Origin of the sequence: Rhizobium sp. X9 (assembly GCF_018873185.1) — a bacterium.
GTDB classification, from domain to species: domain Bacteria; phylum Pseudomonadota; class Alphaproteobacteria; order Rhizobiales; family Rhizobiaceae; genus Agrobacterium; species Agrobacterium oryzihabitans.
Genome location: NZ_CP071311.1, coordinates 2,256,848 through 2,312,231, shown reverse-complemented (window position 1 = coordinate 2,312,231; position 55,384 = coordinate 2,256,848). Strand labels below are relative to the sequence as shown.

Here is a 55,384-nt window from a genome sequence, read left to right as displayed (position 1 = left end):
GACAGCGCTTTCGCAACCGTTCCTTCGCTGGCGTTGAAGCTGGCATAGATCGGGTTGACCGAAACCAGCGTCGTCAGGGCAGGCGATGTCGAGCCGGCGGCAACAAGGTTGCCGGCGGTGATCTCGATCCTGCCTACCTTGCCGGAAACCGGCGCGATGATCTCGGTATAACCGAGATCGAGCTGGGCCGTCGTCAGTGCGGCGCGGGCGGCGCGAAGCTGGGCTTCGGCATCCGCAAACGAGCTTTGCCGCTGGTCGAGATCGCTCTGGGAGATCGTGCGATTGTCGGAAAGCCTGCGGCCGCGGTCGAGTTCCGTCTTGGCAAGGCTGACCTTGGCCTCGGCGGAGGCGACCTGGGCTTCAGCGCCCAAAACCGCGGCCTGATAGGGGGCCGGATCGATGGTGAAAAGGGCGTCGCCTTCCTTCACCAGCGCGCCTTCGCGGAAATGCACGGCCTTGATCTGGCCTGCAACGCGGGAGCGGATCTGCACCCGGTCAACGGCTTCGAGACGGCCGGAAAACTCTTCCCATCGCATCACATCGCGGCTTTCCACCTTGGCGACGGTAACGGGGATTGCGGGCGTTTCGGCAGGCGTGGAGGCAGCCGTCGCATCGCGGCTGGCGGGGAGGTCGAAAATGAGTGCTGCGGCTGCAACGGACATAGCAAGTCCGATACCGGCGCCCGTCAGGGCCCGGCGCTTTGTGGTCAGCGTCATGGGTTTCTCCTTGGCTCCGATCAGGAGCCGATCAGTTTCTCAATAAATGCGGTATTTAGTGTTTTATCTGGTCAACGAAGGTCTTGAACTCCGAACAGACGGATGAGACCCATCCGCCGCCCTCTCCTTGATAAAGCCCCGTCCAGCCGATGCCGGCGGGGAAAACATGCTGCCGGACGCTGACACCGGAGGCGATGAGCCTGTCGGCATAACCGACCGTTTCGTCGCGCAGAGGGTCGTCCTCGGCGGTAAAGATCAGCGCCGGCGCCACCCGGTTCAGCCGCGTGCACTGGCAGGGCGCGGCATAGGGGTGGAAAAACCCGCAGGCCTTGGCAAGGTAATGGCTCCAGCCATCCGCCCAGCGCTGGCGCATGCCGATCCTGTCCGCGTCGCGGAAGGATTCCGTCGTCATCATCGGGTCGATCATGGGCGACAGAAGTATTTGACCGGCAAGCTTGCCAGGCATGCGGTCACGGGCCTTGAGCGCAAGCCCCGCCGCCACATTGCCGCCTGCCTCTTCGCCGGCCACGAACAGCAGCGATTTCGCGCCGCCATAATGCTTGCGGTCCCGGCTCAGATGATCGAGCGCTTCGAACGCGCAATCCATCGCCATCGGAAACTCGTTGCCGGACGGCTTGCTATAGTCAGCCTCGACAACGATCGCGCCGCTCTCCGCCAGGGCTCTTGCTACCGGAAGCTCCGGGCAATTGCCGCCCTTTTCAAGAAACGAACCGCCACGCAAATAAAGGATCACGGGTGGGTGGCTGCAGAGGCCCGCACTTTCATATCGGCGCACGGAAAGCTCTGATGTGGAGCCCCCACAGCGTTCGATATTTTCCCAGTGCGCTTTCATCTGATCCGGTCCCGTGCACCGCCATCGGCAGCTCACCATATTTGCAAAATCTGAAATTCATATTATTGTTCGGGAGAAAACGATCAAGTACGTCAAAATGAAAACACTATTCCAAATAAACGGATAATAGCACCATGGATCAGCTTTCTGCCATGCGGGTCTTCACACGTGTCGTCGAAACCGGCAATTTCAGCCGCGCTGCGACTGCGCTGAACATGCCCAAAACCACCGTTACCAACATGGTGCAGGCGCTTGAGGCGCATTTGCAGACGACGCTTCTCAACCGCACCACGCGAAGGGTCATGCTGACAACGGACGGCGCTCTCTATTATGAGCGGGCCTCGCAGATTTTGTCGGAAATCGAAGAGCTGGATGGCAGCATGTCCAGCGCGCAGGTGCAGCCGTCAGGCCGGTTGCGCGTGGAAATGGCCGGTGTCTTCGCGGACCTCGTGGTTATCCCACATCTTTGCGAATTTTACCAGCGCTATCCACAAATCCGTCTCGATCTCGGCGTCGGCGACCGGCTGGTCGATTATATCGCGGAGAATGTCGATTGCGCGCTCCGCGTCGGCGTGCTGCGCGATCAGTCGCTGATTGCCCGAAAAGTCGGCGAGTTGAGATTCGAGACCTTCGCCGCCCCTTTCTATATCGAAAACTTCGGCATGCCCGAAAAACCGGAGGATCTGGAGAACGGCCACTATTGCGTGGGTTACCTCAACGCCACCACAGGCCAGATCATGCCGGCCTCCTTCGACAACGGCGTTCGCAGCGTCGAACTGACCCCGAACTATGTGGTGTCAGTCAATGACAGCCGCACCTATCTCAACGCCGCACTTGCCGGCATGGGCATCATACAGCTTCCCGTCTTCATGGTGAAGGATGCGCTGGCAAAGGGGGAGCTGGTGCCGGTTCTGCCGGAATGGCGGCGCGAGCCCATGCCTATTTATGTCGTTTATCCGCAGACCCGGCATGTGACCAACAAGGTCCGCGTTTTTGTCGACTGGCTGGCCAAGCTGGTTCATGGCCTGGTTTGAGGTGCCGGACGCTCGCCAGGGAAGTTAGTTGCATTCGGGAACGCACTGGTGTTGGTGGCGGTCACCTGCCGAATATTTTCAGCTTCTTTTAACGCAGTACGATAAAGGTGGAATTCGCCGTAACTTTAACGGCAGAGCTTCCTCGGTCCGGTGTCGATCGGATAATGATCCGGTAAATGGCGCAATTGCCATTTTCTTTCCTGATCCGCGTACAATGTACAGCCACGCCCGCATAATATTCACGCCGTTGCACCTGCCAGCGATCCGTTAGCAGCGTCTTTTCAGGGGTCTTGTTGAGATTCGCCGATATTTCCAGGTAGTTCAGCGCTTCAGAGGGCTGAACACTGCCGAAAGGATCCCGCTGGGTGAAGCTGAGCGTCATGTTGAGATCATAATAAGAGCCCGATTTTTCAGCGGTTATCTGGATTACAGCGCACTTGGCCGCGAATGTTTGGGTCAACAGGTCGCATTCGGAGAGGCCGATTGTAGGTAGCCGAGAAGCGATATAGCCATTCCAATCCGTCACGGCCGATCCGGAACGATCCCCACGTCGGAAATCTTCAGGTTTCATCTGAACGCGAATGGTGACGACGCGACTTTTCTCGAACTCCTCCATATTGCGAAGCGACGGCAACCCCGGCGCGTCTCGGGGATTTATCGGTATTCCATTGAAGTCATTAAACTCTTCTTCCTCTTCAACGGAGGCGACGGTGCGGACCAGGCCCACCATCTGCAGCAAATATGTTGCCGCGGCAATATTCAGGACAAATCCGCCTATCACAGGCAAGGCGAAAAATAATGTAATCAAAATTAAGAAAATACGTGTGGAAGGCATTTTTATTACTTCCTGTCGAGCGCAGTGAGATCGCTGCCAAATATCGCTCTTGCTTTGTTCTTCACCAATTGCGATCGGACCTTTTCATATTCGGAATTGGATGCGGCAAAGAACAGATGATCGGCTGCTGCCGTCAGAACGCGCGCTTTGTCCAGGGTATTGTAAGGAATACGCTCGTCGAGCGACGCGGGAACCGGCCCGACAATCGCATGGCTCATTCTGTCGAAACCGATGGTGCTGGCTTCGCTTTGCACGCCGAAGGTGCCATTGAACCACTTGTTGTAGGCATTGTAGGTTCCAAGCAACTTGCTTACGCCAGCCTTCACCTCTTTCTCGCCTTTTTTTGCCCTTTCGACCAAGGTCCAGTGATCCTTGGGGCTCCGGGCAGGGCGAATCTGGCAACGGTTGGCGGCTTTTCCATCAATAACGCTCACCGGGACAGCGGCTTCGAGATTAGCGATGGCGGTATGTGTAAGACTAATGATCGCAACACGATGAATTCGCGCGTTCGGCGCCTTGTGAATATTCCACATGACGTTTCTGCCGCCGGCGAGGACCAGATAGACGGGCTTCTCAGAGGCGGTTACGACAACATCCACCACACCTAGGTGATCGTTATATCCTGGAGAAAAAATGACGGGTTCCCTGCCGTCTTTCTGCCAACTGCCGATAAAGCTGTTGGCACTCCTCAAGATGTCGGTGTCAGGAATCGCAAAAATGTCAGACAGTTGCTGACTTTCATCGACCTGAATCTGGACAACCTGCACCCCTTGCGGAGGTCTGGGAAAGGTGCAGTTCTCTGCAGGCTGAAGGGGAGCAAGGATGACCTGCGTTACGCCGGATGGAGAGCCTGCATTCGATACGGCAGACTTGAACCAACTAATCTTCTGTTCGGCTTCGACCAGTACGCCGACCGGTACCCGATAGCCAAAATTAGAACGTGCCGGTCTGTTGGGCGCTTCCTGCGGCGGCTGGTCGTTAGAGCACCCTGCGAGTAACGAGCAGGATAGAATGAATGCAATAATTTTTTGCATCACGAAATCCGAAATAATATATAAGTGAATACTTAAAATAAGTATATGCAACGCAGTTTTAAATTTTCTTAAATATTCGAAATAATCTCTTTCTATTTAATGTATCCTATCGCATATTTTCGTAAATATATTAGGATTTTCATATTTAATTCTAATGGACTATACGAGTCCGAAGCCTCTGTTCCCAAAACCTTTGTAGCGACAAAAACGATGAAGGCGCGAACGCGCGCTGCAAGATGCTCGTGCCGGCATAAACGGCGTGGATCATCTCCATCGCCTCGGCGCTTTCGAAAACAGTCAGCGAAGCGCGCGTCGATGAAAACCGCGCGATCTTCGACTTTACCCTGTCGGCCGATGACATGGCGGCGATCCGCGCTCTTGCAAAGCCGGACGGTCGCATCGTTTCGCCGGATGGGCTCGCACCCGTCTGGGACGAGGTCGCCTGATCATGACGGGCCGGGAGGGCAAACCTCCCGGTCTGGTGTTTTCGTGGGGGGGGCTGCGGCATTACGAGACAGGAAACGCGCCAAATCGCAATGCATAAGCCATGGCGATGGCTGCCGACGAGTTGCTTGATCTGGAAAACTGGAGCGGGCGAAGGGATTTGAACCCTCGACCCCAACCTTGGCAAGGTTGTGCTCTACCCCTGAGCTACACCCGCTCAAAAACCGCTGGTCCGGGGTAGTTCGCTGGACTGCGGGCCGCCGAAGCGGCGACGGGTGCTATATCGCTCAATCGTTTTTGGAATGCAACAGTTTCTTTGTGGTTTCGGCGGAAATTCGTTTGTCGCTCGCTCTTCTTCAATCGACGTGACCGCAGTTGATGAAGAGGCCGGAAGTCACCGTGAAGCCATTGTTAGAATTGGCGTTTGCGGGATCGCCGCTGGCGATTGCCTGCCGTGTAACAGAAAAAATCACCTATTTACATTTGGTTAAAATCTGATTCGACAAGTGATTCGTTCGGGTGTACAAATTCCCTGTCCACAAGAAAAATCGAAACGATATTGGGAACGATACTTGGCATATCATCATCGGGAGGATGAGCCTTGTCGTACGCAGCTTTTGAACGGGTTGGCGCACAATTGTCGCCAGAGCAGATCACCGATCTGCAGACTATTTTCGATGGCGTATGTTTCGAATGCTTTCAAGACCGCAGCAGCCATGTTGCCAATGAGTGCGCGGCGGTTTTGATCCGCAGCGCCCAGCGCGGCATTCTTGACCATGAGATGTTGCGCGATATCGGTCTTGCGGTTTTACGTCGGCACTGATTGCGCCATATTACAATAAAAAAGCGCCCGAGTATCTCGGGCGCTTTCGTGTGTGTTGTGGCGAGAGCCGCTTCCGGCTCAGCTCTTTTCCTGAACATGGGCTTCGAGGAACCACAGCGACTTGTCGAGATCGCGCGAGGCGGCAGTGAAGATGTCAGCCGTGGTCGGGTCGCCGGCCTCGTCGGAATCGTCGATCGCCTTGCGGATCATGTTCGCCACGTCGCCATAGCGGGCGATCAATTCGTCGAGATGGTCGTGGATCTTGTAGATATCGGTCGGATAGGCCTTGAGCTTCGTCGTCGAGGAGACGGATTGCAGGCTGCCGAGCGCCGTGCCGCCAAGCTGGACCACACGTTCGGCGATGGTGTCACCGTGATTGTCGAGCTGGGCGCGGAAGGTGTCGAGAAGTTCGTGGACGGCAATGAATTGCGGACCCTTCAGGTTCCAGTGGGCCTGTTTGGTCACCAGCGCAAGGTCGATCACCGAAGCCAGCGATTCGTTCAGAATGCCGATTACGGTCGACTTGGCGTTTGAAGGCAGGTCGTTCTTCGTCTTGTGCGTCTTCATCGATGTCTCCTGAAGTTGCGGACGGAATGCCGCTTTGGAAAAGTCCGTCGTTTAACGTCCGGGCCCGTGGCCCTGTTCCATGTTAGGCAATGCGATAGTAAAAATCCTGCGCAATCATCATGTCATTCATAAAACAGGCAGATGCGTCGGCCGTCGATTTCGTTGACGCGGATTGGCATGTCGTAGATGTCCTTGAGGATATCCGGCCGGATGATCTCTTCCGAAGGCCCCTGATGGCAGATACGGCCCTCACGCATGGCGATGATGGTGTCGGAATACCAGGAGGCGAAGTTGATGTCGTGCAGCACCAGAACCACGGTTTTCTTCAATTCGTCGGCGGCCTTGCGCATGATCTTCATCATGCCGGAGGCGTGTTTCATGTCGAGATTGTTGAGCGGCTCGTCGAGAAGCACGTAATCCGTATCCTGACACAGCACCATGGCCACGAAGGCGCGCTGGCGCTGGCCGCCGGAAAGCTCGTCCAGAAAACGGCCGGCAAGGTTTTCGAGATGGAGATAGTCCAGCGCCCGGTCGATATGGACCTTGTCCTCGATGTTGGGGCGGCCCTTGGAATAGGGGTAACGGCCGAAACCGACGAGATCGCGCACTGTCAGGCGTGAGGAGATGTGGTTGTCTTGCCTGAGGATCGAGAGCCGCTTTGCCAGCGTGTCCGAAGGGGTTTTGGTCACATCCAGCCCGTCCACCGTCACGGTTCCCGCATCCATGGACATCAGCCGCGCCACGATGGAGAGCAGCGTGGATTTTCCTGCGCCATTAGGCCCGATGATGGAGGTGACGCCGCCTGCCGGAATAGAGACGGTGACGCCATCGACAACAACCGTGTCACCATAGGATTTGCTGATCTGACTGGCGATGATCATCGCGCACCCCGCTTGAGAATGAAACCGATAAAGACGATGCCGCCCAGAAATTCGATGATGATGGACAGTGCCGTATCGAAGGCGAAGATCCGCTCCAGAACCACCTGACCGCCGACGAGGCAGATGATGGCGATGAGGATCGCCGCCGGCAGCACATAGGCATGTTTTCCGTTGCCGGTGAGATAATGGGCAAGGGCTGCGACCAGCAGGCCGAAGAACATGACCGGGCCAACGAGTGCGGTGGAGACGGCGACGAGCACCGAGACCAGCACGAGGATAATGGTGACCGTGCGCTTATATTCGACGCCGAGGCTGATGGCCGTCGCGCGGCCGAGCGAGAGGACGTCGAGCGTGTGCATCAGCCTGAGCCCGATGATGGTCACCACGCCGATGATGATGGCAGAGACGGCAAGAAGCGTCGGATCGATGGAATTGAAGCTGGCGAACAGCACATCCTGCAGCACCGTATATTCATTGGGGTCCAGCACGCGCTGCATGAAGCCGGAAAGGCTGCGGAAGAAGACGCCGAAGACGATGCCGACCAGCACCAGAAGATGCAGGCTGCGTTCGGCGCCGATGAAAAGCCAGCGGTAGAGCAGGGCGGAGAAGCCGACGAGCAGCGCGGTCTCAGCAAGGAACTTCAGCTGCGGATCGATCATGACAACGGTTGCGGAGCCGAAGACGAAAATCAGCCCGGTCTGCATCAGCACGTAGAGCGAATCGAAACCCATGACCGAAGGGGTGAGGATGCGGTTGTTGGTGACTGTCTGGAACAGCACGGTGGAAACGGCGATGGCATAGGCCACCAGCAGAAGCGACAGAAGCTTGATGCCGCGAAACGGCAGCACGAAGCTCCAGCTTCCCTTTGCGCCGAGTGTCATGAAGGCGGCCATGGAGATGAGCGCCAGCGCCAGAAGCGCCAGCAGCACGATTTTGGCGCGCCGGTCGGGATGTCTCTCATGCATGGTGGCGCTTCCGCAGCAGGAGATAGAGGAACAGCGCGCTGCCGATGACGCCGACCACGGTTCCGATCGGTATTTCGTAAGGCGCGCGCACGGTTCTGCCGATGATGTCGCAGGAGAGGACAAAGACCGCGCCAAGCGTCGCCACCCAGGGGACCGAGCGGCGCATATTGTCGCCGATCATCAGGCTGACGACATTCGGCACGATCAGCCCGAGAAAGGGGATCATGCCGACGGTCACGACGACGACGGCGCTGACCAGCGAGACGATGGTGAGGCCGAGCGCCATGACCCGGCGATAGTTGAGGCCGAGATTGGTGGTGAAATCGCGTCCCATGCCGGCCACGGTGAAACGGTCGGCGGCAAGATAGGCGGCGATGGCGAAAACGAAACCGATCCACAGCAATTCATAGCGGCCGCGCAGCACGCCTGAAAAATCCCCCGTCATCCACGCGCCGAGCGATTGTAAGAGATCGAAACGATAGGCGAAGAAGGTGGTGATGGCGGAAATGACGCCGCCCAGCATGATACCGATCAACGGCACCAGAAGCACGTCGCGCAGCGGCACCTGCCTCAGGATACGCAGGAAGAGCGCCGTTCCGGCGAGCGCGAAAGCGGCGGCCACCAGCATCTTGCCGAAGATGGGCGTTTCCGGCGCAAGGAGCGTGACGGTGAGCAGGCCGAGGCCGGCGGATTCGGTGGTGCCTGCCGTCGAAGGTTCCACGAAGCGGTTGCGCACCAGCATCTGCATGATGAGACCGGCAATCGCCATCGAGCTTCCCGCCAGTATGAGCGCCAAAGTGCGCGGAATGCGGCTGACGAGCAGCACGCGCAGCGCATCCGCACTCGTATCCGGTGAAAACAGCGTGCCGAGCGAAACGTTGCTCACGCCCACGAACAGGCTGACGATGGCGAGCGTCAAAGCCAGAAGAAGGGCAAGGATGAGAGACAGGGATTTCACGTTGGTGGTTTTTCGAAAATGGCAGAGATTTTCAGCGATCTTGCAGCTTGCCGAGAGAACGCCAAACTTTCCATTGTCATCCTCGGGCTTGACCCGAGGATCCACAGCCTGTTGCTAGCGATAGATCGTCGGGTCAAGCCCGAGGATGACGTCGCGCGTGGAGCAGCCTGCGAGAGCGCGTGTAAGCAGCTTTTCACAAGCTGACGCCCTGCAGCCTTTACGACTTCTTCTCGGAGACGGCCTTGTAGACCTGATCGAGCAGGGTGGTGAGCGCCGTATAGCCGCTGCTGACGATATAGGCCGCCTGCGGGTCGAGATAGACGATCTGCTTCTTCTTCCAGGCGTTGGTCTGGTGGATCAGTTCGTTGTCCAGCACCTGTGCGGCGGCCTTGCCGGGGTCCGTCGCGCGGCCGACGCCGGCGTCACGGTCGATCACGAAAAGCCATTCGGGATTGACCTCGGCCAGATATTCGAAGGAGACGACATCGCCGCGGTCGAAGCGGTCGTCGATGTCAGCTGCGACCGGCTTGAAGCCGATTTCGGTGTGCAGCCAGCCCGTGCGCGAGCTTGGGCCATAAACGCCGACCTTGCCGGCATTGGTAAGCAGGATCATCGCCGTGCCGGAATTCGGCGCGATGGCCTTCAGTTTCTCAACCTTTTCATCGATGACGGCGTCGAGCTTCTTTGCCTCTTCCTGCTTGCCGAAAATATCGCCGAGCTTGGTGATGTTGCCTTTGACGCTGCCGATGAATTCCTTGGAATCGATCGACATGTCGATGGCAGGCGTGATCTTCGCAACGTCAGGGTATTTCGCGCGCGAACGGCCGCCGACGATGACAAGATCGGCCTCGGCCGCATTAATCGCTTCGTAATCGGGTTCGAACAGCGTGCCGACCTTCAGATATTTGCCATCGGCATATTTCTGCAGATAGGTGGGCAGGTTGGAGCTGACCACACCTGTGGGCTCAACGCCCAGCGCATCGAGATTGTCGAGCGAGGGAATATCCAGAACCAGAACCTTTTTCGGCGCGGCTTTCAGCACGGTCTCGCCCTGGGCGTGCTTGATCGTCATTTCTTCGGCACTTGCCGTCATCGCGCCGAGGCTGAAGGCCGCTGCTGCCAGTAGCCGAACGGGGAAGGTGAAGTTGATGGCCACGGATATGTCCCTTGCAATATGGTTCTGAGCCTGCGGAAGCGTTCCCGCCGGGTTAACTTGATGTTCGCTATCAGCTTTATTGGCAAGGTATGCGGAAATCAAAATTATGTTTTAGAACGGTTCTGAATTGCCGTGAGCGGGAAAGGGGGAGCCGCGCGTAGCAAGACTCGTTGTGATCGCCGGACGTAGGACGCAGCCTAGCCACGACATCCGTCATGCCGGACTTGATCCGGCATCCAGCCGACGCGCGTCTGCGCGGCGATGAGGGTTCTTTCAGCCCAAGGACTTGGGCTGGCTGGATGCCGGATCAAGTCCGGCATGACGGGGTCTCAATAGCAGCAACAGGTAAGCAGGTTCCCCTCACTCCGGTGGCCAGTCGCCGACGATTTCGCGTCTCTCCAGTTTCAGGGAGCGGTCGGGCTGGACGCGATAGGTCTCAATCGCAAGCCGCCCGTCGCCCATGACGAATTCATTGCTGAGCGTGCTGCCGATGGGTGACTTGGTCAGTTTGGTGCGGGGTTGGCCGCCATAGGTGATGCTGCCGGGAATGGGCTCCACATCCGGAGCAGCGGTGGCGCAGCCGGCAAGGGCCAGAACCATCATGATCGCGATCTTGCGCATGTTTTTCTCCTGCGTTTGGGGCGGAATCATATCATGGCCGCGCCTGCGCCACACATCCCGTTGGCGTGAATAAAAAAGGCCCCGCATCCGAAGATACGGGGCCAGTTGCCTTGGGAGGTTCCTGGTTTCTCAGTCCTCGTTGGCGGCAAGCTGCGTCAGCACCTCGCCACGGCCGCGGATACGCATGATGAGCGGAATGATGAAGGCGGCTGCCGCGACAGCGAACAGGCCGACGGCGATCGGTGAGGTGAACAGCACCGTCGGATCACCCTGGCCGATGGCCAGTGCGCGGCGAAGCTGCTGTTCAGCAAGCGGGCCGAGGATCAGGCCGACGACCGCAGGCGCAATCGGATAACCGAAGATGCGCATGACATAGCCGAGGATACCGAAGGCGAGCAGCATGCCGAGTTCGAATACCGACGGGTTGGCGCCAATGGTGCCGAGCGTCGCAAACAGCAGAATACCCGCATAAAGCCAGGGCTTCGGAATGGTCAGCAGCTTCACCCACAGGCCGACGAGCGGCAGGTTCAGAACCAGCAGCATGAGGTTGGCGATGAACAGGCTGGCGATCAGACCCCAGACGAGCTGCGGATTGGTGGCGAACAGCAGCGGGCCGGGCTGCAGGCCGAACTGCTGGAAACCGGCGAGCATGATGGCGGCCGTTGCCGTCGTCGGCAGGCCGAGCGTCAGGAGCGGCACGAGCGTACCGGCGGCGGACGCATTGTTGGCCGCTTCCGGACCGGCAACGCCTTCAATGGCGCCATGGCCGAATTCTTCCGGATATTTGGTCAGCTTCTTTTCAGTGGCATAGGACAGGAAGGTGCCGATTTCAGCGCCGCCCGCCGGCATGGCGCCGATGGGGAAGCCGATCAGGGTGCCGCGCAGCCAGGCTTTCCAGGAACGCGCCCAGTCCTGCGCACTCATCCAGACCGAACCCTTGACGGCTTCGACCTTGTCGTCGCCAGTCTGGCCCTGCGCGACAATGAAGAGCGTTTCGCCGATGGCGAACATGGCGACCGCAAGCGTCGTCACTTCGACGCCGTCAAGCAGGTCGGGAATACCGAAGCTCATGCGGGTCTGGCCCGTCAGCTGGTCGATGCCGACGATGGCGAGCGCAAAGCCGATGAACAGCGAGGTGAGGCCGCGCAGCGCCGAATCCCCGAAGGCGGAGGAAACCGTGACGAAGGCGAGCACCATCAGCGCGAAATATTCGCGCGGGCCGAAAACAAGCGCCAGCTTGACGATAAAGGGTGCAACGAAGGCCAGCGCGATGGTGGCGATGAGGCCGGCGACGAAGGAGCCGATGGCGGCGGTGGCCAGCGCCGGGCCGCCTCTGCCCTTGCGGGCCATCTTGTTGCCCTCAAGCGCGGTGACGATCGAGGCGCTTTCGCCCGGCGTATTGAGCAGGATCGAGGTGGTCGAGCCGCCATACATGCCGCCATAATAGATGCCGGCGAACATGATGAGCGAACCGGCGGGATCGAGCCGGTAGGTGACGGGCAGAAGCAGCGCCACGGTCAGCGCAGGGCCGATGCCGGGCAGAACGCCGACGGCGGTGCCGAGCGTGACGCCGATCAGCGCATAGAGCAGGTTCATGGGTTGGGCGGCAACCTCAAGACCGTGCAGCAGGAATTCAAAGGTACTCATGGACAGATGTCCCCCTGTCGGGCGGAACGGCTGGCTTTTGCGTCATCGCGCGCCAATTGTTCCTGTGATCTCGAATTTTGGTCGGAATGGCTGTTAGAAGAGCAGCCGTTCCAGAGGCCCGGCGGGCAGTGAAAGCTGCAGCAGCCGCGCGAAAATGAACCAGATGAAGAAGCTCAGGGCGATGCCGATGGGGATCGAATACCAGAGCTTGCGTTTGCCGAAGGCGCGCGCCGTAAAGGCGAAGAGCAGGCCGGTGGCGATGGAGAAACCGGCAATGTTCAGCAGCAGCATCTGTGCGGCAAGGCCGGCGACGACCCAGATAACCGGGGCGATTTCCTGTTTGTCGCGTTCGGGAAAATCACCGCGCCAGGCCTCGATGGCTGTCCACAGCGCCAGGCCGATAAGACAGAAGCCGATAGCATAAGGCACCGTCGCCGGGCCGACCGGCGAATAACCGGTGACGCTGGCGAGGCGCGCGCTGTCCCAGAAGATCACCGAGGCGATGATGACGAGGAAGATGGCGATCGCCAGCGCCGCCCAGTCAGGGCGGCGCTTTTGATGCTGCGAAGGGTTGGAACCCTGGCTCATTTTACCAGTCCGATGTCTTTGAGGATGGCGGCGGTGGCGTCGGTATCCTTGGCGAGCTGCGCCTTGAATTCGTCACCGGCGAGATAGGTGTCCATCCAGCTCTTGGTCTTCAGGGTTTCCTGCCACTTGGCTGACTTCACCAGCTTTTCGATGTCGGCATTGACGGCCTTTTCCTGCTCCGGCGTCAGGCCGGGAGGAGCGGCGACCATGCGCCAGTTCTGGACGACGACATCAAGGCCGCTTTCCTTCAGCGTCGGTGCATCAACGCCTTCCAGCTTCTCTTCGCTGGAAACGGCCAGCAGGCGCAGCGTGCCCGCCTTGACCTGGCTTTCGAATTCGCCGTAGCTCGAAATACCGGCAGTCACCTGCGAGCCGAGGATCGAGGCAAGCGCTTCGCCGCCGCCGGAGTAAGCGATGTAGTTGATCTTGGTCGGATCGACGCCGGCCGCCTTGGCGATCAGGCCAACAGCGATATGGTCGGTGCCGCCGGCGGAGCCGCCGCCCCAGGAAACGCTGCCCGGGTCCTTCTTGAGCTGGTCGACGAGGTCGCCGATGGTCTTCAGTGGCGAGGATGCCGGAACGACGATGGCTTCATATTCGCCGGTCAGTCGGGCGATCGGCGTTACTTCCTTGAGGGTGACGGGCGCGTTGTTGGTGAGGATGGCGCCGACCATCACGTAACCGCCGACGATGAGGGCGTTCGGGTTGCCCTTCTGCTGGCTGGCGAACTGCGCAAGACCGATGGTGCCGCCGGCGCCCGGTACGTTCTGTACCTGAACGCTCTTGGAAATGCCTTCTTCCTGCAGCACGCTCTGCAGGGAACGCGCGGTCTGGTCCCAGCCGCCGCCGGGATTGGCCGGCGCGATGATGGTGTAATCCGCTGCAACCGCCGGAAGAGCGATCACGCCCGCCAGAAATGTGCCGATAAGAAAATGCTTCACTTGGAAAACCCTCCTCAGGATGCCCTTTTGGGCGTCGTTTTTCGTTTATGCGGGGGGCTTTAGGGCGCATCTATCCGGCGCTGCAATCACAGCGCGGGGCCTTGGCGATCGTCCCAGATTTCCTCCCGCATCTTCTTCCGCCTCCACGGAATGAAGAAGGATTACAGAGCATCATAAAAAGCTGTCATCTAACTGACGCTACGCAAGTCCTTGCGCATTTACTCTCTATTAATTTGTGTCGGGCGTCTACTGTGGCGTGTGGGATGGCCTTGTTTTGCGCCTTTGAAGCTTGGTCCACACCCCTCATTCCTGTGCTTGTCACAGGAATCGAGCCGACGCGTGTCTACGCGGCGAGAAGAGTCCTTTCAGCCCAAGGACTTGGGCTGACTAGATTCCTGTGACGAGCACAGGAATGAGGGGGAACCTACTGCGAACGCAACGCCTCGTTCCAGCGCTCGATCAGGCGGCTGCGTTTGACCTGATCCAGATAGACCATCAGGCCGGGGCTGACCGGGACCGGGCGCAGTTGCGCGCCGTGGATGGCCTGCATGGTGTTGGCAGTGTTTTCGCCCGCCACTTCCGGGCTGACGGCAGGGATCTGCAACTGCCGGGCCATGATCGTCTGGCCCTCCTTCGACATGAAGAATTCCAGATAACGGCGGCCGAGCGCCGGGTTGGCGGCGGCTTCCGGCACCAGACCGATGCGCGACATGACGACGGTATAGTCTTTCGGCAGCACGATGCCGACATCGGGGTGGCGCGAGGCCCAGTCCGCCGCATAGGAGCCGAGAATATTGTAGCCCAGCACGAAACGGCCATCGGAAACACGTTCCAGAATGGCCGAGGAGGTGGAATAGACCTTCACGCCCGCCGCGCCCATGGCCTTGATGACGCTCCATATATCGCCGAACTGTTCCTGATCCCGCGACATGAACAGGAAGCCGACGCCGGAGCGCTCGATGTCGTATGTGGCGATGCGGCCATGTACTTCCTTGGCGTGGCGTTCCAGATAATCAACGAATTCCGCGCGGGTGGCGGGCGGTTTTTCGGCGGTGAAGCTCGGCTTGTGATAAACGAAGACTGCGGGTTCGAAGGTCAGCGCATAGGCAGTATTGCGCCAGTTGGCCCAGGCGGGCCAGCGGGCGCTCATGGCGAGGTCAGAACGCTGGGCATAACCGTCATTGCTCAGTTTTACCTGCAGATCCATGGCGGAGGAAAAGGCGAAATCGGCGGTCTTTTTGCCGGCATCGGTTTCCTTCACGATGCGGTCATAGATTTCACCGGTCAGCATATCCTCGTAATGGACGGCGATATCGGGATTGGCCTTCTGGAAACCCTCGATCATCGGCGTTGCCAAAGGTTCATCCAGAGAGGAATAAACCACCAGCGTTTGCGCATCCGCCTTGCCTGAGGGGGCCGGAAAAACGGCAACCTGGGCAAGCGCGGGCGAGGCCATGCAAAGACAGAGACAGAGGAGAAGGCAGATACGCATGGAAAAGATCATGCAGCAGGCGCTGGCCATTCACAAGCGGTAAGGGTCTGGTTAAACTCGGCAATGCTGTGGGAGGGAAGATTTGCGTATTTTGCTGGTCGAGGACAATCAGGTGCTGTCGGAGGGGCTGTCGGCGCTTCTGCGCGGCAGTGGTTATGCGGTGGATGTGGTTTCCGATGGTGCGTCCGCCGATGCGGCGATTGCGGCTGAAAGCTTCGATCTGGTCATTCTCGATCTCAACCTGCCGGAAATGGACGGTATCGAGGTGCTGCGCTCCATGCGCTCGCGCCAGGACAAGGCGGCGGTGCTGATCCTGACGGCGCGCGGCACGCCGGAGGAAAAGGTCAAGGGGCTCGATCTCGGCGCTGACGACTACATGATCAAGCCCTTCGACATCACCGAATTCGAGGCGAGGGTACGGGTGCTGCTGCGCCGTAATGCCGGTCTGCGCTCCTCGGCGCTGAGTTTTGGCAAGGTGCTTTTCGATCTGAATTCCCGCACCTTTTCGGCGGACGGGCGTCCGCTCGATATTCCGGCGCGCGAGGTGGCGCTGCTCGAAGTGCTGTTCATGCGGGCCGGCAAGGTCGTTGCCAAGGAAGCCATCGTGCAGTCGCTGACCGGCTTCGACGACGATATTTCCGCCAATGCCATCGAGCAATATGTCAGCCGCCTGCGCAAGCGGCTCGCGCCCCACGGGTTGACGGTGAAGACGGCGCGCGGCATCGGTTATTATCTGGAAAAGCTGCCGGAGATGGCTGAATGATACAGGCCGCCTATTCGCTCAGGCGGCGTCTTTTAGGCTGGCTTCTCATCTCCACCGCCATCATCGGCTGCGTTGCGCTGACCGACACATGGCGCGAGGCGGTCAATACCGCCAATGTCGTTTCAGACCGGGTACTATCAGGTTCCGCACTTGCCATCGCCGAGCGGGTGGTGGTGGCAGAAGACGGCTCGCTGGAAGTCGATATTCCCTATGTCGCACTGGAAATGCTGACATCGGCCGCACAGGACCGGGTGTTTTACCGTGTCGACGGGCCGAACGGGCAATTCCTCACCGGTTACCAGAACCTGCCGACGGTGGAGAACCCGGCGGGTGATACCCCCGCCTATCGCGATGCCGTGTTCCGCGATGAACCGATCCGCATCGCCGCCATCCGCCGTTTCGCTTCCACCGGCATCAATTCCGTACCTTTTTCCGTAACGGTCGCCGAAACCACCATTGCTCGCAGCCAGCTGGCGCAGGCGATCATCCTGCGCTCTGCGCTGCGCCTGCTGTTGATGATCGTCGGGGCGGCGATCATCGTCTGGATCGCGGTGACGATTTCGCTGCGCCCGCTTTACCGGCTCAGCGAAGCCATTGCCGAGCGCAGCCCGAACGACCTGCACCCCATCCGCCAATCCGTGCCGGTGGAGGTGGAAAACCTGGTGGAAACGGTCAATTCCTTCATGGTGCGGCTGCAATCGGCGCTCGATGCGCTCCGCCATTTCACCGGCAATGCCAGCCACCAGCTGCGCACGCCGCTTGCCATCATCAGCACCCAGCTTGCGCTTTCAGCCCGTGCGGGAAGTTTAGAGGAAGCGCAGGCGGCGGCGCTGAAGGGCGGGGCGTCCGTGGCCCATGCCGAACATATCCTCGCCCAGCTGCTGCGCATGGCCAATATCGATGCCGCCGGCTCCAGCGAAAAGCATGATTTTTCCGCGATCGATCTCGTGGCCGTTGCGCAGAATGTGACGGCCGATTTCGTGCCGCGTGCGGCGGAGGCCGGCATCGATCTCGGTTTCGAAGGCGAGGGCGAGGCGAACATTCTCGCCGAACCGCTCCTCATCGGCGAGCTGATCGGCAATCTCGTTTCCAATGCGATCAATTACGCCGGGCGCGGGGCGGAAGTCACCGTGCGTGTCGGCAGGGAGACGGGCACCGTCTGGCTGGAAGTGGAGGATAACGGCCCCGGCATCCCTCCGGAAAAACGCGCCATGGTGCGCCAGCGCTTCGCCCGCGGCGAAGCCAACGCCGCCCCCGGCGCCGGCCTCGGCCTTGCCATCATCGAAGAGATCGCCGGGCTGTTCGGCGGGCGGCTGACACTGGAGGATGGCGTGGAGGGGCGTGGGCTCAAGGCGCGGGTGGTGTTTGGTGGGAGGGGGGACGCTTAACGATAGTGTGCCCAGACCGCCGGTGCTTACCCCATCCGCTCGGAAGCATAACTTCCCGGGCTTGGCGGGAAGACGACGGTGCGGTTGCCGTTGATGAAGGTGCGGTGGTGGATATGGGCGTGGATGGCGCGGGCCAGCACCTGGCTTTCCACATCGCGACCGAGCGAGACATAATCGTCGGCCGATTGAGCGTGGGTGATGCGCACCGTGTCCTGCTCGATGATCGGGCCTTCGTCGAGATCGGCGGTGACGTAATGGGCCGTCGCGCCAATCAGCTTCACACCGCGCTCATAGGCCTGCTTGTAAGGGTTGGCGCCCTTGAAGGAGGGGAGGAAGGAGTGGTGGATGTTGATGATCTGGCCCGACATCTTGCGGCACAAGTCGTCGGAGAGCACCTGCATGTAACGGGCGAGCACCACCAGTTCGGTGCCGCTCGTCTCGATCAGGTCCATCAGCTGCGCTTCGGCCCTGGGCTTGTTCTCCTTCGTCACCTTGATGTGGTGGAAGGGAATGTCGTGATTGACCACCACTTTCTGATATTCGAAATGGTTGGAGACGACGCCGACGATATCGATGGGCAGCGCGCCGATCTTCCAGCGGTAGAGCAGGTCGTTGAGGCAATGGCCGAAGCGCGACACCATCAACATTGTCTTCATGCGCTGGCCGTCGCCGTAAATGCGGGCCTCCATGCCGAATTTTTCGGCTACCGGCTGAAAGCCCTCGGTGATTGCCTGCAGCGTGGCGCCTTCCTCGGAAATAAAGGAGACGCGCATGAAGAACTTGCCGGTCTCGAGGTCGTCGAACTGCGAACTGTCGATGATATTGCAGCCCTTTTCCGCCAGATAACCGGAAATCGCGGCGACGATGCCGCGGGTCGATTTGCAGGCTACTGTCAGAACATAGGATGTCATCGTTTTCCCTCAAAGACTTTGCACCGGATGAGCCGGCGTAATTGGCGCGTTCCATAGCGCAGCTCTGCGGCGGAGCAAAGCGCCAAGAAGAATGCAGCCAAAGTCATAGGACGGGAAATGGGTGCGCGCCGTGCCGGAAGCGACATGGAATGTTCCACTGCCAGCACGGGGGTGTGCGGTGTTGCGGCGAGCCGCGGCCGCCTCAGGCGCGGCGCAGCCGCATGACCGCACGGCCGCGGCCGTCGATCAGTTCCAGCGTGCCCCGTCGCGGCTCCAGCCGGAAGGAACGGGCGCCTTCCAGTGCTTCGATGAATTGCCGTTCCTGGCGCATGATATCGGGTGCGCAGGCCATCTGTGTGGAAATCATCCGGCCGAAATTGACGCGGTTGCGGCTGATCTTCACTTCACCGCCGATGCCATTGCAGCCGGCATTGCCGGAAACGCGGCCTTCGCGGGAAATTTCCAGCGTCGCCTCACGGCGGCCGCGAACCCGTTCGCCGCGAATGTCCTGCACCAGCCAGCGTCCGTCGATACCGGCTTCCGGCTCCGGCCTGCCCGGGCCTGCCCCAACGCGCTCAAGCACGAGGTCGGTATCGTCGCGACCGCCGGTCAGCACCGAATAACGGCGGGTGGTGGTGAAAAGCAGCCGGTCGCGGTCGCGGATTTCGGCGCTCAGCGCATAGGAGCGGCGGGCGCGGATATCGCGGTCGTCATAACGCAGCACGAAGGGCACGGGCACCTGCCCGCGCGGACGGATGGTCGTTTCGGCGATCGTCTGCGAAGGCGCATCCGCGAGCGACACATCGATAAGGCGCACGGTGACGGTCACGCCCGGGGGCAGGGCGATCCGCTCGCGATAGGATACGCTGCCGCGCAGGCTTGCCGGTGCGGCAGCCGCGCCGCCCGCCGCAAAAAGCGGTGCAAGCGCGACAAGCCCGGCGAAACTGCGGCGCGAAAGAAGTGGCTGGCGGTCGTTCATGATGCTTGCTCCGTGCGGTTTCTGTTAGAATTTCAACGGATGATAGAAAAAGGCACTGAACGGGCGATGAACCGGTGGAAATTTCCTTACGAGTCAGGCGGAGATATCCCGGGTGGATGATGACGGGTGTGATCGCGAGAGCCGATGCCAGTGCATCCCCACCACCCTCATTCCTGTGCTTGTCACAGGAATCCAGCCGACGCACGTCTGTGCGGCGGAAAGGGTCTTCTCAGCCCAATGACTTGGGCTGGCTAGATTCCTGTGACAAGCACAGGAATGAGGAGGGAGGGAAACCGCCGGCGGAAGCAATATCCCGGCAGCGGCGGTCCCCATTCACTCAGCCGCGCAAACCGTCGCGCAGCGCTTCGAACTTTGCCAGCTGTTCGGCCCGCAGTTCCTTGTTTTCGTCACGGCGGACGAAAATCTTGAACATGGCGCCGCCCGCGGCATTCATGAACCAGACGGAACAGGAGCGCCGGCCGTGGAAACCGCGATCGACGAAAGTGATGCCGGCGCAATTGTCCTTCTTGATGTGACCGCCGATGGGGCTGTCGCCATGGATGTTGAACCAGCCGTGGCTTTCGCTGCCTTCCGGCAGGTCGCCCGGAACTTCCAGCACGATATCGCCGGTCTGGACGATCATCAGGACTTCGCCCCAGCCGCGCATCTCGTTCCAGATCGCGTCGAAGCGGTCGGCGGGCGCGGAAACGGCCGCACCCTCGGGCAGGATCGCCAGAATCTCGGCAGGCGTCACCTCGGCCTTGGCGGCGATGGCTTCCACGATACCATCAGGCTTTTCGGCGAGTGCTGCGGCGGCGCGGGCCTGCCGGTCGTCGGTCTTTTGGGCTGCAATGCTCATCCGACGGGCCTCAGGCGGCAATCGAGCGGCGTTCGCCGTTCTTGTCTTCATGAATGATGACGTCGAAACCTTCGAAATGCGGGCCTGAGAGATATTCGACCTTGCCGCGGTTTTCGCCGGCCTTGGCGTGGGCGGCGCGGAACTGTTCGGATTTTGTCCAGGCGAGGAAATCGTCCTTGGTGGCCCAGACGGTGTGCGAGGCATAAAGCGTATGGTCGTCCGCCTTCGGGCCCTTCAGCATGTGGAATTCGATATAGCCCGGCAATTCGCTGAGGTGCGATTTACGCTCGCGCCAGATGGATTCGAAGGTTTCTTCGTAACCCGGCACGACGCGAAAACGGTTCATTGCGATAAACATGAAATTCTCCCTTTAAGTTTCCAGTTTCAGTCAGGATATCCAGCCGTGGCCAAGTTGGAAAGAGGCTCACGACAAAGCGAACAAAATTACTCCACTTATCGATTGCGCGTTCTATAAACATGTGCAAATAACTCAAGTTAAATAAGAAGGGCAGGCCCATATCTGCCCGTGCCAGCTTGTGTTTCAGGATAGCGCCATGTTGAACTTTCGCCTTCGTCCGTTCGTTTTCGCCGCCCTCATCGCCGTTGCCGCGCCGGGTGCGCAAGCCTCGGACAAGAGCAATCCGGAAGCGAAACGCATCGTTGCAGTGGGCGGCACGGTGACGGAAATCCTTTATGCGCTGGGCGCTGAAGACCGCATCGTGGCGCGTGACAGCACCAGCAGCTATCCGGCGGGCGCGCTTTCGAAGCCGGATATCGGCTATATGCGGGCGCTGTCGTCGGAGGGCATTCTGTCGCAGAAGCCCGATCTCATCCTGTCTGAAGACGGATCCGGCCCGGCGGATGTCATCGCCATCCTCAAGGCCAGCGCGGTGCCTTTCGTCACCGTCGATACCCCGCCGAGCGGCGATGCTATTGCGAAGAAGATCGAGGATGTCGGTGCGGCGGTCGGTCTTTCCGACAAGGCGAAGGCGCTGGCCGCCGAGACCAAAGCCGGGCTGGACGCGCTGGCCAAGGATGTGTCGGCCGTGCCTGAAAAGAACAGGAAGCGTGTGCTCTTCGTGCTTTCCACTGCCGGCGGCCGTATCATGGCGGCGGGCAAGGACACCGAAGCGGCGGCGATCATCGAGATGGCCGGCGGCATCAATGCCGCGCAGGAAATCAGCGGTTACAAGCCGCTCACGGATGAGGCAGTCATTGCCTCAGCACCGGACGTGGTGTTGACCATGGCGCGTGGCGACCATGCCGCCAAGGCAGCCGAGATTTTTGCGCTTCCCGCCTTCCAGTCCACGCCGGCTGCTGCAAGCAAGGCACTCATCAGCATGGACGGGCTTTATCTCATCGGTTTCGGCCCACGCACCCCGGCCGCCGGTCGTGAACTGGCGAACAAGCTTTACCCGGAGGCGGTGAAGCCGTGAGCCTCGCCGTCTTGAGTTCCACCGAAGGCGCCGCACCGGGTGACAGGTCCCGTCAGGGTGTCATCACCCTCGCGGTGCTTGTCGGCATTCTGCTGTTTGCCTGTGGTGTCTCGCTTGTCAGCGGCCCCACGGGTGTCGGCATTTCCGAACTCTGGGCTTATCTCACTGGCGGTGCTGCGGAACTCGATGCGCGTGACAAAGTCATTCTCGAGGCGGTGCGCCTGCCGCGCACGGCGCTCGGCATGTTGATCGGCGCGGGGCTTGGCGTCTCGGGCGCGATGATGCAGGGGCTGTTCCGCAATCCGCTTGCCGATCCCGGCATTGTCGGTGTCACTTCGGGTGCCGCGCTGTTTGCGGTTGCGGCCATTTCTCTCGGGGAAGGCGCGCTTGCCACTGTCGCCGTGTTTTTCGGACCGCATTTCCTGCCGCTGATGGCGTTTTTCGGCGGGCTTTTGAACACCTGGGTGCTTTATCTCATCGCAACGAAGGACGGGGCGACCTCCACCACCACGCTCATTCTGGCCGGTATCGCGGTGGCGGCAATCAGCGGTGCGCTGACGGGCCTGATGATCTTCGTGGCCGATGACCGGGCGCTGCGCGACATCACCTTCTGGTCGCTCGGTTCGCTCGGCGGGGCCACCCCCGCCAAGGTTCTCGCGACCTTGCCCTTTATCGTCGTCGTGCTCGCCATCATCCCCTTCGTTGCAAGGGGGCTGGATGCGCTGATCCTTGGCGATGCGGCGGCTTTCCACATGGGCATTCCCGTGCAGCGGCTGAAGCGGGTCGTCATTCTGGCCGTTGCCGCCGCCTGCGGCGCGAGCGTGGCGGCTGCCGGCTCCATCGGTTTTGTCGGCATCGTCGTGCCACATCTGCTGCGGCTCGCCATCGGCCCGTCGCACCGTTTCCTGCTGCCGGCCTCGGCACTTGGCGGGGCCGCACTTCTGCTTCTCGCCGATAGTTTTGCCCGCACCGTCGCAGCACCGGCGGAATTGCCCATCGGTGTCGTCACGGCGCTCATCGGCGCGCCGGTCTTCCTGTTCCTGCTGCTTGGCCGGGGCGGATTTTCCATGCGGAACATGCCATGATCCGGGCCGAAAACCTCACCCTCATCCGTTCCGGCCGCCGTCTGCTCGACGAAGTCTGCGTCGATCTGAAGCCAGGCAAGGTCAATGTCATTATCGGCCCGAACGGTGCCGGCAAATCGACGCTGATGAAGGTTCTCTCGGGCGAGATGCACGCCGAGGCCGGGTCGGTGACCTATAATGACATCGCCCTTCCCTTGTTCACACCGGTTCAGCTTGCGCGCATCCGCGCCGTCCTGCCGCAGAATACCCAGCTGGCCTTTCCTTTCACCGCGCTCGAAATCGTGCGCATGGGCGCTGTCGCGCAAGGCGCGCGCGCGCCGGAGGAGCAGGCCCGCCGGGCGCTCACCAAGGCCGGGCTGCGCGGGTTCGAACAGCGTTCCTACAACATGCTGTCGGGCGGCGAGCAGCAGCGTGTGCAATTTGCCCGCGCTCTCGCGCAGGTGCCACATCCGGTGGAAAACGGCGAAGTGCGGGCGCTGTTTCTCGATGAGCCGACGGCCAGTCTCGATATAGGCCACCAGATCGCTGTGCTGGAAACAGCGCGTGACTTTGCCGCCGGTGGCGGTCTGGTGCTTGCCATCCTGCATGACCTCAACCTTGCGGCGGAATTTGCCGATCAACTTATCGTCATGCACGGCGGCCGCGTGACGGCGAGCGGTCCTTCGCTGGAAACGATCAGCGACGAGACGATCGCCAGGGTCTATGGCATTGGCGGCGTCGTCGGACGGCTGCCGGCGCGACATATTCCTTATGTGCTGCCGCAGTCGCGGCACCGCTGAGTGCGGCTGACCTTCAGCTTTCCGGCCGGGTGACGATGAAGAGTGCAGAGCCCAGCATGACGGCGGCAACGATTGCTGCGCGCAGCGCCGGCGGTTCGCTCAGGAACCAGAAGGCGGCGTAACTCGCACACATGGCAGACAGGGCGGCGATCTTCGCCTTGCGGGCAATTGCGCCGCGCTCGCGCCAGCGGCGAAGCGAAGGGCCAAATCTGGGATGGGCCAGAAGCCATGCCTCCAGTTTCGGCGAAGAGCGGGAAAAGCACCAGAGCGCCAGAAGCAGGAACGGGGTGGTGGGCAAAACGGGAAGAAACGCGCCGACAATGCCGGTCGCGACCATAAGCCAGCCAAGACAGAGGTACAGAAGGCGCATGGATATGCCGGTATCATGAGTTCTCTACTCATGATAGGGCGGAGCGCTGAAATCTGTGTGCCGTGTTGCCGCAGGCCCTCGCCCTGCGGGAAAACCGGGGTGTTTCGCCATCACATTTGCCGTGATCGAAGCTTTGCCTCCCGTCGCAAAGCGCGTTTAGGGTTGAAAGCGAAGCACACTGTCTTTATCCCGTTGGTCCGCAATGCCCGGAGCATAACTGGGTCACGACGACAGGAAGAAGAAGGAAACACCATGGCCAAGCTGATCCACTCGATGGTCCGGGTGCTGGACGAAAAGCGTTCGGTGGAATTTTACAAACAGGCTTTCGGGCTCGAGATTGCGGAACGCGCCGAGTTCGAAAATTTCACGCTGATCTATCTCAGCAATGCCGAAGGCGATTTCGAACTGGAACTGACCGTCAATCGGGGTCGTGAAGTGCCTTATGCGCTGGGCGACGGCTATGGCCATCTCGCCGTCAGTGTTGCCGATGTGGATGCCGAACATCAGCGCTTTATCGATATCGGCCTGTCTCCGGGCAAGATCATCGAAGCCGAATACAAGGGCCAGCCTTTCGCGAAATATTTCTTCATTTGCGATCCGGATGGTTACAAGATCGAAGTGCTGCAGCGCGGCAACCGGTTCAAGTAAAAAGAGGCACATCATGGCAGAGGCAGGCGTCAAACTCGAAGACAGCTGGAAACATGTTCTTTCCGCCGAATTTGCCAGCCCCTACATGCTGAAGCTCAAAGATTTCCTGCTTGCCGAAAAAACCGCCGGCAAGCACATCTTTCCCAAGGGCGCCGAATATTTCCGGGCGCTGGATCTGACGCCGCTCGACAAGGTCAAGGTCGTCATTCTGGGACAGGATCCCTATCATGGAATTGGCCAGGCGCATGGCCTGTGCTTTTCGGTCCAGCCCGGCGTGCGCATCCCGCCTTCGCTCGTCAATATCTACAAGGAATTGCAGAGCGATCTCGGCATTCGCCCGGTGGGTCACGGCTTTCTGGAAAGCTGGGCGAAACAGGGCGTGCTTTTGCTCAACAGCGTGCTGACGGTGGAAGAATCGCGCGCCGCCTCGCATCAGGGGCAGGGCTGGGAAAAATTCACCGATGCCGTCATCCGCGCCGTCAATGACGAGTGCGAGCATGTGGTGTTCCTGCTCTGGGGATCCTACGCCCAGAAGAAGGCAGCCTTCGTGGACCAGAAAAAACATCTGGTGCTGCGTTCGCCGCACCCTTCGCCGCTTTCGGCCCATAACGGCTTTTTCGGCAATGGCCATTTCTCCAAGGCAAACGCCTTTCTGGTTTCCCACGGCCGCGAGCCGATCGACTGGCAATTGCCGGAAACCGCTTAAGCAACCTTGCTGGCCTCCTGCGTCATTCCGGCCTTGAGCCCGAATCCAGCCGACGTGCGTCTGCGCGGCGAGGGAGTCTTTTCAAGGACTTGGGCTGGCTGGATTCCGGCTCAAGGCCGGAATGACGGGGAGCGCAGCAAATATCTTTACAGCGTGGTCGTGTCCGGTTTAAGGATACTAGACTATAAAGTGAAGGATTTATGCCCGTGTCTCTCCTGTCTGCAGAAACCTCCGTCTCGCTGCCCGATCCGGCGTCGATCGTCGATGCTTTCGAGGATCATTTCTCCGAACATATGGAGATGGAGCGGGAAGGGACGACGGTGCGTTTCAAGGCGGAATACGGCCATGGCAGCTTCAGCGCCGAAGGCGGCCGGTTTGCCGCCCGGGTCAGCTGCGTTTCCGAACATATATTGATGTCGGTGAAGGCCATGGTGGCCGAGCATATTGTCGAGTTTTCCGGCAAGACGGGGCTCGATTTCCGCTGGAGCGGCCACGGCGCCTATCAGCGGGAGCTGCCCAATCTCTTCGTCGGCAAGGTTGTCCGCGCCTATAATCTGACGCCGCATATGCGTCGGCTCGTGGTTTCCGTTGAAAGCGGCATTGAGCGGCTCGTCACCGGCGGCATGCATGTTCGCCTGCTGCTTGTGCCCGATCAGGCGCGTGCTCCGGTCTGGCCTTATCTCGCCCCCACCGGCGCCATCGTCTGGCCGGCGGGTGACGATCTTCTGACACGGCGCGTCTATACCATCCGCTCCGGCGATGTCGGGCGCGGCGAGGTGGATATCGATTTCGTCATGCATGAGGGCGATGACATGCCGGGCGCGAATTTCGGCGCCACGGCAAAGCCGGGCGACGTTCTCGGCATCATCGGCCCGAGCGGCACTTGCCCGGAGGCGGAGCGTTACGTCTTTGCCGGCGATGAGACGGCGCTGCCGGTGATGCTGCGCATGGCGGCGGAAATGCCGGCCGGCAAAAAGCTCAGCGTCTATGCCGAGATCGACAACGAGGCGGAACGGCAGGAGATCGTCTGCGCCGCCAATGTCGAATGGACGTGGCTTTATCGTCGCGGCAAGCCCGCCGGCACCGCTGGCCTCATCGAACAGGCGCTGCGTGGTCATGCCTTTACGGGTGAGCATGAAGGCCTGCATGTTTTCGTCGCCTGCGAGAAGTCGGAGGCGAGGGCTGCTAAGTCCTTCCTCACCGATGAGATTTCCTTCCCCAAGGCATCGCTGCGCGCCGTCGGTTACTGGACCATGGGCCTCGCCGACGATCACTGAGACGTGCCGTCAGGCTTGATTGAACAGTAGGTTTGATCGTTCACCAATCGGGAACAATCCGTTCCTGTTGCCGGTCTATGCCTGCCGCGCCTCTTACCCCATCTTTACGCCATGAACAGGGCGGGCCCGATTGCGAGGCCTGTCAGTGCGAAAAGGGGTTTACCATGCTGAACCAGATCAAGGGCCTGCACCACGTCACCTCCATGGCGGCGAGCGCACGGCAGAACAATGGCTTCTTCACCGATACGCTCGGGCTTCGCCGGGTGAAGAAGACCGTCAATTTCGACGCGCCTGACGTCTATCATCTTTATTATGGCGATGAGGTCGGCACGCCCGGCTCCGTCATGACCTATTTTCCGTTCCCGCATATCGCCCGTGGCCGTCCCGGCACCGCGGAAGTGGGCACCACGCTGTTTTCCATCCCCGAGGGATCGCTCGGCTACTGGCAGGAGCGTCTTTCGAAGGCCGGGGTGGATGGCCTGAAGGCCGACGAGGCCTTCGGCAACAAGCGCCTTCATTTTGCCGGCCCGGATGGCGATGGTTTCGCGCTGGTCGAGGTCAAGGATGACACCCGTCCGCAGTGGACCGGCAATGGCGTCGGTGAAGATCAGGCGATCCACGGCTTTCAGGGCGCTTCCTTGCGTCTTCGCGACGAAGGGGCAACCGCCGAGCTTCTGAAATTCATGGGCTATGAGGAAGTGGACCGTCAGGATGGCGTGCTGCGCCTCGGCATTGCCGGCGGCAATGGCGCTGATGTCATCGATATCGAAACCATGCCGAACATCTCCGGCGCGCGCCTTGGTGCGGGTTCGGTACACCACATCGCCTTTGCGGTCGAAAACCGCGAAAAGCAGCTGGAAGTCCGCAAGGCGCTGATGGATACGGGCTATCAGGTGACGCCGGTGATCGACCGTGGTTATTTCTGGGCGATCTATTTCCGCACTCCGGGCGGCGTCCTGTTCGAGGTGGCGACCAACGAGCCCGGTTTCGACCGGGATGAGGACACCGCCCATCTCGGCGAAGCGCTGAAGCTGCCGACCCAGCACGCGCATCTGCGGCCGGTGCTGGAAAAGCAGCTGGAGCCGCTTGGGGATGAGAAGGCGGTTTGATCATCCGGGCTTGGCCATTGAGTTTGGCAGAACGTTGCCACACGTTTCTTCTCCCCGTTCGGGGAGAAGGTGGCCCGAAGGGTCGGATGAGGGGCAACGTTGCCGGATTTCGGAGAGCTTGCCCCCTCATCCCGCTGCCGCGACCTTCTCCCCCTCGGGGAGAAGAAACCAGCGGAAGCCCCTCACTCCATATGATTGCTCCGCTTGGCCGAAGAGGCCTTGCGGAAGCCTTTGACCATCTTCCTTCCAGAAAGGATTGTTCCATGACCAAGGACAGCTATTTCCACAAATCCCGCGCCGGTTCTGCCGGTGCGCCGCTTTTCGTTTTGCTGCACGGCACCGGCGGCGATGAGAACCAGTTTTTCGATTTCGGCTCCCGCCTGCTGCCTGAGGCCACCATTCTCTCACCGGTCGGCGATGTTTCCGAACATGGCGCGGCGCGGTTTTTCCGGCGCACCGGCGAGGGCGTCTACGACATGGCCGATCTTCAGCGGGCAACCGGCAAGATGGCGGATTTCATCAGGGCGAACCGGGAGCATTATCAGGCCGGCCCGATCATCGGTCTCGGCTTTTCCAATGGTGCGAATATTCTCGCCAATGTGCTGATCGAACAGCCCGAGCTTTTCGATGCCGCGGTGCTGATGCATCCGCTCATCCCGTTCGAGCCGAAGATCTCCCCCGCCAAATCAACGCGCCGGGTGCTTATCACGGCGGGTGAGCGCGATCCGATCTGCCCGGTGCCGCTGACGAAGGCGCTGGAAACGAGCCTTCAGGCGCAGGGCGGCACGGTGGAAACCGTGTGGCATCCGGGCGGGCATGAAATCCGCTCGGGCGAGATCGATGCGGTCAGGGGCTTTCTGGCGGATTATGGAGGGTAGCTTTCTGCCCGACCTCATTCTTCACCGTCATGCCGGACTTGATCCGGCATCCAGCCACGGCGCGTCTGCGCTGTGAAAAGAGTCTCTTGCGATCAAGGACTTGATCGCGCTGGACCCCGGATCAAGTCCGGGGTGACGGAGAGGGTAGGTGATCTGCCTTTCCACGTCGCATGCAGACAAATGGTCCTGCTACTCCAACTTCAGCGATATCCGCATTGCTGCAACTGTGCCTCGTAACGCAGCGCCATGTTGGCGGAGCGGCGGGCAGCCTTCTGGACCGCGGAATTGTTGCGCCAGCTGCCCTTCGCATAACCGGCATGGCCGGAATAATAAGCGAGGTAGAGATTATAGGGGTCGTTCAGAGAAATGCCGTTCTCGCGCCGGCTTTTGGCGTGGTACCAGCCGACGAAATGGATCGCATCGGTGAAGTCGGTGCGGCTTGCCGACCAGCGGCCGGTTTCGCGCTGGTAAACACCCCATGTGCCGTCCAGCGCCTGAGCATAACCGTAAGCGGTGGACTGGCGTTTCCACGGAATGAAGCCGAGAAGCTTGGTGCGCGGCGGCCGCGCATAGGGGCGGAAGGCGGATTCGGTGTAGATCGTCGCCATCATGACAGGCACGGGCACGCCGAACTCGCGCTCGGCCGCTTTCGCATCGCGCCGCCAGTTGTTGAAGATGCCGTTCCGCTGCTCGAAAATCGCACAGGCATTGGTGACCTGTGACGGTGCGGTGGCACAACCAGCCAGAACGAGCATCAGAAAAACTACGGCAAATACGCCACGCATAACGGAACCCTTTCGTTCCGCTATTCTTAAATTGCTAACCATTAACGTCGGGTTTTAAGACAAGGTTAATTCAAATGCCGCCGATCAAGGGCTTGTTAACCCGCTGAAAATTCCTGTGTCCGGGATGGGGCGAAAGCGTGTGCCGCGCCTCTCCAGCATGCCTTTTTTGAGATGCATTTATCCCCGCGCGTCCCCGTTCCAGCCGGGTCCGCTACACTCGCTTCATCCCGGTCATTGAGCGTGCGCGCGGCGCAAGGTGGGTGGGGCAGGCGGCCAAAACCGGGGAGTTTCCCAATGTCACGGTCAAGGCGGCCGGATCATATGTTGAAACCGGGGCCGCATCGTCTGCAAAACCCTGCACTACCCTTTGATACCCCCCGCAGCGATGCGGCTCATTTATCGCCTCTCAACGCTGCGCCGGAATTCGGCGCGGTGATATCGGCGCATATTCGAAAAAAAGCGTCCGCTGTACAAAAATGAAAACCGATAAAATTGTAGCAATCGGCTTAAAGCGGCTGAAAACAGTGCTGTGCCATTGTGGGATCACAGACAAGGAGCGGACATCCTGCGCAGACAGGGGCTCCACAAAACAGAAATCGAGACCGGCACAAGCCGGCGGATCGCCAAACGGGGTATGAAATGCTGAAGAAGATTATTGCTGCCGCCATCTGCGGAATTGCCATCGCTTCCATGTCCACCCATGCCGATGCGGCCGGTGCCGCCGGTTTTGCCCGTGGTTTTGCCGCTGTCGAAAAGAGCGCGGTGACGCAGATCGGTGTTTCGGCTCCGGGCGGTTTTGATGGCTGCGTTCTTTCCGCCGGCCAATGTGTTTCGACGATTGCCGCGCCGCTGACGGGCGAGCGCCGTGAAGAGCTGCTGAGCGTCAACCGCGATGTGAACGCCACCATGGGTGCGCTCGATGATTATTTCTCCGGTTTCGGAGCCGGTGTCCCGGCAACGCCTGCGATGAGCGCCAATGATTGCGGCGATTGCGCCGCGATCAAGCGCACGGCCCTTGCCGGTGCCGGCTGGTCTTCCGCTGCGCTGCGCCTTGCCTTTGCGCTGAATGATGACGGATCGCTCGAAAAAGTGCTGATCGTCACCACCGACAAGGGCGATATCGTGCTCGGTAACGCCGTCTTTTCTCCGGCTAAGCGCGAAACCGCGCTTTAAGCCCACCTTTTCATGCCTGCCAGACTGCGCCGGTTTCTTCTGATCCTTCGGGATCAGGGAGCCGGCGATTTTTTTCGTTCTGCGACGGCAATACCCGCCAGCGCCATGACCAGCGCCGCGATCTGGTAGGTGTGCAGGGTTTCGTTGAGCACCACAACGGACAAAAGCGTGCCGAAGACGGGCACGAGGTTGATGAAGAGGCCGGCGCGGTTGGCGCCGATCTGTTCCACGCCCTTGATGTAGAGGATCTGGGCGATGAGCGACGCAAAAATCGCGGCATAGACCACCAGCACCCAGCCCTTCTGATCGGGCCAGACGACGCTGTCGCGCGACATTTCCCAGAAGACCAGCGGCACCGAGGTGAGGAGGGCGAAAAAGGCAGGTATCGCCATCAGCGTGCGCCAGTCAACGGCGGGTTTCCAGCGCAGGATGACGGTGTAGATGGCATAGACCAGCACGGCGAGCAGCATGATGGCGTCGCCGGCGTTCATTTCCAGCTGCAGCAGCGAGACCGGATCGCCATGGGAGGCGAGCAGCGCCACGCCGGCGATGGTGAGGCAGAAACCGGCAATCTGGCCGAACAGCACGCGGGTGCGGAACAGGATGAAGTTCAGCACGAAGATGACCATGGGAATGCCAGCCTGGATGACGGCGGCATTGATGGCGGAGGTGTGTTGCAGGGCCGTGTAGAGAAAGACGTTGAAGGCGGTGTAACCGACGCTGCCGAGCACGAGGAAATAGGGCAGGCGCTTTTTCACCACCGGCCAGTCCCTGATCAGCTGCGGCACGGAAATGGCGAAGATGATGGCGACGGCCAGAACCCAGCGCAGGAATGTGAAGGCCATGGGGCTGATGTGGCCGACGGCCAGCTTGCCGGCAACGGTGTTGCCGCCCCAGCAGAGCGTGGCGATGATGAGGGCGATGTAGGCTTTGGAGGGCACGCTGATGTTTCGCTTCTTCACGGGGCGGGATAACGGCTAAGGGGTGAACGGCGGTCTTGCGCCCGCGCTTGGCCCCCACGGGGCGAGATAATGCGGGAAATCCGCGCCTTGTCACGGAAAAAGCAAAATTCTCCATAAGAAACAGGGTCGCTTTCCGTAAAACAACACAGTATACATTCGCGGGTTTGGGTTTCCCATCGGGTTATCGGGCGCGCAAGCGCCATGAGCAGGAAAGCAAGAAATGACGAATGTTGTGGTGGTCGGCTCGCAGTGGGGCGACGAAGGCAAAGGCAAGATTGTCGACTGGCTGTCCGAGCGGGCAGATGTCGTTGTGCGGTATCAGGGCGGCCACAATGCCGGCCATACGCTTGTCATCGATGGCATCAGCTACAAGCTTTCGCTTCTGCCTTCCGGCGTCGTGCGTCCCGGCAAGCTGGCCGTCATCGGTAACGGCGTCGTGGTCGATCCGCATGCGCTGATCGCCGAAATCGGCCGTCTGGAAGTTCAGGGCGTCAAGGTCACGCCGGAAAACCTGCGCATTGCCGACAATGCCACGCTCATTCTTTCGCTCCACCGCGAGCTGGACGGCATGCGTGAAGACGCTGCCTCCAACAGCGGCACCAAGATCGGCACCACGCGTCGCGGCATCGGCCCGGCTTACGAGGACAAGGTCGGTCGCCGCGCCATCCGTGTCATGGATCTGGCCGACATGGAAGCTCTTTCCGCCAAGGTCGACCGTATCCTCACGCATCACAACGCGCTTCGCCGCGGTTTCGGCGTTGCCGAAATTTCGCATGAAACCATCATGGAAGAGCTGGGCTCGATCGCCGAGCGCATCCTGCCGTTCAGCGAAACCGTCTGGCTGCTGCTCGACAAGAAGCGCCGCGCCGGTGCGCGCATCCTGTTCGAAGGCGCTCAGGGCTCGCTGCTCGATATCGACCACGGCACTTACCCCTATGTAACCTCTTCCAATACGGTTGCCGGCCAGGCCGCCGCCGGTTCGGGCATGGGTCCGGGTTCGCTGGGTTACATTCTCGGCATCACCAAGGCCTACACGACGCGCGTCGGCGAAGGTCCGTTCCCGACCGAGCTGAACGACGAGATCGGCCAGTTCCTGGGCGAAAAGGGCCATGAGTTCGGCACCGTCACCGGCCGCAAGCGCCGTTGCGGCTGGTTCGATGCGGCACTGGTGCGCCAGTCGGTCGCCACCAACGGCATCACCGGCATCGCGCTCACCAAGCTTGATGTTCTCGATGGCCTCGACGAGCTGAAAATCTGCGTCGGCTACAAGCTCGACGGTCAGGAAATCGACCATCTTCCGGCAAGCCAGGGCGCGCAGGCGCGGGTAGAGCCGATCTACATCACGCTGGAAGGCTGGAAGGAATCCACCGTCGGTGCCCGAAAATGGGCGGATTTGCCTGCTCAGGCAATCAAATATGTCCGTCAGGTCGAGGAATTGATCGGAGCGCCTGTCGCGCTTCTGTCGACAAGTCCGGAGCGTGACGACACCATACTTGTGACTGATCCGTTTGAGGATTAATGTCCTCAACGATCTAGATTCATAAACCATATCGGGCCGGTACGTCGCCGGTCACGACGAGAAAGTGCTTATGGCGGATTTTGTAGCAGTCATTCGCAAGGCCGTGGATGGCTTGGCGAACAATACTCCCGAAAACCGGGCGAAGGTTTACGACAAGGCGCGCAGTGCGGTTGTGCGCCAGCTCGAGAATATGAAGCCACGTCCGCCGGAAGAATTGTTGCGCCGGCAGATCGCCAAGCTGGACGCCGCCATTGCCGAAGTGGACAGCGAATATGCCGAGGCGCTTCCGGCGCTGGAGGAAGACGACGCTTTCACGCCGGCGGCTGAAGAGACGGCAACATCCTATTATCGAGAGGATGTTGCCGAAGAACCTGCGGCCCATGCCGCCGAGCCGGACCATGCCAGCGAGCGGCAGGAAGAACGGTACGAGCCGGTCGAGGAAGAGCCTGCCCCGGTTGTCGCCGCACAGCCTGAGCCGGTTTACGAAGAGCCTGCCCGCGAGGAAGCGCCGCTCCACGAAGCGCCCGTTTCCGCCGCTGCCTCGCATGACGAGGAGCGTTACGCGGAACGCGAGCCGGAAGAGCTTTACGACGCGCCGGAACCCGTTCATGTGGCGCCGGCTCATGCTGCCGTTTCCCATGAAGAGGTCGGCACCTATTTCACCCGCGCGGAAGAAGAGCCCGCTCATCAGCCGGAGGCCGACCGCGACAGCGATGTGGCCGCACCTGCCCAGGTAGATGATTCCGTGCCGCCCCATTGGGCGCAGCCGGTCGATGAGGATGACTGGCGCAAGCTGGACGAGGCCGAGGACGAGCATGCTCGCCCGGCTGCCGAGGATTATGCCGAAATCCGCAACGAGACGGATGGACGTCCTGTCGTCGCCGGTTATGCCGCGCAACATTACCAGGCCCCGGATGTCAGCTTCGAGCCCGACAGGCGCGATGACGAAGACTATGCCGGCAACCGTGCCGGTGCGGATCACGATCCGATCTTCGGCGGACAGGGTGATTTTTCCGAACCCCGCCAGACGGAAGACACGGCTCCGAAAAAAGCCGCCGTCGTTGAGGATTTTTCGTCCTATTTCCAGGACACGGATATCGCCATTCCCGCGAAGGACGCTCCGGCGCTGCCGCGCGCCGATAACGATCCCTTCGGTGACCGGGGCTCGCCCAAGGACAACAAGGAACGTACCCCCTGGGACGATCTGGACGAGCTGATCGGTTATGACGGCGCGTCGTCCTCCAACCGGGCGGCTGCGGATGAAACGCCCACTCTGGGCGCAGGCGCTGCAACGCCGGCTTACATGGTCAAGAAGAAGCCGCGCCGCAACTATGCGTCGCTGGTGCTTGCCCTTGTTGGTGCGGGGCTTCTCGCCGGGGGCGGATATGCGCTCTGGCAGAACCGCGATGCGCTGAACGACATGGTCGGCGGGCTGGTACAATCGGCGCAGAAGGGTGGGGAAACTCAGACGCCTTCGCCCGATACGGCGCAGCAGACATCCACGCCGCCGGCTGGCCAGCAGCCGCCCGCGGCCGGGCAGCCGCCTGCAACAAACCCGACCAACCATCAGGCGCAGCCCCATGGCGATGACGGTTCCGTCACCGGCACGAAATTCACCCAGCGGCTCCTGGCCGATGGGTCCGAGCGTGATGAAGGGCCTGCACCGGGCGCCAATGGCCAGCCGGTGACGGCGGAAGGCCAGTCGGTCTACGAACAGAACGTCGCACCGCCGCCTGCGGGCGAGGCTCCGGCCAACACGGCGGGTGCGCCCGCTGGAACGCCTGCCGGCACGCCGCCGGCCCAGCAGCCTGCCGCTGCCGCCACCGGCGACCGCATGTTCCTTTACGAGGAAGTGCTCGGCCAGACAGTTCCGACCGCCATTCAGGGCAGCGTTTCCTGGTCGTTGCAGCAGGAAAACGACAATGATGGCCGCCCGTCCCCGACGGTACAGGGCCAGATCACGGTTCCCGGCCGCGGCCTGAGCGCGCTCATCACGTTCAAGCGCAATACCGATCCGTCTCTGCCCGCAAGCCATCTGATCGAAATCGTCTTCTCGGTTTCGCCCGGCTTCGAAGGCGGCGCAATCGACAGCGTCCAGCGCATCGCGATGAAGAGCACGGAGCAGGATCGTGGTAACGCCCTGATCGCGGTTCCAGCCAAGATCACCGACGATTTCCACATGATCGCGCTCAACGACTTCCCGGATGCGATGAAGACCAATCTGGAGCTGCTGAAGAGCCGCAACTGGATCGATATTCCGGTCTCCTACCGCAACGGCCGGCGCGCACTGCTGACCCTGCAAAAGGGCAATGACGGCATCGCCGCCTTCGACAAGGCGCTCAGCGAATGGGCGGCCGCAACGCCGGCAGCCGGCGGGCAATAAGGATTGAAAGGGCGGCTCGGGTCGCCCTTTTTCGTTATATGGCTACGGCGGTGTCTTTGCGTTTGTCGGGTGATGGGTGGGTTAGTTGGTGCCGGTGGGTGTGGCTCACCCCCCTCTGCCCTGCCGGGCATCTCCCCCACAAGGGGGGAGATCGATATGCCGCGAGGTCTCGACCAACTCAACGGCGAGGATGAAGCGGAGGTAGAGCGTCTTGCCGATCTCCCTCCTTGTGGGGGAGATGCCCGGCAGGGCAGAGGGCGTAAGCGGTATACCCCGAAGCATGGATATTTTTCCTGCCGGTTTTCCTCCAGCGCAATCGCCGGTCTCGGATGGCAGGCCATTTCCAGTCGTCAGCCTTTTACCAACAAAAAATCCCCGGCCGAGGGCCGAGGATGATCTATGGCACGGACGCAAAACCGCTCCGCACTTTTGCTGGATATGCTTTACGCATCCACCACGCGCAGCGCGCGGGCAGCTTCGAGGGCTTCCTTCTGTACCGCTTCCTGAACCTTTTCGAAGGCGCGAACCTCGATCTGGCGCACGCGTTCGCGGCTGATGTCGAACTCGGATGAGAGTTCTTCCAGCGTCACCGGGTCTTCAGCAAGGCGGCGGGCCTCGAAGATGCGGCGTTCGCGGTCGTTCAGCACGCCCATGGCTTTCGCCAGCATGCGGCGGCGGGTTTCCAGTTCGTCCTGCTCGATCAGCACGGCTTCCTGGCTTTCATGGTCATCCACCAGCCAATCCTGCCATTGGCCGGATTCGCCTTCGGAGGCCTTGATCGGCGCATTCAGCGATGCGTCGCCATGCAGGCGGCGGTTCATCGAGATGACTTCTTCCTCAGAAACCTGAAGCTTGGTGGCGATTTCCTTGACGTGTTCCGGCTTCAGATCGCCATCGTCGATCGCCTGGATACGGCCTTTCAGCCGGCGCAGGTTGAAGAACAGGCGTTTCTGGTTGGCCGTCGTGCCCATCTTCACCAGGGACCACGAGCGCAGGATATATTCCTGGATCGAGGCCTTGATCCACCACATGGCGTAGGTGGCAAGACGGAAGCCGCGTTCCGGATCGAACTTCTTCACCGCCTGCATCAGGCCGACATTGCCTTCGGACACGACTTCGCCAATCGGCAGGCCGTAACCGCGGTAACCCATGGCAATCTTGGCGACGAGGCGCAGGTGGCTGGTGACAAGCTTATGGGCGGCGTCGCGGTCACCATGCTCGGCGTAACGCTTGCCAAGCATGTACTCTTCCTGCGGCTCCAGCATCGGAAATTTACGGATTTCGTCGAGATATCTATTGAGACCGGCTTCGCCGGCCGTAATCGTAGGCAAACTATTGCGGGCCATAAAGCACCCCCTTATCTATGGTCTGGAACGGCACCCTCATGGATTGACGATTACTCGCCTGAGGCACACCGCTAGTGGCGGGTCGTTACCGACCCCGCACGAACCCATGTAACAAATATGTATGCGCCCGCCGCGTTTCAAGCGAACGCTGCGTTCACACATATGTTATGTTCCGGCGACACTGTCTCTGACCTGTTTAACTTTTGAACGGTAGATTCGTTCCGAAAATCCGCCAAGGCCGGAGCGTACCATCAGCTCATACATTACCCGTCTGCGCATGGGATTATGCAGGCGCACGACGGTGGAGCCAAGAAACTGCGTTTCGACATGGCCAAGGGTCTGCAAGTCGGGTTCTTCGGCGATCGCGCCTGCGTAAAGCGCGTGAAATTCGCGGCGGCAGACATAGGTCTTATATTTGGTCATGGCGAAGCAGGCGAGGCTGTGGCCGTGCGTGCGCAGAAAATCGGCAACCCCCACCGTCACTTCCGGCCAGGCGGGATTGAAGGTGTCGTCAAAGACGATGACGCCATGCGGGGCGATCACCTCCATCGCCAGCTTCGCATCCGCCAGAACATGATGCAGATGGTGTCCGCCATCGATGCTGAAGAAGCGCACGGGGCCGATCCGCGAGGTGATGTCGGAGGGGACGAGCCGCGTACTGTCACCCTTGATGATCAGGTCCTCATCCATCGCAAAACCCAGCCGCCGGCCGTTTTCCATCAAGCGGTCATATTGGTCCAGGCTGCCATCCTCGGGCGGGTCCATTTCGAACAGGTCGACGCCCAGCACCTTTTCCTTCGTCTGCGCAAACCTGCGCAGCAGAAAATAAGAGCGGCCATAATAGACGCCGATTTCAGCCATGCCGCCTTGAAGGTGGTGTCTCGTCTGGGCCTGCAGCAACGCCTTGAAGACGAGCGCGTCGGGCGGGTCGATATAGCCTTCGACGCTGCGCAGATCCTGAAATATAAAACGGCGTTCATCGATGTTCATGCGCGATAGATCCCGTCATCATGCCGGTTCCGTTCAGGATATGCGGATCGAACGAAAGGCATCCCCTGCGGTGTCCGTCATTCGGCAGACTTGGTTTGCGTCACCGAAATGGGGGTGATTTCAAGCCTTGCAGGGGTCGAGGAGGTGCGACGATTGAAGCGAAATTGGGGCGGTCTATAAAAAGGACCGACTGCGGAATATCGCGATCCGCTAATCTTTTTTTATTATCCGGGGCTTCGGGCAGAATTTGCGGCGCGGTTTTTTGACCGCGCCGTACAGCATTTTCAGCCGCGCAGGGCGGTGATCAGTTCTTCCATGTCATCCGGCATGTCGGTTTCGAACTCCATCACCTCGCCGGTGCGGGGGTGTTCGAAGGCGAGCAGATAGGCATGCAGCGCCTGTCGCGGAAAGCGGTTGACGGTGCTTCTGGCCGGTTCTTCCAGCAGGTTCGCCTTGGTGCGGAAAGCTGCGCCATATTCGGGATCGCCGATCAGCGGATGGCCGATATGGGCCATGTGCACGCGGATCTGGTGGGTGCGGCCGGTTTCCAGACGGCACTCCACCATGGAGGCGAGGCAGGATGCATCCGGCCTTTCATGGAAGCGCTCCATCACCTCGTAATGGGTGATCGCCTCGCGGGCGTCGTCCCTGTCCTCATGCTTGACGGCGCGTTTGGTGCGATCGGCGCCACGGCCGAGTGCGGCATCGATGGTGCCGCGAAGGGTGCGCGGGCGGCCCCAGACGACGGCCTTGTAGGCCCGCTCCAGTGGGCCGGTGCGGCCGTGGTCGGCAAATTGCGCGGCGAGATGGCGGTGGGCATTGTCGTTTTTCGCCACCACCATGACGCCGGAGGTTTCCTTGTCCAGCCGGTGCACGATGCCCGGGCGCTTCACGCCGCCAATGCCGGAGAGGCTGTCGCCGCAATGGTGAATGAGGGCATTGACCAGCGTTCCGGTCCAGTTGCCGGCGCCCGGATGCACGACGAGACCGGCCGGCTTGACGAGCACGATCAGGTCTTCGTCCTCATATTCAACGTCGAGCGGAATATCCTCGCCCTTGGGTTCGGGGTCTTCCGGTTCCGGCATCACGATCTCGATGCGGTCCTGCGGATGCACCTTCTTTTTAGGCTCCGTCACCGGTTTGCCATTCAGGAAAACCGCGCCCTGCTCGATCAGCGCCTTCAGACGGCTGCGTGACAGATCGCCACCGACTTCGGTCGCCAGCCAGGAATCGAGGCGGCCTTCGGCGTCTTCCCCGGCAATCAGGACTTTCCTTGCGTCTCCGCCTTGTTTAAAGGGGTCGTTCATTCTTATTTTTCCGATCCATCAGCATTTCAGGGAACCCGATGACGCAGATCGAGCAAGACGAACAGGAAGACAAGCCGCTTGATCCGGCCATGGAAAAAGTTCGCCGCAAGATGATCCGTTTGCAGATCGTGTCGGGCTCCGTGATGTTTATCAGCCTTATGGCCGTCTTCGGAGCGGTTGTCTACAAGGCGATGGGGCCGTCGAAAACGGTTGCGACGCAGAGCGAACCGCAAAATCTGGCTGTTCCCACCGGCAACGGGCCGCTGGCCGTCACCGCCAGCCTGCCGCAGGGCTTCGTGATCGACAATGTCAGCTATTCCGGCGGTGACATGCTGTTTTACGGCAGGCTTGCCAACGGCACCCGCAAGGCGCTGGTCTTCAACGTCGCGGCCGGCCGGTTCCTCGCCGATGTGACGGTCGATGCCCAGTGAGGGCAGCGATCATACGCTCTTGGACGGACGGGCGCTGATCCCGGTCGACGACCCGGCCGATCCGCGCATCGCCGCCTTTCGCGACATTCGCGAGCGTGACCTTACCGGTAGGCAAGGCCGCTTCATCGCCGAAGGCACGGTCGTGCTGCGCATGCTCGCCGCCGCCCACAAAGCGGGCGGCGCCTTTGCGGCGGAGAGCATCCTCATCCTTCGCAACCGGCTTGCGGGTGTCGCCGATATCCTTGCTGATTTTCCAGCCGATGTTCCGGTCTATGTGGCGGAAGCACCGGTGCTGGACGGCATCGTCGGTTTTCACCTGCATCGCGGCATTCTGGCGCTCGGACGGCGGGTTGAGGATCGCGGACTGGAGGAGATGACGGCGGCGCTTCCCGCCTCTTCGCTGGTGCTCGTGGGCTGCGGCATTTCTAACCACGACAATCTCGGTGCGATGTTCCGTAACGCGGCGGCGTTTTATGCCGATGCGGTATTTCTGGACGAGACGTGCTGCGATCCGCTTTATCGCAAGGCGTTGCGTGTTTCGGTCGGTTCGGTCCTCTCGGTTCCCTATCATCGCGGCGGGGGCGCGGTGCAGATGCTGGAGCGTCTCTCTGCCGCCGGTTTTGCGATCTGGAGCCTTTCGCCCAATGGCGAGGTCGAGATACGCGACATTCCCCGTTCCGAGCGCATGGCGCTGGTCATCGGCACGGAAGGCGAGGGGCTGCCGCAATCGGTGCTGTCGCGTTTTCATACCGCACGGATCGCACAATCGCCGCAGCTGGATAGTCTGAATGCGGGGACGGCTTCGGGGCTGGCGCTTTATCAGATGGCGAGCGCGATAGGGCGGGTTTAGGGGCGCGGCGTTGCGTGTGGGGTTTATTACCCTCGCATATGCGGCTCACCCCCCTCTGCCCTGCCGGGCATCTCCCCCACAAGGGGGGAGATCGACCCGAAGCGACGTCTCGGTTATCTCGGCATTTGAGAATGAAGAGGCGGTAGTGCGTCTTGCCAATCTCCCCCCTTGTGGGGGAGATGCCCGGCAGGGCAGAGGGGGGTGAGCAGCATACTCAAGGGCGTAGATATCACCCCTTCCGCTTCTCCACCAACGCACTCGCCTGTGCCGCAAGGCTCTCACGCCCCGATGAAGCGGAAGCCTTGGCAAGCAGCCCCGGGATTGGCGATTTTTCGCCTTCCTGCGCGGCCGTGAGCGCAATCATCTGGGCGGCGATGCGGGCGATTTCTCGGCGGATCGGTTCGTCGTTGCCGGTGCCGCGCACATTCAGAAGGCGTTCGGTGAGCGCCGTTCCCTGGTTGCGGATATCCTCGATCTCCTGCGCCAGCCCCTCCGGCGGCGTTGCCGTCGGCTCTTCTGCAACCGGCAAGGCGGGTGCGTCCCCGGCCGTTTCGACCTCTGGGGTCTCTGCCGCAACGGCGGGGGCGATTTCAGGCGCAGATACGGCCGGTTGCTGCGGGCTCACGGCCTTCTCCACCGGCACGGCCGGGTTCGGCAGGCGAATGATCATGTCGTCGCTGCGGCCGCCCGTTGCGGCAAGCTGTTCCTTCAGGCGGGCGACCTCCTGATTGCGCAGCGTCAGCATGGTGTCGAGATCGGCATTTTTCGCCATGACCGTGGCGATCTGTTCTTCCAGGCGGGTGACCTTGCGGCTTTCGCGCGCAACCGCCGTCATGGCTTCCTTGTTGCGGGCCGCCACGTCCTGCAATTCGCGGGTCGCGGTCTCGCCTTCCTTGCGGAAACGCGTGGCGCTCTGCTTGGCCTGTTCCGCCTCAAGGTCGCGGGTCGCGGCGGTGATTTTCGAATCATCCAGTTCGCGCGTCAGGTTGGTGAGGCGGGCGGTGAGATCAGACATCTGCGCGGCGCGCTCGTTTGCGGCCTGTTCCTGCTGCAGGAGGTTCGCCCCAATGGCACCGGCGCGTTCCTCGCTGGCGTCGAGGGCGGCGCGCAATTCGGTAACCTCCAGCGTCAGCTCCTCGATTTTCAGCGAAAAGCTGCGGTTCTGCTCGCCGAGGCGATAGGCATCGCTGGAAGCGGCTTCGTTGGCGAGGCGCAGGGAGGTGTTTTTTTCCCGTTCCGTATCCAGTTCCTGGCGGACCTTGGCGTTTTCGGCGGCATAAAGCGCACGCGCCATGTCCTTCTGGGCGCGGACTTCCTGCGGGCTGATGGGCATCGTCGCGCGCAGGCGGTTTTCCGTATAGGCGACGATGCGGCGATGGATCGCGGGCGCGATCATCAGGGCCAGCAGGGTAGCGGTGAGAAAACCCAATCCGAAAAGAATGGCATATTCAATCACGCGGGACAGTCTCCGAAACTCAGATACGCGCGCATTCGGAAAGAGGGGCGCGAAGGCACGTTACGCTATTATTGCAACCGTGGGGAGGGGTCTTTCCGGCAATTGCCGAGGCGGTGTTCGTCCCACTTGTTTCTTCTCCCCTAGGGGAGAAGTCCGCGGCAGCGGGATGAGGGGGCGAGGGTAGAGATATCAGGAGAGCTTGCCCCCTCCTCCGACCCTTCGGGCCACCTTCTCCCCCTCGGGGAGAAGAAAGACGCGGCACCCTCGCATAATCAGAAAGGGTTCCACGTCGGCTGCTGGGTGAGCTTCAGGTAACCGACATTGATGCCGAGGCGCGCACCGATGCCGGTGCGGATGGGCGCCAGCGTGACATCGCTGCTCTTGAGATAGGTCATGCCGACGCCGGCGACGATGAAGGCGGAGCCGCTGACGCCGCCGTAACGGCGGTAAAGCGCATCGACCGAAGGCAGGTTATAGACCAGCATCATGGCGCGGGTGCCCTGGCCGCCGTAATCGAGGCCGAGCGAGGGGCCCTGCCAGAAGACCGGGTGCTGGCCGGCATTCTTGGTATAAAGCGTGCCTTCGCCATAGGTGAGGCCGGCGACGAAGGCGCCGGAGCCTTCCTGGCCGAGAATATAACCGTTCGGAAGACCGTATTGCTGGAAGGCGCGCTCCACCACCTTGGCGAGGCCGCCGGTGGTTTCACCGAAGAATCCGTGGCCTGCATCCACGACTTCCTGGATAGAATATTGATCGCTGGTCTGGGCCGAGGCCGGTGCGACCCACATCAAGAGGCTCGCAAGGAGCGCAATAATCTTTCCCAGTCCGAGGCGTGCAATGGTGCGGGTTTTCGTAAGGCGCATCGTCATGTCCGTCCGTCTGTTTCGTTAGCGCATCAGCCCGAAAATCCGAATCGATTTCCGAAAGGGCCGATGTGCAGATTCAAAGTTCTACAGCATGTTTCGTGCATCCTGGCGGATACACGGGGCTCCAGTGTGGCCTGTTAAGGCATTTGGCATTTTGAAACCATCCTATTAACAATCGGTTTACCAAATATGGTGTCATTATGGCTTAACAATTTCCACACCGTCCGCGCATCTCTTGCGCAGGAGAGAATTTTATGACGAGCAAACTCAATATCACGCTGTCCGGTCCCGATCTGGCGTCTCTTCTGTGCAGTCGTGTGTGCCATGACGTGATCTCTCCTGTTGGCGCCATCAATAACGGCCTTGAATTGCTGGACGAGGGCGGCACCGACGACGATGCCCTGGACCTCATCCGCACGTCCGCTCTTAACGCATCCGTGCGGCTGAAGTTCGCTCGCCTTGCTTTCGGTGCGTCGGGTTCCGCCGGCGCTTCGATCGATACGGGCGAGGCCGAAAAAGCCGCCAAGGATTTCGCCGCCGCCGAAAAGAAAGCGGAAGTCAGCTGGAACGGCCCGCGCGCCATCGTTGCGAAGAATCGTGTCAAACTCTTGCTCAACCTCTTCCTCGTCGCTTACGGCGCAATCCCGCGCGGCGGCAATGTGGATGTGCTGCTGGAAAGCCCCGACGGTGACGCCAAGTTCGAAATCACCGTCAAGGGCCGGATGATGCGCGTGCCGGCCAAATTTGCGGAAATTTACGAAGGCAGGCTGGAAGAGGCCGTCGACGCCCATTCCGTGCAGCCCTATTACACGCTGCTTCTGGCGGAAGAGGCCAATATGGCGGTGGAATACAAGGTGCATGAAGATCGCATCGTCTTTACCGCGAAAACGGTTGCCGAGTGACCGTTCGATTGCGGACGTGATTTTTTAAGAAGGGCCGGGCTGCGTCTGCGGACGCACCGGCTTTTTCTGTTTCGGGGAGCACGTTCATGACACGCCTGACAACCGCCCGCCTCATCCTGCGGCCGCATGCCATCGGGGATGAAACGCTTTATTGCGCATTCTGGGGCGCGGATGTCCTGCCCATCGAGGGCGTCAAATCGATTGCACCGCTGGATGCGGAACTCGCTTTTGCCCGCCTCCTGCGCTTCATCGGTCATTGGTCAGCCTTCGGTTTCGGCCCCTTTGTCGTCGAGGAGGCGGAGACGGGACGCATCGTCGGCGAGGTGGGTTTTGCCCATATGCGCCGCGGAAACGGGGCGGATTTTGATGGCGTGCCGGAGGCGATGTGGAAAATCGACAGGCAGTTGGTCGGCAAGGGTGTCGCGACAGAAGCTGTGGAGGCCGCGACGAAGTGGTTCGACAGTAGCGGAATTTCACAGCGGACCGTCTGTATGATCGATCCCCTGAACAGCCCGTCTTTAGCCATTGCCGCCCGATTCGGCTTTCAGCCGTTTCGCGATGCGATGTTCCGGAAGAACCCGGTGCGGCTTTTCGAGCGGATATCCGCGATCTAGTACGGCGCTCAGATGGATCGTCTGATGAAGATGTTGCCTCGATCGCGTTTCAGAACGTCCTGAAACCTGTTTCAGGTCTCAGGCGGGGGCGGTTTGGCCGAGGAGTTGGTCCATCGCAACTCCTGGAGCATCCCATGCGCAATTTTCTTCTGGCGGCATTCGTCGTTTTCTCCACCGCTCAGGCCGCGATGGCGCAAGGCGCCATCGGCTTTAAACAGATCGAATTGCCGGATGCGGCGGGTGCGAGGGCGCTTGCCGTCTCATTATGGTATCCGGCCGCGCCCTCTGGAAAAAGCGAGGTCGTGGGTGAGAACGCGGCTTTTTATGGTCTTGAGGTGCAACCGGCCGCTTCTTTTCTCACCGGGTCTCGTCCCCTCGTGCTGTTGTCGCATGGGTTCGGCGGAAGCTGGCGCAATCTGAACTGGATTGCCGGCGCACTTGCTCAGCAGGGTTATGTGGTGGCCGCGCCAGATCATAGCGGCGAATCATTTACCGAAGAGAATGCGACGGAGATCGTTCCCCTGTGGGAGCGGCCGCGCGACATCAGCAGGACGCTGACCGCGCTCATCGAGAATGACCAACTCGCCGGCCAGATCGACAGCAAGCGTATCGCCGTCATCGGCCATTCTCTGGGAGGCTGGACTGCGATGGAGCTGGTGGGTGCACGCTATAGCGCCGAACTCGCCTTGAAGGACTGCGATAGCGAAAAAGCGCCGCCGCAATGCAAGGCGCCCCGGCTGCTGGCCAAGGTCGGGATCGTCGGTGACGGCAAGGCTGATCGGCGTCTCTCGATGGATTTGAGCGATGTTCGCATCCGGGCGGCGATCGCACTCGATCTTGGGCCTGCTTCCGGTTTTCTGCCGGAGACGCTGCAAAGGGTGGAGGTGCCGGTTCTGGTTCTGGCCGCAGGTGTGGAGACGCCGGAGATTGCCGCCATCAAGGCCGATTCCGACTATATCGCCCGGCATCTGCCAAAGGCGACGACCGTCTATCGGGAAATACCCGATGCCAGCCATTTCAGCTTCATGCAGATCTGCAAGCCGAACGGCGAAAAAATCGTGGAGGAGCTTTCACCGGGCGAAGGTTTCGTCTGCCGTGATGGGGGAGGCCGGGACCGCACGGACATCCATGCGCAAATCGCGGAGGCAATCACCGGCTTCCTGAAAGTGGAAATGCGTTAGGACAGTTCGGGACGTCTCGGGGATCCTGGTTGTCCTGAGGCGTCCCGATTTTTTCACGCCGCGTTGGACGGGTGATAGCGATAAACGAGGTCTTCGGGGTCGGAGCGTGGCGCTGACGGATCGAGTGTGCCGCCGATGCGCTCGGCAACGGCAGCGGATTTGCTGTTTTCCGGCGAGACGTAGCTGACAAGTGTGGGCAAGCTCAGCGTCTCAAAGGCCCAGTCGCGCATTGCCACAGCGGCTTCGGCAGCATAACCGCGCCCTTCATGGCCGTCATAAAGCAGCCAGCCGAGTTCCTTTTCGGGAAATAGCGGGCCGTGATTGATACCGATCTGGCCGATGCATTCACCCGTCTCACCAAGGTCGATCATCAGCGCGCCATGGCCGAAAAAGTACCAGTTGGCCAGATCGTGGCAGAACACGCCCCATGTTTTCCAGAGATCATACGGCCCGCCGACGCCAATGGAGCGCGGCGACGCCATGAAGTGCTGATAGGCGGGAAAGTCCGCGATGAGCAGCGGGCGCAGCGTCAGGCGTTCAGTCTTAAGCGTGGGGATAGGGTGGTTCATGTGCCGTCGTCCTTTTTGGGAGCGTAGCTAGGCCCTTGTCATTACATGCCGATGACGTTGTCGCTTCTCCCTTGAAATCACAACAAAAAACCCGCTGTCGCCAGCGGGTCTTTTAAAAACTGTCCTGTCCTTGAGGGGTCAGGCGGTTTCGAGGAATTCCGTGGCTCCGTCAGGCTCGCGCAGAACATAGCCGCGGCCCCAGACGGTTTCGATGTAGTTTGCGCCGCCTGCGGCATTTGCCAGCTTCTTGCGCAGCTTGCAGATGAAGACGTCGATGATCTTCAGTTCCGGTTCGTCCATGCCGCCGTAGAGGTGGTTTAGGAACATTTCCTTGGTCAGCGTCGTGCCCTTGCGCAGCGAAAGCAGCTCGAGCATCTGATATTCCTTGCCGGTCAGGTGAACGCGCTGGCCACCCACTTCAACCGTCTTGGCATCGAGATTGACGATCAGCTCGCCGGTGGAAATGACCGACTGCGCATGGCCCTTGGAACGGCGGACGATTGCGTGAATGCGGGCAACAAGCTCATCCTTGTGGAAGGGCTTTGTCATGTAATCGTCTGCACCGAAGCCCAGACCGCGAACCTTGTCCTCGATGCCGGCCATGCCGGAGAGGATGAGGATCGGCGTCTTGACCTTGGAAAGGCGCAAGGTTCTCAAGACTTCGTAACCCGACATGTCGGGCAGGTTGAGATCGAGAAGAATAATGTCGTAATCGTAGAGCTTGCCGAGGTCCACGCCTTCCTCGCCGAGGTCGGTCGTGTAGACGTTAAAGCTTTCCGACTTGAGCATCAGTTCGATGCTCTGCGCTGTTGCGCTGTCGTCTTCAATAAGTAGAACCCGCATAATTATCCCCTTTGCCGCCCGCGAACCGGTAAATCATTGCCTCGCGCGATGCGGATCCAGACGTTGCCTGATTTGCAGGCTGCCACCAAATGGTTAACAAATTCTAATTGCCTTTGGCAAGGTGTATCGAATTTATTAAGCAAAGTAGGCATTTCTCTGTTTTTGCACGTGAATCCACCATCGCCATAATTGAATCTTAACGTGAGGATTTCCCGCTAAGTGATTCAATCGACTCTTACATCGTCTGGTCCGCTTTTTTGGACCTGGCATTTACCGACCCTTAAATGATCGTGTTTATCATTAACGATGCCCGTAAACGAAAGGTTAACGGCGGTGGTTTTTTATTAACGCCGGGTAACTTTTGGGAATCATTCCGGCACAACGGGTTAACCCGGCCGGTTGAACGGGCGGGTTAAACGGGCCGATCAGGGGGGCATAGTGCCTTTTTGATCCGGGTCTCGCTATCCATGGAGTATTGCGTATGAAGTCGCGTGACAGCCTGGTTCGCCTGAAGGAATTTCAGGTTAATGAAAAACGCCGGCAGCTTAACCAGCTGCAGCAGATGATGTCCGAGTTCGAGCGGATGGCAAAGGAACTGGTGCATCAGATATCTCTGGAAGAGAGCAAGTCGGGCATTACCGATCCGACGCATTTCGCCTATCCGACCTTCGCCAAGGCCGCGCGCCAGCGGGCCGATAATCTTCAGGTCTCGATCCGGGAGCTGAAGGCCCAGCAGGAAGCCGCCGAAGCTTCGCTGGAAGAGGTGCAGGCCGAATATGAAAAGGCCGCCGCACTGGAAAATCGCGACGGAGCGATCCGCGCCCGCGCCTGACGACCGGCGCAAATTCGATGAACGATCGTCCTCATTGACGGCTGCCGGTGGATCAGGAGGCGGCTTTCAATGACGGGACGCCATGCATTTTTTCGAAAGGCCGCCACCTGTGGCGGCCTTTTGCGTTGCCGGGTGTCGGTCCTTTTCGATCCGGTTTCCTCCCAGCGACCACGGGCGGGCATTTCGGTGTTTTCAATTGTCCTGGACGGGGGAAAGGCGTAATTTAGCGGGGTTCCGATCATGAACCGGAGGTTTTACGCGCGCGTCCTGCATAACCCCTGCGAGGGTGGGGCGCGGGCAATAACAGCAGGGAGGAAGAAATGGCTCGACAATATATCGATTGCCGCGAATTCCCCAGTGACAGCAAATGCACCATCGCCATCTCCGCCGACTCTCAGGAGGAGCTGATGGAAGCGGCCGTGCAACATGCCGTGGCAGTGCATGGCGCCAAGGACACACGCGAATTCCGCGAGGAAGTCCGCAGGAGCATGCATGCAGGGACGCCGCCGCTGAAGGTGGCGTAACGGGAGGACCGACGCGCATTTATGAATGACGCAAGATGGGAAGGGGTTGCGAGAGACCGGGGCGTATGCCGCTTGCTTCTTCTCCCCGCCGGGGAGAAGTCCGCGGCAGCGGGATGAGGGGGCGAGGGTAGAGGGATTCGGCAACGTTGCCCCCTCATCCGACCCTTCGGGCCACCTTCTCCCCCTCGGGGAGAAGAAATATGCCGCGACGTTTGCGAATATTCTGCCCTTTTACAGAATTAAGCGCCCTTACCCGTTGATAACATCTGCCCATTCAGGATGGCGCAGCGTCTGGGCCTTGAAGAACGGGCAGAGCGGAATGATTTTCCAGCCACCCTTGCGGGCCTCGTCGATCGCATGGGCGGCGAGCGCCTGACCGACGCCCTTGCCGCGCAGGGCATCGGGCACGCCGGTATGATCGATAATGATCAGCGAAGGGGAGGTGCGGGAATAGGTCATCTCGGCCTTGTGGCCTTCGACGGTTGCCGAATATTCGCCGTGCGATCCGGTTTCGGTGCTGAGGATGTCCATGGTTTTCGCCTCCTGTTGCGTTCGTTGTTTCCACTGTAACGGCTCGCGCCCGAATTGAAACAGCGGGAAAGAGAACGCAGCGGACACAAACCGGCGACAATGGTTTTACCGAAGGAGGGTGCCGAAGAAGGACAGGCCCTGCGGGGAGAAATCCGAAATCAAACCGAAAACCCCGTCGATAATCCGGCAGGGTGTTTTTGAGAATTCGGCTTTGGCGCGTTGCCGCGCGGGCGCAATATCAGTGGCGATATTGCTGAATGCGCGTGGTGCGCAGGCCTGCAAGGCCATGATCGGCAATCGAGGACTGCCAGGACAGGAATTCTTCAACGGTAAGCGTATAACGCTCGCAGGCTTCCTCGAGGCTCAACAGTCCTCCGCGAACCGCTGCAACCACCTCCGCTTTTCTGCGAATGACCCAGCGACGGGTATTGGCAGGCGGAAGATCCGCAATCGTCAGAGGGCTGCCATCGGGGCCGATGACATATTTAACTCGTGGGCGTATCATTTCGGTCATTGGACACTCTATACAAACTCAAGACCATATGACGGGAACTTTAGCCCCGTACCTTTAAAAATTGCCTAAGCAGCTCTAGACAATTTATTAAGAATTTGAACGGTTTCGCCTGATTTGTTCGAGTCGCCTTATTTTGCAGGGGAAAAATTTTTCCAAAAATTGCGTTTTTTATCGTCCATCGGTTGTTTCCCTCATAGGGCCGCAAGCGAAAGGCACGTTTTCCCGCTGCCCTGGGTAAATTCCGCCGATCCTTCATGCTGCAGCCGCAGGCGGTCTCCGGCATTGAGGGGAAGAATGAAGGTGGCCGATTGCGAGGTTCCGGCGCTGGAGGTGTTTCCGGCAATGCCGAAGCTGCCCGCCGCGCCGTTCACCGACAGCGAAACCCGGTGGCCGGCGGAGGAGACCACGGCAAGCGACAGAATGGCGAGATAAAGACCCTTGGCAGGAACGACGAGTTCCCTTCCGCCGCCGGTACCAACCGGATCGCCGAGCGTAAAACCGCCCTCATCGATGAAGAGCAGGGAAAAACCCGCTGCCGATCCATTGGCCGGCTTCGTCGTGCCCGCCGGCAGGCCTGCCAGCACCACGGCCCGGTTGGGCAGCGAGACGCGGCCATCGCCGCTGCACAGGAGCGCGGTGCGCCAAATAGCGCCATCGGCGCTGGTCTTGATCGAAAAACCGTCATTGCCGGCAAGGCCCATTTCCGCGCGGCCGCTCCAGCCGGACTGGAACAGCACCGATGCCGTATCGGTCTTCGCTGCCTTGTTGATCGCCATGCGGTGGCTGCCATCCTCCTGGCTGTGGGTGAAAAGACTGGCGGGAGCGGCGAGCGCCAGACGGTTGGCGCCGTCAGCTTCCGTGCCGATGCCCAGCCTTTGGAATGTGCCGGTGGCGGGCAGCGGTATGTCCTGCCATGCGCCCTGCCGCAGCACGCGATATTCCCCCTCGCTTGCAAACCATGCCGTCCAGCCGGGTTGCGGGATTATCGACAGCCAGGCGCCATCCTGCCGGAAGGCAAGCTTTCCGCCCTTGCCGACCCAATCGCCGGTGGCGTCCGGGAGGAGAAGGAAACACTCGCCCTCCGACGCGTTTTCGGGCGGTGCGGCGACCACGGCCTTGACGACCAGCTGGACGATCGCATCCAGCCGTTGCAGCGCCTCATTGTGGGTCACGTGTTTCTGTGCCTGAGAGGGCAGGATATAGGGAAGCCGAAGTCTCGCCGTCTGTTCCGTCATGATGTCTCTTCCGCGCTGGATTGCCGTTCACCAGCGATTGTGATGCGGCGGGGCGGTGCGGGGATGAGCGGGGAAGAGATTATTTTTGTTGATGGGGGGTGGGTGTGTTTGCAGCGAATGGCGTCTATGGGCGAGACGGCCTCTTGGCTTCGGCGTATGGGGCTTACCCCCTTCTGCCCTGCCGGGCATCTCCCCCTCAAGGGGGGAGATCGACTCGCGGTGACGTTTCGCCCATCTCGACGTTCGAGGCTAAAATGGTGGTAAAGCTCCTTGCCGATCTCCCCCCTTGAGGGGGAGATGCCCGGCAGGGCAGAGGGGGGGTAAGCCCCATACACCGAAGCGAAAGTTTAATTACCCACGAAAGCGCAGCGGTCTACCCGCCCGTCTATGTCGCCGCTTCCACCGTCACTGCCATCGCCCCCTCGGCAATGAAATCCGGATTGGCAAGCGCATCCTCACCGTCGCCTCTCACCTCATAGGCAAGCGGCTGGCCGTCGCAATCAAGCGTTCTGCCGCCGGCGGCGCGCAGCACGGCATCGCCTGCCGCCGTATCCCACATCATGGTGCGGCTGAAGCGGGGGTAGATGTCGGCCGCGCCTTCCGCAAGCATGCAGAATTTCAGCGAGGAACCGACGGAAATACAGTCTTTCAGCCCGTGTTCGGCGACGAAGGCTTCCGTTTTTGCCGTACAGTGCGAGCGGCTGATCAGCGCCACGGGCGATGCGCCGCGCTGGCGCGCGCGGATGGGATGGCGCGCCAGGATCGCGCCTTCGCCTGATATGGCGAGCTTTTCGGCACCGTTGTCCTTGCCCGTCCATGCCTGGCCGCGGCAGGGGGCGTAAACCACGCCTGCGACGGGAACGCCGTTCCTGATGAGGGCGATATTGACGGTGAAATCGTCCTTGCCGGAAATGAATTCCTTGGTTCCATCAAGCGGGTCGACCAGAAAAAACTCCCTGCCCGTTTCCGGCAGGATGCCGTTCGAGACGGCCTCTTCGGCGATAACGGGAATTTCGGGAAAATTGGCGGCGAGCGCCTGAAGAATGATCGTCTCGGCGCGCTGGTCGGCCTCGGTCACCGGCGAGCAGTCATCCTTGTAGGACACGTTCGGGCCCGCGCGGTGGACCGCCATGATCGCCTGTCCGGCGTCCAGCGCCGCTTTCGTCAATATGTCGATCATCTCTTTGCCGTTGCCATCCCATCGCCATCCCGTGGCGGGATCTTGCGATACAACTTGGCTACTCCTTTGGCCGCCGCCCGTCAAACAATGGCGGCCGACAAGGCTAAAATAGGCATTCCGTCGCCGTTTTTTTAGCACTTCCTGCCGAAATCATGGCTCTTTTGATCGGGAAAAGGGCAACTGGTGTGGAAATTCCAAATTTTGTGCAGGATCGCCCGTTTTTGACTTCACATTTTTAACGAACACGATATGCATTTTGGTGTTGGGGGTAAGTTTGCGAGGGCTCCCCTATAATTAACATAACGAGGCGTGGCTCATCAGAGGTCATGCCCAGGGGAAAGACATGGAGTATTTTATCCAGCAGCTCATAAACGGGCTGACTCTTGGATCTATCTACGGCCTCATCGCAATTGGCTATACGATGGTCTACGGCATCATCGGCATGATCAACTTCGCCCATGGCGATATTTTCATGCTCGGCGGTTTCGCCGCGCTGATCGTTTTTCTGGTCGTGACATCTTTTGTCGCCGGCATTCCGGTGGTGCTTCTTCTGCTTTTGATGATGGTCATCGCCATGCTGATGACCGGATTGTGGAACTGGGTCATCGAGCGCGTCGCCTACCGGCCTCTGCGCGGCTCTTTCCGCCTTGCACCGCTGATCACTGCCATCGGCATGTCGATCGCGCTGTCCAACTTCATCCAGGTCACGCAGGGTCCGCGCAACAAGCCGATCCCGTCTCTGGTGACGGAAAGCTATCATCTCGGCTCCATAACGGTTTCGCTGAAGCAGCTCATCATCATGGTGGTGACGTCGGTGCTGCTCTTCGCCTTCTGGTATATCGTCAACAAGACACCGCTCGGCCGGGCGCAGCGCGCCACCGAACAGGACCGCAAGATGGCGGCGCTTCTGGGCGTTGATGTCGACAAGACGATCTCGATCACCTTCATCATGGGTGCTGCACTCGCTTCGGTCGCAGGTACGATGTATCTGATGTATTACGGCGTCGCCTCGTTCAATGACGGCTTCATTCCGGGCGTCAAGGCGTTCACCGCGGCGGTTCTGGGCGGTATCGGCTCGCTTCCGGGCGCTGTTCTCGGCGGTCTGCTGATCGGCCTCATCGAGTCGCTCTGGTCGGCCTATTTCTCCATCGCCTACAAGGACGTCGCGGCATTCGGCATCCTTGCTTTCGTGCTGATCTTCAAGCCGACCGGTATTCTCGGTCGTCCGGAAGTCGAGAAGGTGTGATCCCATGACCAATATCGCTTCCGAACACGACACTTCCAACCCGAGCCTGATGGCGACGGCGGTGAAGGAAGGCATCTTTGCGGGCATCGTCTCGCTTGGCATGTTCATTCTCTACGTCGGCATCGTCACCTATCAGGACATCAACAACCAGCTTATCTGGGGCACACGCTGGGGCCTGCTGGCGGTCTTCGTGGGCGTTGCCGCCGTCGGCCGTTTCCTGATGGTGGGCTTCATCAAGCCGTCGCTGGATCGCCGCAAGCTCGCCAAGGCCAAAAGCGGCATTCTGGAAATTTCCGAGGAAAAAGGCTTTTTTCACAAGCATTTCCTGAAGCTGGCGCTGGTTCTGCTGCTGCTTTATCCTGTGATCGCCGTGCAATTGTTCGGCTTTCAGGGCTCGCTGAAATTCGTCGACAATTTCGGCATCCAGATCCTGATCTATGTGATGCTGGCCTGGGGTCTCAATATCGTCGTCGGCCTCGCCGGCCTGCTCGATCTCGGTTACGTGGCCTTTTATGCGGTCGGCGCCTATTCCTATGCGCTGCTCTCCAGCCATTTCGGCCTGTCCTTCTGGGTGCTTCTGCCGGTTGCCGGCATTCTTGCGGGCTTCTGGGGCATCATTCTCGGCTTCCCGGTCCTGCGGCTTCGCGGCGACTATCTGGCGATCGTCACGCTCGCCTTCGGTGAGATCATCCGTCTCGTGCTGCTCAACTGGACGGATGTGACCAAGGGCACCTTCGGCATTTCCGGCATCGCCAAGGCGTCCGTCTTCGGCATCTGGTCCTTCGATGTCGGCGCGTCGAACAATTTCGCCAAGGCCTTCGGCCTGTCGATGTCGTCCGCCTATTACAAGATCTTCCTGTTCTACGTGATCCTGCTTCTGTGCATGCTGACGGCTTATGTCACCATCAAGCTGCGCCGCATGCCGATCGGCCGCGCCTGGGAAGCGCTGCGTGAGGATGAGATCGCCTGCCGTTCGCTCGGTATCGATACCGTCATCACCAAGCTCACCGCCTTTGCGACGGGCGCCATGTTCGGCGGTTTCGCCGGCTCGTTCTTCGCCGCGCGTCAGGGTTTCGTGTCGCCGGAAAGCTTCGTCTTCCTGGAATCGGCGGTCATCCTCGCCATCGTCGTTCTCGGCGGCATGGGGTCGCTCACCGGCATCGCCATTGCGGCCCTGGTCATGGTCGGCGGCACCGAGGCGCTGCGTGAAATGGAATTCCTGAAGCATGTCTTCGGGCCCGATTTCACGCCGGAACTTTACCGCATGCTGCTGTTCGGTCTCGCCATGGTCATCGTCATGCTGTTCAAGCCGCGCGGTTTCGTCGGCTCGCGTGAACCCACGGCCTTCCTCAAAGAACGCAAGGCCGTCTCCGGCAGCTTTACCAAGGAAGGTCACGGTTGATGGCTTCCGGAACGACAACAATGGCAAATGATACGATCCTCAAGGTCGAACATCTCTCGATGCGCTTCGGCGGCCTGATGGCCATCAACGACTTCTCCTTCGAGGCGAAGCGCGGAGAGATCACGGCGCTTATCGGCCCCAACGGTGCCGGAAAGACCACGGTTTTCAACTGCATCACCGGCTTCTACAAGCCGACGATGGGCATGATCACCATGCGTCAGCAAAATGGCGAAGCGCACCTTCTGGAGCGCCTGCCGGATTTCGAAATCACCAAGAAGGCGAAGGTGGCACGCACCTTCCAGAACATCCGCCTGTTCTCGGGTCTGACGGTTCTGGAAAACCTGCTCGTGGCGCAGCACAATGCGCTGATGAAGGCCTCGGGTTATACGATTCTCGGCCTTCTTGGCCTGCCGGCCTACAAAAAGGCGGTCAACAACTCGATCGAGAAAGCCAAATACTGGCTGGACAAGGCCGACCTGACCGACCGCGCCGATGATCCGGCCGGCGACCTGCCTTATGGTGCGCAGCGCCGTCTGGAAATCGCCCGCGCCATGTGCACGGGGCCGGAACTCCTCTGCCTCGATGAACCGGCGGCAGGTCTCAACCCGAAGGAATCGCTGGCGCTCAACGCGCTGCTGCGCGGTATCCGCGACGAGGGGACGTCCCTGCTTCTGATCGAGCACGACATGTCGGTGGTGATGCAGATTTCGGACCATGTCGTGGTTCTCGAATATGGCCAGAAGATTTCCGACGGTTCGCCTGACCATGTGAAGAACGACCCCAAGGTCATCGCCGCCTATCTGGGTGTCGAGGATGATGAAGTGGAAGACGTGATTGCGGAAGAACTCGACGGAGGAGCGGCCTGATGTCTGGTGAACCGCTTCTTAAAGTTCAGGGTGTCGAAACCTATTATGGCAATATCCGCGCTCTGGCGGGTGTCGATGTCGAAGTCAACAAGGGTGAGATCGTCAGCCTGATCGGCGCCAATGGCGCCGGCAAG

Annotated in this window: 58 protein-coding genes, 1 tRNA gene and 1 pseudogene (2 of these 60 cut by a window edge); 27 read left to right on the top strand and 33 right to left on the bottom strand. The window is 60.2% G+C overall.

Translation table 11 applies throughout. The features are described 5' to 3' along the window. On the bottom strand, positions 1-716 hold the 5' portion of the coding sequence (locus JZY08_RS11370) for an efflux RND transporter periplasmic adaptor subunit (RefSeq protein ID WP_003491925.1). The gene continues 475 nt to the left of window position 1, outside the view; the window shows 716 of its 1,191 coding nt (coding positions 1-716); it begins with the start codon at positions 714-716; the stop codon falls past the left edge of the window. Positions 717-771: 55 nt separating this feature from the next. Beyond that, positions 772-1,569 carry an alpha/beta hydrolase fold domain-containing protein gene (locus tag JZY08_RS11365; RefSeq protein WP_035241821.1) on the bottom strand — a complete coding sequence of 266 codons (798 nt, stop codon included), beginning with the start codon at positions 1,567-1,569 and terminating at the stop codon, positions 772-774. Positions 1,570-1,703: 134 nt separating this feature from the next. On the opposite strand from JZY08_RS11365, the gene JZY08_RS11360 reads away from it, so the two are divergent. Continuing rightward, positions 1,704-2,603: a LysR family transcriptional regulator gene (locus JZY08_RS11360; protein WP_003491921.1), complete on the top strand. Its 900-nt coding sequence runs from the start codon at positions 1,704-1,706 to the stop codon at positions 2,601-2,603. Between the two features lie 88 nt (positions 2,604-2,691). Here the strand turns inward: JZY08_RS11360 and JZY08_RS11355 are convergent, their stop codons facing one another. Beyond that, positions 2,692-3,438, bottom strand: a complete 747-nt coding sequence (locus JZY08_RS11355; RefSeq protein ID WP_216330178.1) for a hypothetical protein — start codon at positions 3,436-3,438, stop codon at positions 2,692-2,694. Positions 3,439-3,443: 5 nt separating this feature from the next. Next, entirely contained in the window at positions 3,444-4,472 is a 1,029-nt protein-coding gene (locus JZY08_RS11350) for a hypothetical protein (RefSeq protein WP_216330177.1), read from the bottom strand. 281 nt (positions 4,473-4,753) lie between these two features. Between JZY08_RS11350 and JZY08_RS27570 the strand changes: the two are divergent. Further along, positions 4,754-4,918: pseudogene (locus JZY08_RS27570) on the top strand (aldo/keto reductase); the annotation flags it as partial. 140 nt (positions 4,919-5,058) lie between these two features. Here JZY08_RS27570 and JZY08_RS11345 read toward each other — a convergent pair. Then, a tRNA-Gly gene (locus JZY08_RS11345) sits at positions 5,059-5,133 on the bottom strand. A 384-nt stretch (positions 5,134-5,517) separates the two neighbouring features. Here JZY08_RS11345 and JZY08_RS11340 point away from each other — a divergent pair. Continuing rightward, positions 5,518-5,739, top strand: a complete 222-nt coding sequence (locus JZY08_RS11340) for a hypothetical protein (RefSeq protein WP_003522612.1) — start codon at positions 5,518-5,520, stop codon at positions 5,737-5,739. Positions 5,740-5,817: 78 nt separating this feature from the next. Here JZY08_RS11340 and dps read toward each other — a convergent pair whose 3' ends face one another. The 10 genes from dps to JZY08_RS11290 all read right to left on the bottom strand — a co-directional run bounded on the left by dps (position 5,818) and on the right by JZY08_RS11290 (position 15,555). Then, on the bottom strand, positions 5,818-6,306 hold the full coding sequence (gene dps / locus JZY08_RS11335; protein ID WP_003491909.1) for a DNA starvation/stationary phase protection protein Dps: 489 nt from the start codon (positions 6,304-6,306) through the stop codon (positions 5,818-5,820). Between the two features lie 122 nt (positions 6,307-6,428). Next, positions 6,429-7,187, bottom strand: a complete 759-nt coding sequence (locus JZY08_RS11330) for an ABC transporter ATP-binding protein (protein ID WP_137038194.1) — start codon at positions 7,185-7,187, stop codon at positions 6,429-6,431. Continuing rightward, the gene (locus JZY08_RS11325) at positions 7,184-8,152 is read right to left on the bottom strand and encodes an iron chelate uptake ABC transporter family permease subunit (protein ID WP_216330176.1); all 969 of its coding nucleotides are present in this window, start codon (positions 8,150-8,152) and stop codon (positions 7,184-7,186) included. The genes JZY08_RS11330 and JZY08_RS11325 overlap by 4 nt, the downstream gene beginning before the upstream one ends. Further along, on the bottom strand, positions 8,145-9,110 hold the full coding sequence (locus JZY08_RS11320; protein ID WP_216331553.1) for an ABC transporter permease: 966 nt from the start codon (positions 9,108-9,110) through the stop codon (positions 8,145-8,147). Before JZY08_RS11320 ends, JZY08_RS11325 begins: the two co-directional genes overlap by 8 nt. A 217-nt stretch (positions 9,111-9,327) precedes the next feature. Continuing rightward, positions 9,328-10,266 (bottom strand): siderophore ABC transporter substrate-binding protein, encoded by a 939-nt coding sequence (locus tag JZY08_RS11315; protein ID WP_216330175.1) that lies wholly within the window; start codon positions 10,264-10,266, stop codon positions 9,328-9,330. Positions 10,267-10,626: 360 nt separating this feature from the next. Continuing rightward, a complete protein-coding gene (locus tag JZY08_RS11310; protein ID WP_216330174.1) occupies positions 10,627-10,887 on the bottom strand; it encodes a hypothetical protein in 261 nt (86 codons plus the stop codon). Between the two features lie 129 nt (positions 10,888-11,016). Continuing rightward, positions 11,017-12,534 carry a tripartite tricarboxylate transporter permease gene (locus JZY08_RS11305; protein WP_003491896.1) on the bottom strand — a complete coding sequence of 506 codons (1,518 nt, stop codon included), beginning with the start codon at positions 12,532-12,534 and terminating at the stop codon, positions 11,017-11,019. A gap of 93 nt (positions 12,535-12,627) precedes the next feature. After that, positions 12,628-13,122, bottom strand: coding sequence for a tripartite tricarboxylate transporter TctB family protein (locus JZY08_RS11300; RefSeq protein WP_003491894.1), 495 nt, complete (start codon positions 13,120-13,122; stop codon positions 12,628-12,630). Continuing rightward, positions 13,119-14,063, bottom strand: coding sequence for a tripartite tricarboxylate transporter substrate binding protein (locus tag JZY08_RS11295; protein ID WP_035228016.1), 945 nt, complete (start codon positions 14,061-14,063; stop codon positions 13,119-13,121). Before JZY08_RS11295 ends, JZY08_RS11300 begins: the two co-directional genes overlap by 4 nt. Positions 14,064-14,487: 424 nt before the next feature. Continuing rightward, the gene (locus JZY08_RS11290) at positions 14,488-15,555 is read right to left on the bottom strand and encodes an ABC transporter substrate-binding protein (protein WP_253204014.1); all 1,068 of its coding nucleotides are present in this window, start codon (positions 15,553-15,555) and stop codon (positions 14,488-14,490) included. An 82-nt stretch (positions 15,556-15,637) separates the two neighbouring features. Between JZY08_RS11290 and JZY08_RS11285 the strand changes: the two genes are divergently transcribed. Both JZY08_RS11285 and JZY08_RS11280 read left to right on the top strand, forming a co-directional pair. Continuing rightward, complete coding sequence (locus JZY08_RS11285; RefSeq protein ID WP_003491888.1) at positions 15,638-16,318, top strand: response regulator transcription factor; 681 nt, start codon at positions 15,638-15,640, stop codon at positions 16,316-16,318. Beyond that, positions 16,315-17,706: a sensor histidine kinase gene (locus JZY08_RS11280; protein ID WP_216330172.1), complete on the top strand. Its 1,392-nt coding sequence runs from the start codon at positions 16,315-16,317 to the stop codon at positions 17,704-17,706. The genes JZY08_RS11285 and JZY08_RS11280 overlap by 4 nt, the downstream gene beginning before the upstream one ends. Before the next feature lie 26 nt (positions 17,707-17,732). Here JZY08_RS11280 and purU read toward each other — a convergent pair whose 3' ends face one another. The 4 genes from purU to JZY08_RS11260 all read right to left on the bottom strand — a co-directional run bounded on the left by purU (position 17,733) and on the right by JZY08_RS11260 (position 20,813). After that, positions 17,733-18,617, bottom strand: a complete 885-nt coding sequence (gene purU / locus JZY08_RS11275) for a formyltetrahydrofolate deformylase (RefSeq protein WP_003491882.1) — start codon at positions 18,615-18,617, stop codon at positions 17,733-17,735. A 202-nt stretch (positions 18,618-18,819) separates the two neighbouring features. Further along, a complete protein-coding gene (locus tag JZY08_RS11270; RefSeq protein ID WP_080836813.1) occupies positions 18,820-19,596 on the bottom strand; it encodes a YbaY family lipoprotein in 777 nt (258 codons plus the stop codon). A gap of 337 nt (positions 19,597-19,933) precedes the next feature. After that, positions 19,934-20,455 carry a heme utilization cystosolic carrier protein HutX gene (gene hutX / locus JZY08_RS11265; RefSeq protein WP_216330171.1) on the bottom strand — a complete coding sequence of 174 codons (522 nt, stop codon included), beginning with the start codon at positions 20,453-20,455 and terminating at the stop codon, positions 19,934-19,936. Positions 20,456-20,465: 10 nt separating this feature from the next. Continuing rightward, positions 20,466-20,813, bottom strand: coding sequence for an antibiotic biosynthesis monooxygenase (locus JZY08_RS11260; protein ID WP_003522597.1), 348 nt, complete (start codon positions 20,811-20,813; stop codon positions 20,466-20,468). Positions 20,814-21,009: 196 nt separating this feature from the next. Between JZY08_RS11260 and JZY08_RS11255 the strand changes: the two genes are divergently transcribed. From JZY08_RS11255 to JZY08_RS11245, 3 genes are read left to right on the top strand one after another with little or no spacing between them, the layout of a single operon-like run. Continuing rightward, positions 21,010-21,891 (top strand): hemin ABC transporter substrate-binding protein, encoded by an 882-nt coding sequence (locus JZY08_RS11255; protein WP_216330170.1) that lies wholly within the window; start codon positions 21,010-21,012, stop codon positions 21,889-21,891. Continuing rightward, a complete protein-coding gene (locus JZY08_RS11250) occupies positions 21,888-22,976 on the top strand; it encodes an iron ABC transporter permease (RefSeq protein ID WP_216330169.1) in 1,089 nt (362 codons plus the stop codon). The genes JZY08_RS11255 and JZY08_RS11250 overlap by 4 nt, the downstream gene beginning before the upstream one ends. Next, a complete protein-coding gene (locus JZY08_RS11245; protein WP_216330168.1) occupies positions 22,973-23,755 on the top strand; it encodes a heme ABC transporter ATP-binding protein in 783 nt (260 codons plus the stop codon). The genes JZY08_RS11250 and JZY08_RS11245 overlap by 4 nt, the downstream gene beginning before the upstream one ends. A gap of 13 nt (positions 23,756-23,768) precedes the next feature. Here JZY08_RS11245 and JZY08_RS11240 read toward each other — a convergent pair whose 3' ends face one another. Next, entirely contained in the window at positions 23,769-24,125 is a 357-nt protein-coding gene (locus JZY08_RS11240) for a YbaN family protein (protein WP_082182847.1), read from the bottom strand. A gap of 252 nt (positions 24,126-24,377) precedes the next feature. Here JZY08_RS11240 and JZY08_RS11235 point away from each other — a divergent pair, with 252 nt between their 5' ends. From JZY08_RS11235 to JZY08_RS11215, 5 genes are all read left to right on the top strand, one after another. Further along, positions 24,378-24,773 carry a VOC family protein gene (locus tag JZY08_RS11235; protein WP_137038183.1) on the top strand — a complete coding sequence of 132 codons (396 nt, stop codon included), beginning with the start codon at positions 24,378-24,380 and terminating at the stop codon, positions 24,771-24,773. Between the two features lie 13 nt (positions 24,774-24,786). After that, complete coding sequence (ung, locus tag JZY08_RS11230; protein WP_216330167.1) at positions 24,787-25,479, top strand: uracil-DNA glycosylase; 693 nt, start codon at positions 24,787-24,789, stop codon at positions 25,477-25,479. Positions 25,480-25,679: 200 nt separating this feature from the next. Further along, positions 25,680-26,756, top strand: coding sequence for a siderophore-interacting protein (locus JZY08_RS11225; RefSeq protein ID WP_216330166.1), 1,077 nt, complete (start codon positions 25,680-25,682; stop codon positions 26,754-26,756). 164 nt (positions 26,757-26,920) lie between these two features. After that, entirely contained in the window at positions 26,921-27,865 is a 945-nt protein-coding gene (locus tag JZY08_RS11220; protein ID WP_216330165.1) for a VOC family protein, read from the top strand. A gap of 263 nt (positions 27,866-28,128) precedes the next feature. Continuing rightward, entirely contained in the window at positions 28,129-28,743 is a 615-nt protein-coding gene (locus tag JZY08_RS11215) for an alpha/beta hydrolase (protein ID WP_216330164.1), read from the top strand. Positions 28,744-28,943: 200 nt separating this feature from the next. On the opposite strand, the gene JZY08_RS11210 is transcribed toward JZY08_RS11215, so the two are convergent. Continuing rightward, complete coding sequence (locus JZY08_RS11210) at positions 28,944-29,528, bottom strand: transglycosylase SLT domain-containing protein (RefSeq protein ID WP_080835799.1); 585 nt, start codon at positions 29,526-29,528, stop codon at positions 28,944-28,946. A gap of 639 nt (positions 29,529-30,167) precedes the next feature. Here JZY08_RS11210 and JZY08_RS11205 point away from each other — a divergent pair. Then, on the top strand, positions 30,168-30,701 hold the full coding sequence (locus JZY08_RS11205; protein ID WP_216330163.1) for a transglutaminase-like cysteine peptidase: 534 nt from the start codon (positions 30,168-30,170) through the stop codon (positions 30,699-30,701). Between the two features lie 53 nt (positions 30,702-30,754). Here JZY08_RS11205 and JZY08_RS11200 read toward each other — a convergent pair whose 3' ends face one another. Beyond that, positions 30,755-31,642, bottom strand: coding sequence for a DMT family transporter (locus JZY08_RS11200; protein WP_216330162.1), 888 nt, complete (start codon positions 31,640-31,642; stop codon positions 30,755-30,757). A 241-nt stretch (positions 31,643-31,883) separates the two neighbouring features. Between JZY08_RS11200 and JZY08_RS11195 the strand changes: the two genes are divergently transcribed. Then, complete coding sequence (locus JZY08_RS11195; RefSeq protein WP_003491846.1) at positions 31,884-33,182, top strand: adenylosuccinate synthase; 1,299 nt, start codon at positions 31,884-31,886, stop codon at positions 33,180-33,182. A gap of 70 nt (positions 33,183-33,252) precedes the next feature. Further along, a complete protein-coding gene (locus tag JZY08_RS11190) occupies positions 33,253-35,565 on the top strand; it encodes a hypothetical protein (RefSeq protein WP_216330161.1) in 2,313 nt (770 codons plus the stop codon). 443 nt (positions 35,566-36,008) lie between these two features. On the opposite strand, the gene rpoH is transcribed toward JZY08_RS11190, so the two are convergent. The 3 genes from rpoH to JZY08_RS11175 all read right to left on the bottom strand — a co-directional run bounded on the left by rpoH (position 36,009) and on the right by JZY08_RS11175 (position 39,208). Then, complete coding sequence (gene rpoH, locus JZY08_RS11185; protein WP_003491840.1) at positions 36,009-36,911, bottom strand: RNA polymerase sigma factor RpoH; 903 nt, start codon at positions 36,909-36,911, stop codon at positions 36,009-36,011. Between the two features lie 165 nt (positions 36,912-37,076). Then, the gene (locus tag JZY08_RS11180) at positions 37,077-37,901 is read right to left on the bottom strand and encodes a class I SAM-dependent methyltransferase (protein ID WP_216330160.1); all 825 of its coding nucleotides are present in this window, start codon (positions 37,899-37,901) and stop codon (positions 37,077-37,079) included. Positions 37,902-38,185: 284 nt separating this feature from the next. After that, positions 38,186-39,208 carry an RluA family pseudouridine synthase gene (locus JZY08_RS11175; protein WP_003491838.1) on the bottom strand — a complete coding sequence of 341 codons (1,023 nt, stop codon included), beginning with the start codon at positions 39,206-39,208 and terminating at the stop codon, positions 38,186-38,188. Positions 39,209-39,246: 38 nt separating this feature from the next. Here JZY08_RS11175 and JZY08_RS11170 point away from each other — a divergent pair, with 38 nt between their 5' ends. Further along, positions 39,247-39,639 (top strand): hypothetical protein, encoded by a 393-nt coding sequence (locus JZY08_RS11170; RefSeq protein WP_003491837.1) that lies wholly within the window; start codon positions 39,247-39,249, stop codon positions 39,637-39,639. Then, positions 39,629-40,489 carry an RNA methyltransferase gene (locus tag JZY08_RS11165; protein WP_216330159.1) on the top strand — a complete coding sequence of 287 codons (861 nt, stop codon included), beginning with the start codon at positions 39,629-39,631 and terminating at the stop codon, positions 40,487-40,489. Before JZY08_RS11170 ends, JZY08_RS11165 begins: the two co-directional genes overlap by 11 nt. A 229-nt stretch (positions 40,490-40,718) precedes the next feature. On the opposite strand, the gene JZY08_RS11160 is transcribed toward JZY08_RS11165, so the two are convergent. Together JZY08_RS11160 and JZY08_RS11155 are read right to left on the bottom strand one after the other, a co-directional pair. Then, complete coding sequence (locus JZY08_RS11160; RefSeq protein WP_216330158.1) at positions 40,719-41,945, bottom strand: hypothetical protein; 1,227 nt, start codon at positions 41,943-41,945, stop codon at positions 40,719-40,721. A gap of 272 nt (positions 41,946-42,217) precedes the next feature. Continuing rightward, positions 42,218-42,814 carry a DUF1134 domain-containing protein gene (locus tag JZY08_RS11155; RefSeq protein WP_003491833.1) on the bottom strand — a complete coding sequence of 199 codons (597 nt, stop codon included), beginning with the start codon at positions 42,812-42,814 and terminating at the stop codon, positions 42,218-42,220. A 251-nt stretch (positions 42,815-43,065) separates the two neighbouring features. Between JZY08_RS11155 and chpT the strand changes: the two genes are divergently transcribed. From chpT to JZY08_RS11140, 3 genes are all read left to right on the top strand, one after another. Further along, entirely contained in the window at positions 43,066-43,713 is a 648-nt protein-coding gene (gene chpT, locus JZY08_RS11150; protein ID WP_003491831.1) for a histidine phosphotransferase ChpT, read from the top strand. 86 nt (positions 43,714-43,799) lie between these two features. Further along, positions 43,800-44,327, top strand: coding sequence for a GNAT family protein (locus JZY08_RS11145; protein WP_216330157.1), 528 nt, complete (start codon positions 43,800-43,802; stop codon positions 44,325-44,327). Positions 44,328-44,461: 134 nt separating this feature from the next. After that, on the top strand, positions 44,462-45,508 hold the full coding sequence (locus tag JZY08_RS11140) for an alpha/beta fold hydrolase (protein ID WP_216330156.1): 1,047 nt from the start codon (positions 44,462-44,464) through the stop codon (positions 45,506-45,508). A 53-nt stretch (positions 45,509-45,561) separates the two neighbouring features. Here the strand turns inward: JZY08_RS11140 and JZY08_RS11135 are convergent, their stop codons facing one another. Next, positions 45,562-46,077 (bottom strand): GNAT family N-acetyltransferase, encoded by a 516-nt coding sequence (locus tag JZY08_RS11135; RefSeq protein WP_003491825.1) that lies wholly within the window; start codon positions 46,075-46,077, stop codon positions 45,562-45,564. A gap of 138 nt (positions 46,078-46,215) precedes the next feature. Continuing rightward, positions 46,216-46,920, bottom strand: a complete 705-nt coding sequence (gene ctrA / locus JZY08_RS11130) for a response regulator transcription factor CtrA (protein WP_003491823.1) — start codon at positions 46,918-46,920, stop codon at positions 46,216-46,218. A gap of 481 nt (positions 46,921-47,401) precedes the next feature. On the opposite strand from ctrA, the gene JZY08_RS11125 reads away from it, so the two are divergent. Both JZY08_RS11125 and JZY08_RS11120 read left to right on the top strand, forming a co-directional pair. Next, positions 47,402-47,752, top strand: a complete 351-nt coding sequence (locus tag JZY08_RS11125; RefSeq protein WP_003491821.1) for a flagellar export protein FliJ — start codon at positions 47,402-47,404, stop codon at positions 47,750-47,752. Positions 47,753-48,072: 320 nt separating this feature from the next. Next, complete coding sequence (locus JZY08_RS11120; protein WP_003491803.1) at positions 48,073-48,276, top strand: DUF1059 domain-containing protein; 204 nt, start codon at positions 48,073-48,075, stop codon at positions 48,274-48,276. A 249-nt stretch (positions 48,277-48,525) separates the two neighbouring features. Here JZY08_RS11120 and JZY08_RS11115 read toward each other — a convergent pair whose 3' ends face one another. The 4 genes from JZY08_RS11115 to cysQ form a co-directional block, all read right to left on the bottom strand. Beyond that, positions 48,526-48,807 (bottom strand): GNAT family N-acetyltransferase, encoded by a 282-nt coding sequence (locus tag JZY08_RS11115; RefSeq protein WP_003491801.1) that lies wholly within the window; start codon positions 48,805-48,807, stop codon positions 48,526-48,528. Between the two features lie 238 nt (positions 48,808-49,045). Next, entirely contained in the window at positions 49,046-49,321 is a 276-nt protein-coding gene (locus JZY08_RS11110; protein ID WP_003491799.1) for a DUF1153 domain-containing protein, read from the bottom strand. A 191-nt stretch (positions 49,322-49,512) separates the two neighbouring features. After that, complete coding sequence (locus tag JZY08_RS11105; RefSeq protein WP_216330155.1) at positions 49,513-50,556, bottom strand: DUF2793 domain-containing protein; 1,044 nt, start codon at positions 50,554-50,556, stop codon at positions 49,513-49,515. A 385-nt stretch (positions 50,557-50,941) separates the two neighbouring features. Then, positions 50,942-51,736: a 3'(2'),5'-bisphosphate nucleotidase CysQ gene (gene cysQ / locus JZY08_RS11100; protein WP_082182827.1), complete on the bottom strand. Its 795-nt coding sequence runs from the start codon at positions 51,734-51,736 to the stop codon at positions 50,942-50,944. A gap of 343 nt (positions 51,737-52,079) precedes the next feature. Between cysQ and JZY08_RS11095 the strand changes: the two genes are divergently transcribed. The 4 genes in view from JZY08_RS11095 to JZY08_RS11080 are tightly spaced (at most 4 nt apart) and all read left to right on the top strand, a layout consistent with a single transcriptional unit that may run on beyond the window. Next, positions 52,080-52,982, top strand: coding sequence for a branched-chain amino acid ABC transporter permease (locus JZY08_RS11095; RefSeq protein WP_003491778.1), 903 nt, complete (start codon positions 52,080-52,082; stop codon positions 52,980-52,982). 4 nt (positions 52,983-52,986) lie between these two features. After that, positions 52,987-54,384, top strand: coding sequence for a high-affinity branched-chain amino acid ABC transporter permease LivM (gene livM, locus JZY08_RS11090; protein ID WP_216330154.1), 1,398 nt, complete (start codon positions 52,987-52,989; stop codon positions 54,382-54,384). Next, a complete protein-coding gene (locus JZY08_RS11085; protein ID WP_035219958.1) occupies positions 54,384-55,250 on the top strand; it encodes an ABC transporter ATP-binding protein in 867 nt (288 codons plus the stop codon). The genes livM and JZY08_RS11085 overlap by 1 nt, the downstream gene beginning before the upstream one ends. Continuing rightward, on the top strand, positions 55,250-55,384 hold the 5' portion of the coding sequence (locus JZY08_RS11080; RefSeq protein ID WP_003491772.1) for an ABC transporter ATP-binding protein. Its footprint extends 594 nt past the window's final position; the window shows 135 of its 729 coding nt (coding positions 1-135); the start codon lies at positions 55,250-55,252; its stop codon lies beyond the right edge, outside the window. The genes JZY08_RS11085 and JZY08_RS11080 overlap by 1 nt, the downstream gene beginning before the upstream one ends.

Bases quoted from the DNA above. Each gene is read 5' to 3' on its own strand.
- JZY08_RS11115 (WP_003491801.1), bottom strand. From the start codon at position 48,807: ATGGACATCCTCAGCACCGAAACCGGATCGCACGGCGAATATTCGGCA.
- JZY08_RS11085 (WP_035219958.1), top strand. From the start codon at position 54,384: ATGGCTTCCGGAACGACAACAATGGCAAATGATACGATCCTCAAGGTC.
- JZY08_RS11255 (WP_216330170.1), top strand. From the start codon at position 21,010: ATGTTGAACTTTCGCCTTCGTCCGTTCGTTTTCGCCGCCCTCATCGCC.
- JZY08_RS11155 (WP_003491833.1), bottom strand. From the start codon at position 42,814: ATGACGATGCGCCTTACGAAAACCCGCACCATTGCACGCCTCGGACTG.
- JZY08_RS11260 (WP_003522597.1), bottom strand. From the start codon at position 20,813: ATGTTTATCGCAATGAACCGTTTTCGCGTCGTGCCGGGTTACGAAGAA.
- JZY08_RS11175 (WP_003491838.1), bottom strand. From the start codon at position 39,208: ATGAACGACCCCTTTAAACAAGGCGGAGACGCAAGGAAAGTCCTGATT.
- livM (WP_216330154.1), top strand. From the start codon at position 52,987: ATGACCAATATCGCTTCCGAACACGACACTTCCAACCCGAGCCTGATG.
- JZY08_RS11215 (WP_216330164.1), top strand. From the start codon at position 28,129: ATGACCAAGGACAGCTATTTCCACAAATCCCGCGCCGGTTCTGCCGGT.
- rpoH (WP_003491840.1), bottom strand. From the start codon at position 36,911: ATGGCCCGCAATAGTTTGCCTACGATTACGGCCGGCGAAGCCGGTCTC.
- JZY08_RS11140 (WP_216330156.1), top strand. From the start codon at position 44,462: ATGCGCAATTTTCTTCTGGCGGCATTCGTCGTTTTCTCCACCGCTCAG.
- JZY08_RS11095 (WP_003491778.1), top strand. From the start codon at position 52,080: ATGGAGTATTTTATCCAGCAGCTCATAAACGGGCTGACTCTTGGATCT.
- JZY08_RS11195 (WP_003491846.1), top strand. From the start codon at position 31,884: ATGACGAATGTTGTGGTGGTCGGCTCGCAGTGGGGCGACGAAGGCAAA.
- hutX (WP_216330171.1), bottom strand. From the start codon at position 20,455: ATGAGCATTGCAGCCCAAAAGACCGACGACCGGCAGGCCCGCGCCGCC.
- JZY08_RS11135 (WP_003491825.1), bottom strand. From the start codon at position 46,077: ATGAACCACCCTATCCCCACGCTTAAGACTGAACGCCTGACGCTGCGC.
- JZY08_RS11280 (WP_216330172.1), top strand. From the start codon at position 16,315: ATGATACAGGCCGCCTATTCGCTCAGGCGGCGTCTTTTAGGCTGGCTT.
- JZY08_RS11325 (WP_216330176.1), bottom strand. From the start codon at position 8,152: ATGCATGAGAGACATCCCGACCGGCGCGCCAAAATCGTGCTGCTGGCG.
- JZY08_RS11240 (WP_082182847.1), bottom strand. From the start codon at position 24,125: ATGCGCCTTCTGTACCTCTGTCTTGGCTGGCTTATGGTCGCGACCGGC.
- JZY08_RS11365 (WP_035241821.1), bottom strand. From the start codon at position 1,569: ATGAAAGCGCACTGGGAAAATATCGAACGCTGTGGGGGCTCCACATCA.
- JZY08_RS11190 (WP_216330161.1), top strand. From the start codon at position 33,253: ATGGCGGATTTTGTAGCAGTCATTCGCAAGGCCGTGGATGGCTTGGCG.
- JZY08_RS11270 (WP_080836813.1), bottom strand. From the start codon at position 19,596: ATGAACGACCGCCAGCCACTTCTTTCGCGCCGCAGTTTCGCCGGGCTT.
- JZY08_RS11125 (WP_003491821.1), top strand. From the start codon at position 47,402: ATGAAGTCGCGTGACAGCCTGGTTCGCCTGAAGGAATTTCAGGTTAAT.
- JZY08_RS11145 (WP_216330157.1), top strand. From the start codon at position 43,800: ATGACACGCCTGACAACCGCCCGCCTCATCCTGCGGCCGCATGCCATC.
- ctrA (WP_003491823.1), bottom strand. From the start codon at position 46,920: ATGCGGGTTCTACTTATTGAAGACGACAGCGCAACAGCGCAGAGCATC.
- purU (WP_003491882.1), bottom strand. From the start codon at position 18,617: ATGACATCCTATGTTCTGACAGTAGCCTGCAAATCGACCCGCGGCATC.
- JZY08_RS11355 (WP_216330178.1), bottom strand. From the start codon at position 3,438: ATGCCTTCCACACGTATTTTCTTAATTTTGATTACATTATTTTTCGCC.
- JZY08_RS11290 (WP_253204014.1), bottom strand. From the start codon at position 15,555: ATGCGTATCTGCCTTCTCCTCTGTCTCTGTCTTTGCATGGCCTCGCCC.
- JZY08_RS11300 (WP_003491894.1), bottom strand. From the start codon at position 13,122: ATGAGCCAGGGTTCCAACCCTTCGCAGCATCAAAAGCGCCGCCCTGAC.
- JZY08_RS11110 (WP_003491799.1), bottom strand. From the start codon at position 49,321: ATGACCGAAATGATACGCCCACGAGTTAAATATGTCATCGGCCCCGAT.
- cysQ (WP_082182827.1), bottom strand. From the start codon at position 51,736: ATGATCGACATATTGACGAAAGCGGCGCTGGACGCCGGACAGGCGATC.
- JZY08_RS11220 (WP_216330165.1), top strand. From the start codon at position 26,921: ATGCTGAACCAGATCAAGGGCCTGCACCACGTCACCTCCATGGCGGCG.
- JZY08_RS11165 (WP_216330159.1), top strand. From the start codon at position 39,629: ATGCCCAGTGAGGGCAGCGATCATACGCTCTTGGACGGACGGGCGCTG.
- JZY08_RS11235 (WP_137038183.1), top strand. From the start codon at position 24,378: ATGGCCAAGCTGATCCACTCGATGGTCCGGGTGCTGGACGAAAAGCGT.
- JZY08_RS11180 (WP_216330160.1), bottom strand. From the start codon at position 37,901: ATGAACATCGATGAACGCCGTTTTATATTTCAGGATCTGCGCAGCGTC.
- dps (WP_003491909.1), bottom strand. From the start codon at position 6,306: ATGAAGACGCACAAGACGAAGAACGACCTGCCTTCAAACGCCAAGTCG.
- chpT (WP_003491831.1), top strand. From the start codon at position 43,066: ATGACGAGCAAACTCAATATCACGCTGTCCGGTCCCGATCTGGCGTCT.
- JZY08_RS11330 (WP_137038194.1), bottom strand. From the start codon at position 7,187: ATGATCATCGCCAGTCAGATCAGCAAATCCTATGGTGACACGGTTGTT.
- JZY08_RS11350 (WP_216330177.1), bottom strand. From the start codon at position 4,472: ATGCAAAAAATTATTGCATTCATTCTATCCTGCTCGTTACTCGCAGGG.
- JZY08_RS11105 (WP_216330155.1), bottom strand. From the start codon at position 50,556: ATGACGGAACAGACGGCGAGACTTCGGCTTCCCTATATCCTGCCCTCT.
- JZY08_RS11225 (WP_216330166.1), top strand. From the start codon at position 25,680: ATGCCCGTGTCTCTCCTGTCTGCAGAAACCTCCGTCTCGCTGCCCGAT.
- ung (WP_216330167.1), top strand. From the start codon at position 24,787: ATGGCAGAGGCAGGCGTCAAACTCGAAGACAGCTGGAAACATGTTCTT.
- JZY08_RS11245 (WP_216330168.1), top strand. From the start codon at position 22,973: ATGATCCGGGCCGAAAACCTCACCCTCATCCGTTCCGGCCGCCGTCTG.
- JZY08_RS11360 (WP_003491921.1), top strand. From the start codon at position 1,704: ATGGATCAGCTTTCTGCCATGCGGGTCTTCACACGTGTCGTCGAAACC.
- JZY08_RS11310 (WP_216330174.1), bottom strand. From the start codon at position 10,887: ATGCGCAAGATCGCGATCATGATGGTTCTGGCCCTTGCCGGCTGCGCC.
- JZY08_RS11205 (WP_216330163.1), top strand. From the start codon at position 30,168: ATGCTGAAGAAGATTATTGCTGCCGCCATCTGCGGAATTGCCATCGCT.
- JZY08_RS11170 (WP_003491837.1), top strand. From the start codon at position 39,247: ATGACGCAGATCGAGCAAGACGAACAGGAAGACAAGCCGCTTGATCCG.
- JZY08_RS11305 (WP_003491896.1), bottom strand. From the start codon at position 12,534: ATGAGTACCTTTGAATTCCTGCTGCACGGTCTTGAGGTTGCCGCCCAA.
- JZY08_RS11120 (WP_003491803.1), top strand. From the start codon at position 48,073: ATGGCTCGACAATATATCGATTGCCGCGAATTCCCCAGTGACAGCAAA.
- JZY08_RS11210 (WP_080835799.1), bottom strand. From the start codon at position 29,528: ATGCGTGGCGTATTTGCCGTAGTTTTTCTGATGCTCGTTCTGGCTGGT.